The 57,671-nt window shown below is 47.0% G+C and carries 51 protein-coding genes (1 of these 51 running past the window's edge); 25 read left to right on the top strand and 26 right to left on the bottom strand.

Annotated elements, in window-relative coordinates; all coding sequences use genetic code 11:
• The 6 genes from ABD031_RS07220 to ABD031_RS07195 all read right to left on the bottom strand — a co-directional run.
• On the bottom strand, nt 1-1,134 hold the 5' portion of the coding sequence (locus ABD031_RS07220; RefSeq protein ID WP_343849848.1) for an ATP-binding protein. 36 nt of this gene lie to the left of the window's left edge; the window shows 1,134 of its 1,170 coding nt (coding positions 1-1,134); the start codon lies at nt 1,132-1,134; its stop codon lies off the left edge, out of view.
• Nucleotides 1,135-1,422: 288 nt separating this feature from the next.
• A complete protein-coding gene (locus tag ABD031_RS07215; protein ID WP_343849847.1) occupies nt 1,423-2,166 on the bottom strand; it encodes a GLPGLI family protein in 744 nt (247 codons plus the stop codon).
• 28 nt (nt 2,167-2,194) lie between these two features.
• On the bottom strand, nt 2,195-5,011 hold the full coding sequence (locus tag ABD031_RS07210; RefSeq protein ID WP_343849845.1) for an outer membrane beta-barrel protein: 2,817 nt from the start codon (nt 5,009-5,011) through the stop codon (nt 2,195-2,197).
• A 547-nt stretch (nt 5,012-5,558) separates the two neighbouring features.
• Complete coding sequence (rsmG, locus tag ABD031_RS07205; protein WP_343849843.1) at nt 5,559-6,203, bottom strand: 16S rRNA (guanine(527)-N(7))-methyltransferase RsmG; 645 nt, start codon at nt 6,201-6,203, stop codon at nt 5,559-5,561.
• Nucleotides 6,203-6,814, bottom strand: a complete 612-nt coding sequence (locus ABD031_RS07200; RefSeq protein ID WP_343849841.1) for an RNA polymerase sigma factor — start codon at nt 6,812-6,814, stop codon at nt 6,203-6,205. The genes rsmG and ABD031_RS07200 overlap by 1 nt, the downstream gene beginning before the upstream one ends.
• Nucleotides 6,805-7,944 carry a glycosyltransferase gene (locus tag ABD031_RS07195; protein ID WP_343849839.1) on the bottom strand — a complete coding sequence of 380 codons (1,140 nt, stop codon included), beginning with the start codon at nt 7,942-7,944 and terminating at the stop codon, nt 6,805-6,807. Before ABD031_RS07195 ends, ABD031_RS07200 begins: the two co-directional genes overlap by 10 nt.
• Before the next feature lie 119 nt (nt 7,945-8,063).
• On the opposite strand from ABD031_RS07195, the gene tgt reads away from it, so the two are divergent.
• The 5 genes from tgt to ABD031_RS07170 all read left to right on the top strand — a co-directional run bounded on the left by tgt (nt 8,064) and on the right by ABD031_RS07170 (nt 13,105).
• Nucleotides 8,064-9,194 carry a tRNA guanosine(34) transglycosylase Tgt gene (gene tgt, locus ABD031_RS07190; RefSeq protein WP_343849837.1) on the top strand — a complete coding sequence of 377 codons (1,131 nt, stop codon included), beginning with the start codon at nt 8,064-8,066 and terminating at the stop codon, nt 9,192-9,194.
• Nucleotides 9,195-9,196: 2 nt separating this feature from the next.
• Nucleotides 9,197-10,270, top strand: coding sequence for an LptF/LptG family permease (locus ABD031_RS07185; RefSeq protein ID WP_343849835.1), 1,074 nt, complete (start codon nt 9,197-9,199; stop codon nt 10,268-10,270).
• An 86-nt stretch (nt 10,271-10,356) separates the two neighbouring features.
• Nucleotides 10,357-11,430 carry an LptF/LptG family permease gene (locus tag ABD031_RS07180; RefSeq protein ID WP_343849833.1) on the top strand — a complete coding sequence of 358 codons (1,074 nt, stop codon included), beginning with the start codon at nt 10,357-10,359 and terminating at the stop codon, nt 11,428-11,430.
• The gene (locus ABD031_RS07175) at nt 11,431-12,348 is read left to right on the top strand and encodes a DMT family transporter (RefSeq protein WP_343849831.1); all 918 of its coding nucleotides are present in this window, start codon (nt 11,431-11,433) and stop codon (nt 12,346-12,348) included.
• A 223-nt stretch (nt 12,349-12,571) separates the two neighbouring features.
• Nucleotides 12,572-13,105: a hypothetical protein gene (locus ABD031_RS07170; RefSeq protein WP_343849829.1), complete on the top strand. Its 534-nt coding sequence runs from the start codon at nt 12,572-12,574 to the stop codon at nt 13,103-13,105.
• 86 nt (nt 13,106-13,191) lie between these two features.
• Here the strand turns inward: ABD031_RS07170 and ABD031_RS07165 are convergent, their stop codons facing one another.
• The 3 genes from ABD031_RS07165 to ispE all read right to left on the bottom strand — a co-directional run bounded on the left by ABD031_RS07165 (nt 13,192) and on the right by ispE (nt 14,629).
• Nucleotides 13,192-13,503: a type II toxin-antitoxin system PemK/MazF family toxin gene (locus ABD031_RS07165; RefSeq protein ID WP_343849827.1), complete on the bottom strand. Its 312-nt coding sequence runs from the start codon at nt 13,501-13,503 to the stop codon at nt 13,192-13,194.
• Between the two features lie 7 nt (nt 13,504-13,510).
• The gene (locus ABD031_RS07160) at nt 13,511-13,753 is read right to left on the bottom strand and encodes a ribbon-helix-helix domain-containing protein (protein WP_343849825.1); all 243 of its coding nucleotides are present in this window, start codon (nt 13,751-13,753) and stop codon (nt 13,511-13,513) included.
• Between the two features lie 69 nt (nt 13,754-13,822).
• Nucleotides 13,823-14,629: a 4-(cytidine 5'-diphospho)-2-C-methyl-D-erythritol kinase gene (gene ispE, locus ABD031_RS07155; RefSeq protein WP_343849823.1), complete on the bottom strand. Its 807-nt coding sequence runs from the start codon at nt 14,627-14,629 to the stop codon at nt 13,823-13,825.
• A 529-nt stretch (nt 14,630-15,158) separates the two neighbouring features.
• On the opposite strand from ispE, the gene ilvD reads away from it, so the two are divergent.
• The 9 genes from ilvD (at nt 15,159) to leuB (ending at nt 26,397) form a co-directional block, all read left to right on the top strand.
• Nucleotides 15,159-16,847, top strand: a complete 1,689-nt coding sequence (gene ilvD, locus ABD031_RS07150; protein ID WP_343849821.1) for a dihydroxy-acid dehydratase — start codon at nt 15,159-15,161, stop codon at nt 16,845-16,847.
• 4 nt (nt 16,848-16,851) lie between these two features.
• Nucleotides 16,852-18,546, top strand: coding sequence for a biosynthetic-type acetolactate synthase large subunit (gene ilvB, locus ABD031_RS07145; RefSeq protein ID WP_343849819.1), 1,695 nt, complete (start codon nt 16,852-16,854; stop codon nt 18,544-18,546).
• Between the two features lie 9 nt (nt 18,547-18,555).
• Nucleotides 18,556-19,056, top strand: a complete 501-nt coding sequence (ilvN, locus tag ABD031_RS07140; protein ID WP_343849817.1) for an acetolactate synthase small subunit — start codon at nt 18,556-18,558, stop codon at nt 19,054-19,056.
• 34 nt (nt 19,057-19,090) lie between these two features.
• Entirely contained in the window at nt 19,091-20,134 is a 1,044-nt protein-coding gene (gene ilvC / locus ABD031_RS07135) for a ketol-acid reductoisomerase (protein ID WP_343849815.1), read from the top strand.
• A 20-nt stretch (nt 20,135-20,154) separates the two neighbouring features.
• Complete coding sequence (locus ABD031_RS07130; protein WP_343849813.1) at nt 20,155-21,663, top strand: 2-isopropylmalate synthase; 1,509 nt, start codon at nt 20,155-20,157, stop codon at nt 21,661-21,663.
• A 2-nt stretch (nt 21,664-21,665) separates the two neighbouring features.
• Nucleotides 21,666-23,072 carry a 3-isopropylmalate dehydratase large subunit gene (gene leuC, locus ABD031_RS07125; protein WP_343849811.1) on the top strand — a complete coding sequence of 469 codons (1,407 nt, stop codon included), beginning with the start codon at nt 21,666-21,668 and terminating at the stop codon, nt 23,070-23,072.
• A 41-nt stretch (nt 23,073-23,113) separates the two neighbouring features.
• A complete protein-coding gene (gene leuD, locus ABD031_RS07120; RefSeq protein ID WP_343849809.1) occupies nt 23,114-23,704 on the top strand; it encodes a 3-isopropylmalate dehydratase small subunit in 591 nt (196 codons plus the stop codon).
• A gap of 97 nt (nt 23,705-23,801) precedes the next feature.
• The gene (locus ABD031_RS07115; RefSeq protein ID WP_343850101.1) at nt 23,802-25,361 is read left to right on the top strand and encodes an alpha-isopropylmalate synthase regulatory domain-containing protein; all 1,560 of its coding nucleotides are present in this window, start codon (nt 23,802-23,804) and stop codon (nt 25,359-25,361) included.
• On the top strand, nt 25,330-26,397 hold the full coding sequence (gene leuB, locus ABD031_RS07110) for a 3-isopropylmalate dehydrogenase (protein ID WP_343849807.1): 1,068 nt from the start codon (nt 25,330-25,332) through the stop codon (nt 26,395-26,397). The genes ABD031_RS07115 and leuB overlap by 32 nt, the downstream gene beginning before the upstream one ends.
• A gap of 48 nt (nt 26,398-26,445) precedes the next feature.
• Here leuB and ABD031_RS07105 read toward each other — a convergent pair whose 3' ends face one another.
• From ABD031_RS07105 to ABD031_RS07095, 3 genes are all read right to left on the bottom strand, one after another.
• Nucleotides 26,446-26,901: a PIN domain-containing protein gene (locus ABD031_RS07105; RefSeq protein ID WP_343849805.1), complete on the bottom strand. Its 456-nt coding sequence runs from the start codon at nt 26,899-26,901 to the stop codon at nt 26,446-26,448.
• Between the two features lie 151 nt (nt 26,902-27,052).
• Nucleotides 27,053-27,196 (bottom strand): hypothetical protein, encoded by a 144-nt coding sequence (locus tag ABD031_RS07100; protein ID WP_343849803.1) that lies wholly within the window; start codon nt 27,194-27,196, stop codon nt 27,053-27,055.
• A gap of 30 nt (nt 27,197-27,226) precedes the next feature.
• Nucleotides 27,227-27,799, bottom strand: coding sequence for a hypothetical protein (locus tag ABD031_RS07095; RefSeq protein WP_343849801.1), 573 nt, complete (start codon nt 27,797-27,799; stop codon nt 27,227-27,229).
• Nucleotides 27,800-27,904: 105 nt separating this feature from the next.
• Here ABD031_RS07095 and ABD031_RS07090 point away from each other — a divergent pair, with 105 nt between their 5' ends.
• Nucleotides 27,905-28,678, top strand: coding sequence for a tRNA pseudouridine synthase A (locus tag ABD031_RS07090; protein WP_343849799.1), 774 nt, complete (start codon nt 27,905-27,907; stop codon nt 28,676-28,678).
• 126 nt (nt 28,679-28,804) lie between these two features.
• Here ABD031_RS07090 and ABD031_RS07085 read toward each other — a convergent pair whose 3' ends face one another.
• Both ABD031_RS07085 and ABD031_RS07080 read right to left on the bottom strand, forming a co-directional pair.
• Nucleotides 28,805-29,302, bottom strand: a complete 498-nt coding sequence (locus ABD031_RS07085) for a GNAT family N-acetyltransferase (RefSeq protein ID WP_343849797.1) — start codon at nt 29,300-29,302, stop codon at nt 28,805-28,807.
• Between the two features lie 121 nt (nt 29,303-29,423).
• A complete protein-coding gene (locus ABD031_RS07080; RefSeq protein WP_343849795.1) occupies nt 29,424-31,427 on the bottom strand; it encodes an alpha-ketoacid dehydrogenase subunit alpha/beta in 2,004 nt (667 codons plus the stop codon).
• A 390-nt stretch (nt 31,428-31,817) separates the two neighbouring features.
• Here ABD031_RS07080 and ABD031_RS07075 point away from each other — a divergent pair, with 390 nt between their 5' ends.
• Complete coding sequence (locus ABD031_RS07075) at nt 31,818-32,906, top strand: hypothetical protein (RefSeq protein ID WP_343849793.1); 1,089 nt, start codon at nt 31,818-31,820, stop codon at nt 32,904-32,906.
• Nucleotides 32,907-33,123: 217 nt separating this feature from the next.
• On the opposite strand, the gene ABD031_RS07070 is transcribed toward ABD031_RS07075, so the two are convergent.
• Entirely contained in the window at nt 33,124-33,300 is a 177-nt protein-coding gene (locus ABD031_RS07070; protein ID WP_343849791.1) for a DUF2191 domain-containing protein, read from the bottom strand.
• Between the two features lie 331 nt (nt 33,301-33,631).
• On the opposite strand from ABD031_RS07070, the gene rimO reads away from it, so the two are divergent.
• From rimO to ABD031_RS07035, 7 genes are all read left to right on the top strand, one after another.
• The gene (rimO, locus tag ABD031_RS07065; protein ID WP_343849789.1) at nt 33,632-34,945 is read left to right on the top strand and encodes a 30S ribosomal protein S12 methylthiotransferase RimO; all 1,314 of its coding nucleotides are present in this window, start codon (nt 33,632-33,634) and stop codon (nt 34,943-34,945) included.
• 92 nt (nt 34,946-35,037) lie between these two features.
• Nucleotides 35,038-35,649, top strand: a complete 612-nt coding sequence (locus ABD031_RS07060; RefSeq protein ID WP_343849787.1) for an REP-associated tyrosine transposase — start codon at nt 35,038-35,040, stop codon at nt 35,647-35,649.
• Nucleotides 35,650-35,822: 173 nt separating this feature from the next.
• Nucleotides 35,823-36,986, top strand: a complete 1,164-nt coding sequence (locus tag ABD031_RS07055; protein WP_343849785.1) for a hypothetical protein — start codon at nt 35,823-35,825, stop codon at nt 36,984-36,986.
• A 123-nt stretch (nt 36,987-37,109) separates the two neighbouring features.
• Nucleotides 37,110-38,105, top strand: a complete 996-nt coding sequence (locus ABD031_RS07050) for an adenosine kinase (RefSeq protein ID WP_343849783.1) — start codon at nt 37,110-37,112, stop codon at nt 38,103-38,105.
• Nucleotides 38,106-38,283: 178 nt separating this feature from the next.
• The gene (locus tag ABD031_RS07045) at nt 38,284-39,615 is read left to right on the top strand and encodes a M16 family metallopeptidase (protein WP_343849781.1); all 1,332 of its coding nucleotides are present in this window, start codon (nt 38,284-38,286) and stop codon (nt 39,613-39,615) included.
• Between the two features lie 117 nt (nt 39,616-39,732).
• Nucleotides 39,733-41,778, top strand: a complete 2,046-nt coding sequence (locus ABD031_RS07040) for a M16 family metallopeptidase (RefSeq protein WP_343849779.1) — start codon at nt 39,733-39,735, stop codon at nt 41,776-41,778.
• 60 nt (nt 41,779-41,838) lie between these two features.
• On the top strand, nt 41,839-42,567 hold the full coding sequence (locus tag ABD031_RS07035) for a LolA-like protein (protein ID WP_343849778.1): 729 nt from the start codon (nt 41,839-41,841) through the stop codon (nt 42,565-42,567).
• Between the two features lie 83 nt (nt 42,568-42,650).
• On the opposite strand, the gene ABD031_RS07030 is transcribed toward ABD031_RS07035, so the two are convergent.
• Entirely contained in the window at nt 42,651-45,683 is a 3,033-nt protein-coding gene (locus tag ABD031_RS07030) for an SbcC/MukB-like Walker B domain-containing protein (protein ID WP_343849776.1), read from the bottom strand.
• The gene (locus ABD031_RS07025; protein WP_343849774.1) at nt 45,680-46,906 is read right to left on the bottom strand and encodes a metallophosphoesterase family protein; all 1,227 of its coding nucleotides are present in this window, start codon (nt 46,904-46,906) and stop codon (nt 45,680-45,682) included. The genes ABD031_RS07030 and ABD031_RS07025 overlap by 4 nt, the downstream gene beginning before the upstream one ends.
• A 188-nt stretch (nt 46,907-47,094) precedes the next feature.
• Here ABD031_RS07025 and ABD031_RS07020 point away from each other — a divergent pair, with 188 nt between their 5' ends.
• Nucleotides 47,095-47,613: a septal ring lytic transglycosylase RlpA family protein gene (locus ABD031_RS07020; protein WP_343849772.1), complete on the top strand. Its 519-nt coding sequence runs from the start codon at nt 47,095-47,097 to the stop codon at nt 47,611-47,613.
• Nucleotides 47,614-48,014: 401 nt separating this feature from the next.
• Nucleotides 48,015-49,133, top strand: a complete 1,119-nt coding sequence (locus tag ABD031_RS07015; protein ID WP_343849770.1) for a glycoside hydrolase family 5 protein — start codon at nt 48,015-48,017, stop codon at nt 49,131-49,133.
• A gap of 20 nt (nt 49,134-49,153) precedes the next feature.
• On the opposite strand, the gene ABD031_RS07010 is transcribed toward ABD031_RS07015, so the two are convergent.
• The 9 genes from ABD031_RS07010 to ABD031_RS06970 all read right to left on the bottom strand — a co-directional run bounded on the left by ABD031_RS07010 (nt 49,154) and on the right by ABD031_RS06970 (nt 57,471).
• Nucleotides 49,154-50,314: an ATP-binding protein gene (locus ABD031_RS07010; RefSeq protein ID WP_343849768.1), complete on the bottom strand. Its 1,161-nt coding sequence runs from the start codon at nt 50,312-50,314 to the stop codon at nt 49,154-49,156.
• 128 nt (nt 50,315-50,442) lie between these two features.
• The gene (locus ABD031_RS07005) at nt 50,443-51,810 is read right to left on the bottom strand and encodes a Gfo/Idh/MocA family oxidoreductase (protein ID WP_343849766.1); all 1,368 of its coding nucleotides are present in this window, start codon (nt 51,808-51,810) and stop codon (nt 50,443-50,445) included.
• Between the two features lie 113 nt (nt 51,811-51,923).
• Nucleotides 51,924-52,487: a hypothetical protein gene (locus ABD031_RS07000; RefSeq protein WP_343849764.1), complete on the bottom strand. Its 564-nt coding sequence runs from the start codon at nt 52,485-52,487 to the stop codon at nt 51,924-51,926.
• 52 nt (nt 52,488-52,539) lie between these two features.
• On the bottom strand, nt 52,540-53,901 hold the full coding sequence (locus tag ABD031_RS06995) for a Gfo/Idh/MocA family protein (protein WP_343849762.1): 1,362 nt from the start codon (nt 53,899-53,901) through the stop codon (nt 52,540-52,542).
• Nucleotides 53,902-54,034: 133 nt separating this feature from the next.
• Entirely contained in the window at nt 54,035-54,496 is a 462-nt protein-coding gene (locus ABD031_RS06990; RefSeq protein WP_343849760.1) for a hypothetical protein, read from the bottom strand.
• Between the two features lie 11 nt (nt 54,497-54,507).
• Nucleotides 54,508-54,960 carry a DUF6036 family nucleotidyltransferase gene (locus tag ABD031_RS06985; RefSeq protein ID WP_343849758.1) on the bottom strand — a complete coding sequence of 151 codons (453 nt, stop codon included), beginning with the start codon at nt 54,958-54,960 and terminating at the stop codon, nt 54,508-54,510.
• A complete protein-coding gene (locus tag ABD031_RS06980) occupies nt 54,960-55,175 on the bottom strand; it encodes a hypothetical protein (protein WP_343849756.1) in 216 nt (71 codons plus the stop codon). Before ABD031_RS06980 ends, ABD031_RS06985 begins: the two co-directional genes overlap by 1 nt.
• A 117-nt stretch (nt 55,176-55,292) precedes the next feature.
• Entirely contained in the window at nt 55,293-56,366 is a 1,074-nt protein-coding gene (locus tag ABD031_RS06975; RefSeq protein ID WP_343849754.1) for an Ldh family oxidoreductase, read from the bottom strand.
• 166 nt (nt 56,367-56,532) lie between these two features.
• Nucleotides 56,533-57,471 (bottom strand): Ppx/GppA phosphatase family protein, encoded by a 939-nt coding sequence (locus ABD031_RS06970; protein WP_343849753.1) that lies wholly within the window; start codon nt 57,469-57,471, stop codon nt 56,533-56,535.
• Nucleotides 57,472-57,671: the final 200 nt, after the last annotated feature.

The following is a 57,671-nucleotide window of genomic DNA, read 5'->3' as shown; positions in this document are numbered from 1 at the left end:
TCTTCCCTGTAGCCGGTTTTGATTTTGATGTCCTGCATATACCAAGGATTTTTTTGACACCGGCATATCTGAGAAGTCTTCAAACTTGGCCAATCCGTCAAAGTTTTTTGTCAGGATAGTTTCACTGGCTTTGATTTCGACGATTTCCAGTGTTTGGCCTTTGTCCAGCAAAAGGTCAACTTCGTTTCCATTGCTGTCTCTCCAAAACCACGGACTTTCCAGATGGTATCCATGATGCATCTGTTTGTAGAATTCGCTGATGAGCATATTTTCAAACAAAGCACCTTTTATAGGATGGGTTAGAAGTGTTTCCTTTTTGGTGATTTTCAGCAAATGGCAAAGCAAACCCGAATCATAAAAATAGAGTTTGGGAGTTTTTACGATTCTTTTGCTGAAATTCTTATAAAACGGATAGAGTTGGAACGTGATGTAGCTTGATTCCAATGCCGAAAGCCAAGCCTTTGCGGTTGGCTGACTGATTCCGGCCTCCGTTGCCAATGCACTCAAATTCAACAGCTGGCCCGCCCGAGCTGCACATAGGCCCAGGAAATTTTGAAATTGTCGGGAGTTCTGGACAGACAGCAGTTGGGTCACATCCCGATTGACATAGGTCTGGACATAATTTGAGTAGAAGGTACTCGGTGCAATCTTCCTATCGTACATAGCAGGATAGAATCCATGGATCAATTGATCCAAAGGATCATCCGCCAAGAGCTCGGCCTCTTTCAATTCTTTAAAATCCAAGGGTAAAAGTTTGAAAATCGCCACTCTCCCCGCGAGACTTTGAGTGATTCGTTCCATCAGATGGAAGTTTTGGGAACCCGATAGGATAAATCCTCCCATGCGGTCTGGCCGACTATCTACGAGGGTCTGGAGATAAGAAAATATCGCCGGAGCCTGTTGGATTTCATCCAGTATGACCCGATCATCATATGCTTTCAAGAATCCGTTGGGATCATTGAGAGCGAAGTCACGCTGGTCGGGATTTTCCAGACTTACATAGCGATAATCAGGAAAAAGTGTTTTCGACAAAGTGGTCTTCCCCGACTGGCGTGGGCCGGTCAGTGCCAGGATCGGATAGTTGCTTTGATGATCCTGTATTGTCTTGTAAATCTGTCTGTTGATCATATTCATGATTCACAAAATTACTTCGAAATAAGTGATTCCTCAAGATTAAATTTTGAATTTACATAGAAAGTATTTTGAACTTACATAAGTTAAATTTTGAATTTGTATAATTTGAAAATTGTAAAGTAGCCCCATAGAGCCCTTCAGGACAGAATTGCCTTGAGATTCTACGAAAATGTAAGAAAACTGGTAGGGTGAAAAGGGAGAGGTTTAGCTCTTATCCTCCCAAGGCATATAGACCACTTTTTTGGTCTCAAAAAATCCTCCTTGAAATAGTCTTCCAAATGGTAGTACTCAATATCTGATTTCCCACATCCAAGCTTGCTTGCTTTCGATGGAGGTCTGGATAAAATCTTTGACGAGATCCTGATATTCAGTGCCCGATACTTCCCTCCCTTTTAGTTTTTTTGGCAGGGTGATGATTTCTCCCGGTTCGCCAAATGTGATTTTCTCGGCTTCAACGATCAGCATTCCATCGTTGATGTCATAGGCTAAAATCAAACCCGGTAGGCCGAATTGCTCTTCGGGCCCGACGGGAACCGGTATATCAGAGGCAAACCAAGCAGTGATCTTTTGGCCTTTTAAAGTGTCTTCACTCACTGCTTTCATACACATGTGTCCGAGAATATCCCGTATCTCGTTCATTACCCTCCATTTTGGAGCATTTAGACTATCACGGACTATGTAGGTTTTGCCCATTTGATCCATGTACTTCAGATAGGTTTGCTCTTCTAGATTGTTTTCAATGAAATAGTCTTCCACTTGCCAAGAGTAGCTGCGTACCTCATAGGGAGCGCCGAAGGTATAGAGACTCTTTTCGGGCCAAAACTGGAGTTTCATCCGGGTACTGTAGCCCTCGGGATTACCCCAGGAAAGTTGGATCCTATCCCTTTCCTGCGGGGTAAGGTGGGGCAGGCTCGAATAGATTTTGTCATAGAAAATTTTGTAACGGTATTCTACCTCACCCACGATATTTTGGGCTCTAAGTCCTGTGCTTATCAGGATCAGCACAATGGTTTTTAGAATTTTTGATTTCATTGTTATAAAGGTCGACTGCCAGTTTAAACTATCTATTTCTTTTTACTTCTACTCCCCGCATGTTGTAGGTCACTCCGAGCAGGAAATATCTAGCCAAAGTCTCAATTCTCCCAGTGGAGACGTAGTTTTGCCCGGCATACTGACTGATGGTTTGATTTTTATTGAAGATGTCATTGGCAGAAAGTCTGACTTCCCATTTTTTTGCCTCACCGAGTAGTTTGTAAAAGGATGCATTGAGAATAGGCACTTTCTGGTCAAATCCAAAGCTTTCGTTTTTATATCGGTTGTAGTTGAATTTCACATCCAGATAGAAGTCCTTGGGGAATTTGATGTTCATATTACTATATGCACTCCAGTTTACGATATCCTGGTTTTGGGTTGGGTTTTGCTCGTAATTGGTTTTGCTCAGGCGAAACGATGATCCGGCATAGAGGCCTAGCCATTCCAGAGGTGTCAGGTCTAAATTTGCCCCAAAGTTATGGCTGTATGTATGGGTCTCCGTTTCGGTGGAATTGATTAGGGAAAGGCTCTTGGAATAGGATGGATTTGCATATAGGTATGCATTGGCCTTGGTTTTTATGATGGGAAAACCAAAACCGAGATAAGGGTAAAAACGCTGCCCTCCGGTTGCATTTCCTGCTTTATAGGTGGTGACGAGGGTTTCCGGGTCTATCGTCTGGTTTTGAACGACCTGATTCTGATAGAGTGTAGCATTGAATGAGAACCGGAAATTTATAAAGGTCGCAGGGTCATACATGTTGTATCCGGTATTGAAAGAATGGGACACTTCTGGCTCAAGATCAGGATTTCCTTCCCGGATATAGAGCGGATTGGAAATGTCCTTGTACGGCTGGAGGTCTGCAATACTCGGCGGAGTCACCCCCATGGCATAGCTAGCATTGATACGCTTGTTGCCCTTCATGGTTTTCCAATAGGATACATTGGGAGTGAAATTGAGGTAGCTCTTGTCTACTCTGCCAAGGATCTCACTGTCTTCTACCACTGAAAATTGCCCTTTCAATCGGTAGTTGGATGCGGCTAGTCCCACGCTTAGGTTAGAGCCTTTGTTTGCATATCGGAAACTGGAACCAAACCTGTTGTAGGTGATTTTGTTGTCAAAGAATCGGCTGAGCTCAGGGTTTAGCTCTCTTACGTCACTTCTCTCCACATCGTAAACCTGTCGGTTTGTTTCGCTGTTAGATTGGCTGAAATTGTAGAAAGTCTCCCAGAAGAAAATCTTCTTGATGGGTTCGACATAGAGTAGGCTTGACTTGATCAGGTTTGATCCATTCAATGCCTGGATGACTTGATCTAAGCTTTGGAAGTAAGTATTCGGATCGGTAGAGTTCATGTGGTCCACGATGGCTTTTTGGGTGCCATCCTGGTCTGCTTTACTATAGGTGTCACTGATGCTCGCAGCAAAATTCCGCCCATTTTTTTTGAACTTGTGCCTATAGATTGCCGTGCCTTGAAAAGCTCCTGACCATTTGTCTGATTGGTTGTTACGATCCATTTGGCTTTGCTCCATGCTACTTCTTATCAGCTCCTGATGGCTGAGCAATGAGGTAGTGAGTGTACTTAGCCTTCCCTTGCCGTTTATGGTGATGGTGTTGGCGCTGTCCAATTCATTTTGAAATCGAAGATTTACCCGATGGTGACCTGCTATATTATTTTGTAAACTTTGGTCAGTGGAAGTGAAGGATGAATTGTCCTCTAGAAAGTTGGTTCTGCTATTGACGCTCTCCAGGATTTGGTCACTACGGCTATAGAAATAATTGCTACTGAAATCCTTTTTGCCTTTCAGGTAGTTGTAATTGACGCCAATAGCCTGGTTGTTAGAAAATCCTGAGTTGAGATTGTTGAAGGGGATTTCGAAGGATTCTTCATTGTCTCCTCCCGAAAAAACTATATAATTTATTCCTCCACTTCCATTAAAACCAAAATCTCCGGTGTCGCCAAATTGGAAGGCACTGCTACCCTTAAACTCTTGGAGGTCATCCCAACTCAAGCCGGATTGGTTGACATTGTTGCCATAGCCGATGACGGAAAATTGGTTTACGTCATCAAACTTATTAAATGAGGCATTTGCAGCCCATCTCTCATCTGTACCTGCCGCTGCGGAAACTTTGCCAAAACCTCCTTTTTTCGCGTCTTCCTTCAACTCCACATTCAAGGTTTTTTCCTTAACTCCATCTTCCACTCCTGTGAGCTTGGACTGTTCTGACTTATCATCAAATAGCTGGAGCTTGCTTATCGATTCGGCATTTAAGTTTTGTGTGGCCATTTTGGTATTACCTCCGAAAAAACGCCTGCCATCTACCGTTACCTTCTGCACTTGTTCTCCTTGTGCTATTATGTTTCCATCCTTGTCGATCTGCATACCGGGCAGCTTGCGAAGTAGGTCTTCCAAAGTCGCTCCAGGCGGTACTTTGAATTTGCTGGCATCGTATTCCAGCGTATCGCCACGCATCATTAGCGGTGCTTTGGCGGCTTTCACCACCACCTCATAGAGTTCCTGAAGGATAGGCTTTAACTGAATCTCCTCCACCTCCAACACATCTGCTTCCGGCAGTGCCAGTTCCTTTTGGAAGGGTAGGTGCCCCATATAGGTAGCTTTGATGAGCAGGGGTTGCCGATCTACGTTTTTGAACTGGTATTCTCCGGCTTTATTAGTCAGTGTGTAAGCCACCAGGGCGGAGTCTTTTGGACTAAGGAGGAGCACAGAGGTGTAGTCGAGCGGGAGGTTGGTGGTGTCTTTCACTGTTCCCCGAATAGTAAGTTTGGATTGGGCTTGCGAAGCAAAAGTGATGGCAAACAAAAGAAGGAATGAAAGGAAAAATTTCATCTTTTCAGCGTTATATTTTTCAACTATATATTCAATGACAAAAACTAGACTCCATTCCCAAACCATAGCTATAGCATCTTTGCATTAGATGACATGCTCAATATTGAATGTAAAATGGATGAATCTGGCCAAACTGAAAATATAGGTGCAGCACTTTTGCAGCCCTTTGATGGCCATAATCATCTACAAACCCCTGAAGTGCGACTTCAAAAAAAGAGGTCAATCACTTCCTTCTTCTGTGCTCAATGCTTGACGAACTCAAAAATTCTTTTGATCAAGTTTCAATACTGATCAACAGCTACCAAATGATAAATCTGAGAAGCATTTTAACACTGCTATAATATTAATTATTTCCGAAAAATAGCGTAACTACTCTGTTAAATATTGTTAGTGAAACACCGAGGATAGGTAAACTTTGGAAAAGTCATTTTCGCAAATACCTTAAAAAAAGACCTCAAAAATGCCTGTGGTTGCAATAATCCCAAGCCCATGAAATCCAATTCATTTACCGGTTTTTTTTGTGCTAAAATTTAAAAAAAATAAGTTTTCACCTCTTGTCCTCCCAAGGCATATAGACCACTTTTTTGGTCTCAAAATAAGCCTCCTTGAAGTAATCTTCCAGATGATAGCTCACGTAGGATTTGTCCAGTTCCTCCATTTCTTCGTCCACGTCTCCGCCTTTGAGATATAGGATTCCGTTTTGGAATTCGTTGAAGTCTTCCAGCTTGATCTTGCCTTTGACCCAAGGGTAGAAATTGGCCATTCGGGTGACGGCGCGGCTGACCACAAAATCATACTTTCTCACCAGCTCTTCGGCACGAGCCTGCTGCGCTTCGACATTGGATAACTTCAGCGCTTTGGTCACTTCTTTGACCACGTTTATTTTCTTTCCTATTGAGTCTACCAAATGAAAATGCGCTTCCGGGAAAAGTATCGCTAAGGGAATGCCGGGAAAACCTCCTCCTGTGCCGATGTCCAGAATTTTGGTGCCAGGCTGGAAAGTTGTCACCTTGGCGATACCCAATGAATGCAGCACGTGATGGACGTAAAACTGCTCCATATCCTTACGGCTGATCACATTGATCTTGGAATTCCAGTCGTCATAGAGTTCCTGCAAACGATCAAATTGCTGGATTTGCTTTTCGCTCAGGTTGGGAAAATAAGAAAGGATCAGCGTGGTGCCAGGATTCATCAGATGTGTTTTTCTTTGCCAGCGGCGATTTCGTACAAAAGCTCACGCGAGCGGTGGAGCTGGGCCTTGACCGTGCCGAGTGGTTTGTCGAGCTCTTGAGCAATTTCCTCGTAGGAAAGTTCGTCAAAGTAGCGTAGACGAACCAGCGTGCGATATTTTGGGGGAAGTTTGTCTACAAAAATCCTTACCATCTCGATCCGCTGAGTTTTGATGAATTCATCTTGAGGATTGTTGTCATCATCTTCCACATCGATGTTGACGGAGTTTCCGCTGTCATCCGAAAGGGTGTTGTTGAGGCTCATGGTTTTGAGCTTTTTTTTCCGGATAAAGTCAATGGTGTTGTTGGTGGCAATGCGGAACAGCCAGGTGGAAAAGGTGTAGTCTTTTTTGAAGCGCTCCAAATTACGGAATGCTTTGGCGAAAGCCTCCATTGTCAGATCCTCTGCGTCATCTGCATCGCGGATCATCTTTAGGATCATGAAATAAACAGCCTTCTTGTATCGCTTCATCAGCATCGCATAGGCCTGCTGGTCTTTTTCCAAGACAGCCCGGTCAATCAGATCAAAATCCTCGAGAGCTTTATTCGAAAAACCGCGTTCGTTTATTTCCATTGGATGTCTTTTGCCTGGTAAGATACTGATCCCAAAATCCAAAAATAACCCAAATACATAAAATCATTGAACAGGATATTCATTGGAGGCGCGGATCCTTGAATGTTTTTAGAAGCAGAATTGAAAATCTGCAGGACTAAAAACGATCGTAAAAGAATAATACCCAAAACGGCGGCAAATTGTTCCCATTGGGTTCCTATTCCGAAATAAAACAGCAATCCGACGCCACCAACCCAGAAAAGTCCATGAGAAAGCGGAAATAGCCCAATCTTTCTTTTGTTTTCTCCTCGGTAATATTTGCCGGCATGGAGGTGACGTTTTTTCTGAACCAGGTATTCTTTCCAGGTCTCTTTTGGGATTGAGGTTGTATTCGCCTCGGGATCCAAAACGACGGCTGTGTTTTGCCCGGTTGCATATTGATTGACGAACAGATCGTCGTCGCCGCCTTCCAAGTGCCAGATTCCTTTGAAACCTTTCACCCCCATAAAGAAACTTTTGCGGTAGCAGAGATTTCTCCCCACTCCCATAAAGGGCGATTTCCAGAGTGCAAATGAAAAATAATAAAGCGCCGTCAGGATGGTCTCAAATTGTATCCATCGGTTCAATAGGCTAGGTTTGATTTCATAGTTGGAAAATCCGAGTGAGAAGATTTTTTTATCCTCCCTCACCGGTGCGGTCATTTTTCGAATCCATTGGTTGCTTGTGGGCATGCAGTCTGCGTCTGTCAATAGGATGACGTCATTTTTGGCCACTTTGATACCTAGCGTAAGCGCAAATTTTTTCGAGGTGACATGTTTGGGGGTATATTTGATGGTGACGGAGCGAAGTTTGGGATAAATTCCCATCATCTCTTCCAGCAAACGCTTAGTGCGATCCGTACTTCGATCGTTGACAATCATCACGTCAAACTTGGGATAGTCTTGCTCGAATAGCTTGGGAATCAAAATCTTGAGATTTTGAAACTCATTGTGAGCGGCCACAAGGACAGTCACACCCTCTTCAGGGTTTTGGTTTTTCGAAGATTTTGAGGATGATTTGAACCAGGCGGTTCGACCAAATATCACCAATAAGTAAACTGCCTGAATGATAATGCCGATGCCAAAGAAAAACCAGAGTAAAAATAGGCCCATAGGTCGATTTTGCTGGGCAAATATAAAATCAATTTCAGCAAGTCATTTAAGAATAAGTGGATATTTTTGCAGGCTAAAATGGGGCGATTTGTAGGATTTCTACAGGCTCTGATTTCACTATGAAGTTTACGCTAGGACAAAAGGACCCCCATACCAAAGCCCGCGTCGGCACCATCATCACTGACCACGGAGTAATACAAACACCGATCTTCATGCCGGTAGGCACTGCTGGTACTGTGAAAGCCGTCCATCAGCGTGAACTCAAAGAAGATATTCAAGCCCAGATTATCCTGGGAAATACCTATCATCTCTATCTGAGGCCAGGACTTGAGGTGTTGGAAAAAGCAGGTGGCTTGCACCAATTCAACGGGTGGGATCGTCCAGTCCTGACAGACAGCGGAGGATACCAGGTTTTTTCGCTCTCAGGCACCCGTAAAATCAAGGAAGACGGAGTCATGTTTAAGTCACACATTGACGGGTCAAAGCATCATTTTACCCCAGAAAATGTGATGGATATCCAGCGGACGATCGGGGCAGATATCATCATGGCCTTTGACGAGTGTACGCCTTATCCCTGCGAGTATGGCTATGCGCGCAATTCCATGGGCATGACCCATCGTTGGCTGGGTCGATGCATTGATCGATTTGATGCTACCGAGGGAAAATACGGCTATAGTCAGACGCTTTTCCCAATTGTTCAGGGTTCGGTTTATAAGGATTTGCGCAAGCAAAGTGCAGAGTATATCGCGTCCAGAGAGCAACAGGGAAATGCCATCGGCGGACTTTCGGTCGGGGAGCCTGCGGAGATGATGTATGAGATGACGGAATTGGTCACGGATATCCTACCATCTGACAAGCCCCGCTACCTCATGGGAGTTGGCACTCCCGCCAATATCCTGGAGTGCATCGCATTGGGAGTTGACATGTTTGATTGCGTGATGCCTACTCGCAACGCCAGAAACGGAATGCTGTTTACCTCCGAAGGAATCATCAATATTCGAAACGAAAAATGGAAGGATGATTTTACTCCGATCGATCCAGCGATCGGAAACTATGCAAGTACTTTTTATTCCAAAGCGTATTTGCGGCACCTGACCGTTTCCAAGGAGATTTTGGCAGCTCAGATTGCCAGCATCCACAACCTGAGTTTTTATCTGTGGCTGGTGGGTCAGGCTAGAGAACATATCCTGGCTGGAGACTTTGCGGTGTGGAAAGATCAGATGGTGAAGAAAGTCAGCGCCAGACTTTAAGCATGAAGATCCTCGACAAGCTGATCATCAAGGAGTTTCTCAAGACCTATTTTTTTGTGGTGGTGATGCTGGTCATAGTTGTCTTGGTCTTGGATTTTACGGAAAAGAGCGATACCTACAGCCGAAATTCGGTTCCTGCCGGGGAGATCTTCCGATACATGGGTAATTATGGACTGTATCTCAATAATCTTCTGACTCCGATCACCGTATTTATCACGGTGATTTTCATCACTTCCAAGATGGCTGGAAGAACGGAGATTGTGGCAATCCTGAGTTCGGGGATAAGTTTTGTCCGTATGTTGTTGCCTTTTCTTTTTGCAGCAGCCTTGATCGGAGGGGTTAGTTTCTTGATGAATGGCTGGGTTTTGCCAGGAGTTAATTCAGGTATGTCTGAGTTTAAGGTTCTTTACTTGGACAAAGGAATAACAACTTCGGATCGAAATCTTCACCTCGTGGTAGGTCCCGATACTTACGCCTATTTATCCCAGTTTCACAAAACCAGTAATACCGGTTCAAATTTTACTTTGGAACGAATTCAAGACGGTCAGCTTTTGGCCAAGCTTTCCGCAGATAGAATTCAGTGGGATACCGCTACCAATGTCTGGAGGCTGGAAAACTGGAGGCTGCGCACCATCAAAGATTGGGGAGAAGATCACGCTGTAGGCGGGGAGTTGGATACCGTTCTATCCATCACTCCTGCGGATTTTGACCTGCCCGACAAGCATTATGAAACGCTCAAGTTGCCGGAGTTGGGCAGGCAAATCAAAATCTTGGTGGATCGTGGAGCTGATGACGTCAACTTTTATCGGATAGAGCGGTATGTGCGACTGATGTCTCCGTTTGCATCGGTGATCCTTACTTTCATCGGAGTGATCATGTCTGCCCGCAAATCCCGGGGAGGCTCCGGATTCCAGATCGCCATGGGATTTTTGATGGCTTTTGTTTATATCCTATTGTTTATCCTTTCACGTACCTTTGCAGAAAACGGCGCCCAATATCCTGTTTTCGCCGTTTGGCTGCCGAATATTATTTTTGCAGCTGCGGGACTGGTGCTGTATAAGACGGTCCCTAAGTAAATGTCAGGTGAGGGACGAATCCTGATAGTATACATTGCCATTTGGAAAATCCAAAAGGTGGAAAAAGAAAGCGGCAGGCATTAGACATGAAGATTCTCGACAAATTGATCATAAAGGAATTTCTGAAGACCTACTTTTTCGTGGTAGTCATGTTGATTCTGATTGTGTTGGTATTGGACTTTACGGAAAAGAACGATGCTTATATCAGAAATTCAGTGCCTGCCGGGGAGATTCTTCGATACATGGGGAACTACGGTCTGTACCTCAATAATCTTCTGACGCCGATCACGGTATTTATTGCAGTCATTTTTATCACTTCCAAGATGGCGGGGAGAACAGAGATCGTGGCGATCTTGAGTTCTGGGGTGAGTTTTGTGCGAATGCTTCGACCCTTTCTGCTCGCGGCAGCGATGATTGGTGGAGTTAGTTTTTTGATGAATGGGTGGGTGCTGCCGGGTGCGACAGCGGGAGTTTCCGAGTTCAAAGTCGCCTATTTGGATAAAGGTAGGGCATCCACCGATCCCAATATCCACATCAAGGTCGGCCCCAATGCCTACGCCTATCTTACCCGATATTATAAGACGAGTAACACAGGGTACACTTTCACCTTGGAGGAGATTCGTGACGGGCAACTGATCGCTAAGCTCGGTGCAGACAGAATCCAATGGGACACCGCCAAGAATGTCTGGAGACTGGAAAACTGGAGACTTCGTACCATCAAAGAGCGGGGAGAAGAGTATGTCGTCGGTGAAAAATTGGATACCGTTTTGTCCATCTCTCCGGCGGATTTTGACCTTCCCGACAATCATCACGAAACCCTTAAGCTGCCGCAATTGAGTAAGCAGATCAAGATTTTGGAGGATCGAGGAGCTGACAATGTTAACTTTTATCGGATCGAGCGGTATGTGCGTTTTATGTCTCCCTTTGCGGCGCTGATCCTGACATTTATAGGGGTGATCATGTCTGCCAGAAAATCCCGTGGAGGTTCCGGCTTTCAGATTGCCATGGGGTTTTTGCTCGCTTTCGTTTATATCCTGCTCTTTATTCTTTCCCGCACCTTTGCCGAAAACGGAACGGAATACCCCATTTTCGCGGTTTGGCTGCCTAACATTATTTTTGCCGCCATGGGGCTGTTGCTGTACAAAACTGTCCCAAGATAGATGATCGGTAAGGCTACCATCAAGGACTATCTGATGCTTCATTTCATTGTATTGATCTGGGGTTTTACTGCGATTTTGGGACTTTTGATCAGTCTTCCTTCACTTGAGTTGGTTTTCTACCGCACGCTAATAGCGACTTTTGGAGTGGCTTTAGTTGCTGTATTTCGAAAGAAAAAACTTAAGGTGTCAACTTCAGACATGCTGAAAATCTCTGGCGTAGGCCTGCTGGTATCTCTTCACTGGATTTCATTTTTTTGGTCAGCGAGGCTTTCGACCGCTTCGGTATGTTTGGCGGGCATGGCGACTACCTCACTTTGGACGGCTTTTGTCGATCCACTAGTCAATCGGACCAAAATCAAGTGGTATGAGGTGGCGCTGGGATTGCTAGTGATTTCCGGCCTGCTGGTGATCTTTCAGTTTGAGACTGGATATTGGCTTGGCCTGACCGTGGGTTTGATGTCGGCGCTTTTAGCGGCGCTTTTTTCTGTATTCAACGGACGTCTCACCCAAAAGCACAGCCCCTACCAAATCACATTTTATGAAATGGGTGCAGCTTGTCTTTTCGCCTTGCTTTTTATGTTCATCTATGCGGAGTTTTGGAGTGAAAGCCATTCGATTCACTGGGGATGGCAAGGTTTTGATTGGCTTTGGCTGTTTATTTTAGCCGGGGTTTGCACCGTGTACGCTTTTTCGGTTTCAGTGGACTTGATGAAACGATTGCCGGTTTTTCCGATCAACTTGACGTACAACCTAGAGCCGGTTTATGGGATTGTGTTCGCTGTTTTGATCTTTGGAGAAAGCGAAAAAATGACGCCTCAGTTTTACCTTGGAACGCTGATCATTTTGATTTCAGTGCTTCTCTATCCGATGATGAATTATTGGAACAGGAGGAAAAAGCCCGTTCGTCCGTTGGGGTAACTATATTTTTGTTGGATGCTTGGAAATTCCAGACTAATAGTTAAATAGCAGTGAAAATATTTTTAACCTAACTTTTAAAAACGTGAGTATGAAAAACAAATCACTCTCTCTCTCTCTCTCTAGTCCTACTATTTGGATTATTTGGCTGCCAGGAGATTCCGGACGCAGTTGATGCAAATATGAATTTGGAGAATTTCATCGGATATAAGCTACAGATTCAACCATGATGAAATATTCTTTCGCTATCTCTTTTTTTGTGATGATGTTGTTGGTTCCGTTCGTGTCAAAAGGACAGGAAAAGAAATTTCAATATCAGATCTTGGGCGTTTTCACAGAGCAAAGCGATAATAGCTATACCAAACCCAATCAGATTGGGGGAGGATTGGGTTTTGGCGTGTATAGAGAAGTTAAGCTCGGAAGATTTGGACTTGAGGCCAGTGCTTTATACTTAAATCAGAAGGAAAAACACTATGACTTGAGGAATACCTACGAGGGAGTAAGTCTCAATGCGAGGTTTAATTTCCTGATCAAGACAATTTCCTTGGGAGAAAGGCGCGTCTACCTAGGCCCGGCTCTTGGAATATGTAAACCGTTGAATGGAGAGGGGGACTACTATGGTCCAAGTTTAGGTGCGGGCGGTAAGGCTTTAGTTCCGGTTCGGATCTCAGGCTTTTCATTCTATCTGACCTATGATTTTGAATATATTACCCTTCAGGGTTATAGCAGAAACAGTGTCGGGGTGAGTTTCTGGCCCTAGAAGAGTGATGCCAGTCCGAGCGGCTGGTATCCTTTTTTTTCATGCGTACTCAGATTTGGAATGGGACCCATTTTTTGTCTATGTCCTCAAAGCGTCGTGATATCCTTCAACGTCGCCAGAGCCTCCTTCAATTCCTCCTCTCGGATATCTCCGATTTTCTCGATCAATCGATCCTTCGCAATGGATCGGATATGAAAGACCATTAGCTCGGAGGTCATCTTCAATCCATTTCTTGGAGAAGGTTCTAAGATCGGATTTCCCTGATAGTTTTTGATCTTGGACGTCAGAGGCGCTGTGATCACCACTTTCAGAAACTTATTCATCAGGTTTCCGCTCAGGATCACGACCGGTCGCCTTCCGGACTGCTCCGATCCGACGACCGGATTGAGGTCAGACATCCAGATTTCACCCTGCCTCATCGTTGATCTGCTTGAGATAGGTTTCCATTCCTTCTTCGGCAACCATCAGAATATCTTCATCGTCGGCGGCAATGCGATAGGATTTGACATATTCGGCCCGCTTCAGATGATCGAGATAGAGAGTGAGCGCATTTTCGATCAGCTTATTTTTGGGCAGAGAAAGCTTCTTCGCATAGTCAGCGAGTCGCTGAAGCAGATCGTCAGGAAGTGTACTGGTGAAAGTTGCCATTGCGATTTATATTTATGAAACACAAATATAAAAACTCTTTCGGTTTATAATTAATTTATTTTTAGTGACTTACAATAATGTCTCAAATTGGAAATAGCCGTTCTGCCATTCGATTGCGGATGGCTTTTCCTCAAACAACCCGAAGACTGAAGAGCCTGAGCCCGACATCGCCGCATAGAAAGCCCCTGAAGCATACATTTTCTCTTTGATCTCCCCGATTTCAGGATAGGCAGCAAAGACACTTGGCTCGAAATCGTTGACCAATTCATTCTTCCAGCGGCTGCGGTCGGCAAGCACTACCTCCAACTTTACTTTTGGCACGGACGGCGTCACGCCTGCATAGGCTTCCTTGGTGCCAACGTGAATGCCAGGATTGATCAAAACTAAATAAACTCCGTTTAACGACAGGTCAACCGGACTCAATTCTTCGCCTTTTCCACGGACGATTTGTGGTGTATTCGCTATGAAAAAAGGGCAGTCACTTCCTAATTGCGCCGCGTATTCCTCCAGGAAAAAATCATCAAGGTGGAGGTCAAACAAATTGCTCATCAGTTTTAGCGCAAAGGCGCCATCTGCCGACCCTCCACCCAAACCCGCTCCTAACGGGATTTTTTTGTGCAGATGGATATTAAGATTGGGAAGGCCTTGGAAATCTTTCTTCAGCAGTTTTTCCGCTTTTAGAATCAAATTGTCTGTCAATTCTCCTGGAATCGACAGTCCCGTCGAGTTCCAGTTGGACTTCTTATCGAGGACCATCTCCAGCGCATCGACAAGCGGAATCGGAACCATGCAGGTTTCGATGTCATGGTAGCCATCTTTTCTTTTGGAAGTGATATGAAGGCCGAGGTTGATTTTTGCGTTCGGAAAAGTGATCATCTAGAAAAGTGTTTGGGCAAAAATAGCTGAATTAGTTTTACAAAGAATACTGACCTACCATTGGTAAATCTTTAATCTTTCCGACAAATTTTAGGTATTTGTCATTGTATCATTTTTTTTCTTAATTAAAAGAGAATAAATTTTCAAAAAATTTGAATTATCTCGAAATCGATACAAAATTTCGACAAGCCTTCTTTTTCGATAGGTTTTTGAAAAATAGATTTCGATAAGTTAAAAAAATCGAAATAATATTTCATAAAAAATATTTTTCCCTAATATTAAAGTCTGTTAAAAAGGATTTGCAGAGAATTAAATATTGTAAGTCTCAAGATTGGGTTTTAATATTGTCATGTGATTCGCAATCGAAGCATCAAACCTCAAATCGCGATATGTCTTTACCTTTGGTCGTCCTCCTAAGCATTATTATTCTCGTCGGATTTTCGAAGTGAGGCATTAGACCATTATAATCCAGTATATAAAAATCTAAAGTGCCTCACCGACCTGAGGCACTTTTTTATTTATCAGCAATATGACCCCTAGAAATCTTAAGAAATACAGTTGGGAAATCAGTGACAACGACGAGCATCCGGCTGGCAAAGCCATGCTATACGCCACTGGATTGAGCGATAAGAAGATGAAACAGCCTTTTGTAGGGATAGCGAGTTGTGGCTATGAGAGTAACCCCTGCAATATGCATCTGAACGACTTCGCCGGTCTGATCAAACAATCCTCCCAGGAATATGATCTGACCGGTTTGGTTTTTAATACCATCGGTATCTCGGACGGTACGTCGATGGGTACACTTGGGATGCGTTACTCGTTGGTGTCCAGAGAGATCATCGCTGATTCCATTGAGTCATTCATCCTAGGCCACTCCTTTGACTCATGTATCGCAGTCGCTGGCTGTGACAAAAATATGCCGGGTGCAGTAATGGGTATGCTTCGCATCAACCGTCCGTCCATCTTGGTGTATGGCGGGACCATTGCCTCGGGTAATTATAAAGGTGAAAAGTTGAACATCGTTTCAGCTTTCGAAGCTTTTGGAAAAAGGGTGCAGGGCAATATCTCCGACGAAGATTACGACGGAGTGATCCGCAATGCCTGCCCCGGCAAAGGGGCTTGCGGCGGAATGTACACTGCCAACACCATGAGCTCGGCGATCGAAGCCATGGGAATGTCTCTTCCTTATTCGGCTTCCTATCCTGCCAATTCTTCTGAGAAACTTAGAGAATGCCAAGATGTTAATAAGTATATGCGGATCCTTTTGGAAAATGACATCAAGCCAAAAGACATCGTCACTCGCAAAAGCATCGAAAATGCCGTACGCGTTACAGTCGCTCTGGGCGGCAGTACCAATGCGGTATTGCACTTGCTGGCAATCGCGAAAACAGCCGGAGTAGCTTTTACGCTAGAAGACTTCATGGCGATCAATGCCGTAACGCCGATGTTGGGTGACTTCAAGCCTTCTGGCAAATTCATGATGGAGGATCTGCATGAGCAAGGTGGATTGCCGGCGTTTATGAAGTATTTCCTGGAAAAAGGATTCCTTCATGGAGACTGCATGACCGTTACCGGCAAGACATTGGCTGAGAATCTGAGAGATGTCGACCCGATTGTCCCCTCGATGGTCAACGTGATTCACCCAGTTGAAACTCCGATAAAGAAGACCGGACATCTTTGTATCTTGAAGGGGAACTTAGCTCCTGAAGGAGCGGTGTCTAAGATCACGGGCAAGGAAGGAACTTCCTTCACCGGGCCAGCCAGAGTGTACGACTCTGAGCAGGAAGCCAATGACGCTATCCGTGATCATCAGGTGAAGTCAGGCGATGTAATAGTGATCAGAAGTGTTGGACCGAAAGGCGCTCCAGGAATGCCGGAGATGCTTAAGCCTACTTCTATGATCATTGGTGCTGGCCTGGGGTCTGATGTTGCCTTGATTACTGACGGAAGATTCTCCGGCGGGACTCACGGATTTGTCGTAGGTCACGTTACTCCTGAGGCTTGGTGCGGTGGGCCGATTGGCCTCTTGAATGATGGTGACATCATCACTATTGACGCAGACGGATTGGAACTGTCTGTTGCCGTCTCGGAGGAAGAATTTGCGAAGCGTAGAACTACGTGGATACCAAGAACAATAGAAGGCCTACAAGGCACTCTCAAAAAATACAACAAACTTGTGGCAACCGCTTCAGAAGGTTGCGTAACAGACAAATTTTAAGCCTATGAAGGACATGATGATCAGAGGTGCGGACATAGTTGTCCGGTCACTTATCGCGGAGCAGGCAGAAATTATTTTTGGCTATCCCGGTGGAGCAATTATGCCGGTGTATGATGCCTTATACGATTACCATGATCAGGTCAAGCATGTGTTGACCCGTCATGAACAGGGAGCTATCCACGCTGCCCAAGGTTACGCACGTGTCTCAGGGAAAGTAGGTGTCTGTATTGCGACTTCGGGACCTGGTGCAACCAATCTGATCACAGGGCTTGCAGATGCACAGATAGACAGCACTCCCTTGGTGTGCATTACTGGTCAGGTGGCAGCCCATTTATTGGGGACTGATGCCTTTCAGGAAACTGATGTGGTGGGGATTTCTATGCCAGCCACCAAATGGAACATTCAAGTTCGTAGGGTAGAAGACATTGCGCCAGCGATTGCGAAAGGCTTTTTTATTGCCCGTTCGGGAAGACCCGGGCCGGTATTGATAGACATTACCAAAAATGCGCAGACAGATTTCGGCGAGTTTAACTACGTCCCTTGTTTAGGGTTCAGATCCTTCAGAACCTACGTTCCTGTCGAGAAAACTAAGATCCAGGAAGCAGCTGAATTGATCAACAGGGCAGAGCGTCCGTATTTGCTTTTTGGCCAAGGAGTGGTTTTGGGGAAAGCAGAAGTAGAGTTGAAGTCTTTCTTGGAAAAAACAGGTATCCCCGCTGCATCGACCCTGTTGGGATCTGGCGCACTTCCTCAGGATCATCCTAATTATGTCGGTAAACTTGGTATGCATGGTAACTATGCGCCAAATCTATTGACAAATCAATGTGATGTACTGATTGCTGTTGGGATGCGTTTTGACGACCGGGTAACTGGAGATCTGAAGCGCTATGCCAAGCAAGCGAAAGTCATTCATTTGGAACTTGATCCGGCTGAAGTCAACAAAAATGTAAAGGCAGAAGTGGCCGTCATCGGTGATAGCAAAGAAAGCTTGGGCTTGTTGACTGCTGCTGTGGATTCAAGCAAGCATGAGTCCTGGATGGCCAAATTCCGTGAACTGGAGCAGCAGGAAAAATCTGCGGTCGTACAGCCTGACATCATGCCGACGAAGGCTGGCTTGACCATGGGCGAAGTGATTCATCAGATCAACCAATACAAAGCCGACGACGCAGTTTTGGTCACGGACGTGGGACAGCATCAGATGATTGCATGGAGGTATTTTAACTATAAAAAACCTAGAACCCAAGTCACATCCGGGGGATTGGGAACGATGGGATTTGCGCTTCCTGCAGCGCTCGGAGCACAACTTCACGACTACTCTCGTCAAGTGATCTGTGTGGTAGGTGATGGGGGAATCCAGATGACTGTCCAAGAATTGGGCACCATCATGCAGACCAAGGCACCGGTGAAAATCGTGCTTTTGAATAACAACTACCTTGGAATGGTGCGCCAGTGGCAGCAGATGTTCTTTGACAAACGCTATTCCTTTACAGAATTAGACAATCCCGACTTTGTCAAGATTGCCGAAGCCTACAATATCAAATCTCAAAAAGTTTCTGACCGGGTTGACCTAAAAGAAGCCATTGAGGATATGTTCATTCATGACGGCCCATTCTTCCTGGAAGTGGTAGTCGAAAAGGAAGACAACGTGTTCCCGATGATCGCGACAGGCTGCTCGGTAGAAGAGGTCAGACTATCCTAATCCAAACCTATGAAGCGTTACACTATTTTCGTTATCACCGAGAATTTCATCGGAATTCTCAACAGGATCACCATCATATTTACCCGACGAGGGATTAATATTGATGCGTTGACCGCCTCAGAAAGCCGCCTTTCGGGCATTCATCGGATCACCATCGAGGTGACCGCTAACGAAGACACCGTCATCCAACTGGTGAATCAGATCGAGAAGATCATCGATGTGATCAAAGCGTTTTACCATGAGGACGAAGGAGTGGTGTATCAGGAGATCGCACTTTATAAGATCCCGGTTTCCCGCTTGGATGGAGGATTGGAAAAAATCATCCGCCAGCACAACGCCAAAATCATCGCTGCTGAACCGGAATTTGTGGTCCTGGAACTCACCGGGCACAAAGAACAAACTCAGGAGCTACTGGAAATCCTTAAAGGCTATGGCCTTTTGGAATTTGCCAGATCAGGCAGGGTCGCAGTCGCCAAGCGAATGCTTACCATCGAATCATTTATCAAGTAAAAACTCAACCCAAGAAAAATCAAACTATAAACTTATGAAATTAAAATTCGGATCAGTTGAAGAAAACGTAGTTACCAGGGAAGAATTCCCATTGGAAAAAGCCCGCGAGGTGCTCAAGGACGAAGTAATTGCGGTACTCGGTTACGGTGTTCAAGGACCAGGTCAGGCGCTCAACCTGAAGGACAACGGCTTCAACGTGATCGTGGGGCAGAGAAAAGGCTCCAAGACTTGGGACAAAGCCATCTCTGATGGATGGGTTCCGGGTGAAACGCTGTTTGAAATCGAAGAAGCATGCGAAAAAGGAACAATCATCCAATTCTTGCTTTCTGATGCCGGTCAGATTACCCTTTGGCCAACTGTTAAAAAACACCTGACTCCTGGTAAAGCGCTTTATTTCTCACACGGTTTCGGCGTGACTTACAAGGAAAAAACCGGCATCATTCCTCCTGCCGACGTGGACGTGATCTTGGTCGCTCCAAAAGGTTCAGGGACTTCTTTGAGAAGAATGTTCGTCGAAGGCAGAGGCTTGAACTCTTCCTATGCGATCTTCCAAGATGGAACTGGCAAGGCCAAAGACCGCGTTGTTGCTTTGGGTATCGGCGTTGGTTCAGGATACTTGTTCGAGACAGATTTTTACCGTGAGGTGACTTCTGATTTGACAGGCGAAAGAGGTACATTGATGGGAGCCATCCAAGGTATTTTCGCAGCCCAGTACGAAGTATTAAGGTCAAACGGTCATACTCCATCCGAAGCGTTCAATGAAACTGTTGAGGAATTGACCCAGTCGTTGATGCCGTTGGTAGCAGAAAACGGAATGGATTGGATGTATGCTAACTGCTCCACTACCGCACAGAGAGGTGCATTGGACTGGTGGAAGCCTTTCCGAGACGCAACCAAGCCGGTATTCGAAGCGCTTTACGATTCTGTAAAGACAGGGAAAGAAGCCCAAAAGTCAATCGATTCTAATTCAAAATCAGACTACAGAGTAAAACTTGAGGCTGAATTGAAGGAATTGAGAGATTCTGAAATGTGGCAGGCCGGTGCGGTCGTCCGTCAGTTGAGACCAGAAAATAACTAAAAACCCAAACCCCAGATATTATGAGTGAAAAGCTGTGGATTTTTGATACGACCCTGCGTGACGGGGAACAAGTGCCCGGGTGTCAATTAAACACCCAAGAAAAGATCGTTGTTGCACAAGCGCTTGAAGCGCTCGGCGTGGATATTATTGAGGCAGGCTTTCCGATTTCTAGCCCGGGGGATTTCCTCTCCGTTCAGGAGATTTCCAAAGCGGTTTCCAACCCGATCATTTGTGCACTTTCCCGTGCAGTAGAAAAAGATATCGAAGTAGCAGCAGAAGCACTCAAATATGCCAAAAAGGGGCGAATTCATACAGGAATCGGTGTTTCTCCTTTCCATATTCAATTCAAACTCCGCTCTACTCCCGAGGATATCATTGCCCGGGGAGTAGCTGCGGTGAAGTTTGCCAGGCGATTTGTGGAGGATGTGGAGTTTTACGCAGAAGATGCCGGCCGTTCTGAGCCGGAATTCCTTTGCAGAATCATCGAGGAAGTCATCAAAGCCGGAGCTACTGTAGTCAACATTCCGGATACTACAGGCTACTGTCTTCCTGAGCAATATGGCGCAATCATCGCCAGCCTGAAAAACAACGTGCCGAATATCGACAAAGCGATCATTGCGACACATTGCCACAACGATTTGGGAATGGCGACTGCCAATACCATCTCAGGAGTACAGCATGGAGCAAGACAGGTCGAGGTAACGATCAACGGGATTGGCGAACGCGCTGGAAATACGTCCATGGAGGAAGTGGTGATGGCGATCAAGTCGCACAAGTCCATTCCTGTCTACACCGATATCGATACGCCAAAGATCTACAAGACGAGTCGTTTGGTGTCCAAGCTGATGAATATGCCGGTGCAGCCTAACAAGGCCATCGTGGGAAGAAATGCCTTTGCGCACTCTTCGGGTATCCATCAGGATGGAGTTTTGAAACATCGGGAAAATTACGAAATCATAGATCCCAAAGAAGTTGGAGTGGATGAATCCACCATCGTATTGACAGCCAGATCCGGACGGGCTGCATTGAAGCACCACCTTGACGCTTTGGGTGTGGATCTCGAGGGCGAGGAGTTGCGTGTGGTTTATGAAGCCTTCTTGGTTTTGGCAGATTCTAAACGCGACATCGGTCGAAAGGATTTGCTAGAACTGGTCGGTAAATACATGGATGAGTCCAATTTTATCGAATTGGAAAACATCAGCTATACTTCCAACGGGGAAATCAATGCGGAGGTAAGTTTGAAAATCGGAAACGAAAAATATAGCGCTACTTCCAGTGGAGTAGGGCCAGTGGATGCGGTTTTGAAATCAATCGAGAAAATCGTGAAACCCCAAGTAGAACTTGAGGAATTTCTCATCCAAGCAATTACCCATGGCAGCGACGATGTGGCTAAAGTCCACATGCGACTGATCAAGTCGGACAAGCCTTACTACGGCTTTGCCTCAAACAATGACATCGTCTTGGCCTCAGCACAGGCTTTTGTCGATGCGCTCAACAAAATACCCGTCAAAGAATATGCGACCGCATAATTATGGAAAAGACAACATTATTTGATAAAATCTGGGACTCACACGTAGTCAAATCCGTGCCAGCAGGTCCAGATGTTTTCTTCATTGATAAACATTTTATCCATGAAGTTACTTCCCCCGTGGCGTTTCTCAATTTGGAGAAAAGAGGAATTGGTGTGAAGTATCCCGAAATGACGATCGCTACTCCGGATCACAATGTACCCACGATCGATCAAGACCAAACCATCAAGGACAAACTGTCCCGGATGCAAGTCGAGAGACTTCGTGAGAACTGTAGGAAACACGGGATCGAACTGCATGATCTAGGTTCTGCACATCACGGTATTGTGCACGTGATCGGACCCGAGTTGGGCGTGACCCAGCCGGGCATGACTATCGTCTGTGGAGACTCGCATACTTCTACGCACGGTGCATTCGGTGCCATTGCTTTTGGGATCGGTACTTCCGAAGTGGAAATGGTGCTTGCTACGCAGTGCATCATGCAGTCTAAAGCCAAGAAGATGAGAATATCTGTCGAAGGTGAGTTGGGCAAAGGCGTGACTTCCAAAGATATCATCCTGTATATCATCTCCAAGATATCCGCAGCGGGTGCTACGGGTTATTTTGTGGAATATGCTGGTTCTGCGATTCGAAATCTCTCCATGGAAGCTCGGATGACCATCTGCAACATGTCCATCGAGATGGGCGCGCGTGGAGGCTTGATCGCTCCGGATGAGACCACGTTCAACTACCTCGAAGGAAAAAGATACACACCGAAAGGCGAAGAGTGGGACAAAGCATTGGCCTACTGGAAGACTCTTAAAACTGACGAAGGTGCTGTATTTGACAAAGAATACCACTACGACGCAGCGGACATCGAGCCGATGATCACCTACGGAACCAACCCGGGTATGGGCATCAAGGTCGTGGACAACATCCCGACCACTGAAGGTATGGAGGGATCAAACAAGACCTCTTACCTCAAGTCGCTCGATTACATGGGCTTTGCTCCGGGTGAGTCTGTCATAGGAAAGCTCGTGGATTACGTTTTTGTGGGCTCGTGCACCAATGGCCGTATTGAGGATATTAGATCTGTTGCTGAGTTTGTGAAAGGCAAAAGAAAGGCAGACAACATCACGGCCTGGATCGTTCCGGGTTCGAGAGAAGTAGAGAAACAAGCCTACGAGGAAGGTTTGGTGAAGATCTTGGAGGAGGCAGGCTTCGTGCTTCGTCAACCGGGCTGCTCAGCATGCCTGGCGATGAACGATGACAAGATTCCTGCGGGAAAGCTGGCCGTATCGACTTCCAACAGGAACTTTGAAGGCCGTCAAGGACCGGGTGCCCGTACCATGCTCGCCTCTCCGTTGACGGTAGCGGCAGTAGCGGTCACCGGCAAAATTACCGATCCAAGGGAAGTCTTTGAAAATTAATTTTAAATTCTTCCAATTTTCAAATCTTTCAATTGATCAAAATGGCTTACGATAAATTTACAGTCCTACGCTCTACGGCGGTTCCTTTGCCCACCGAAAACGTGGACACAGATCAAATCATCCCTGCCCGATTTCTGAAGGCTACCGAAAGAGAAGGCTTCGGAGACAACCTGTTCAGAGACTGGAGATACGATGTCGAGGGAAATCCCAAACCGGATTTCGTCTTGAACGACTCCACCTACAGCGGCAAGATTCTGATTTCCGGCAAGAACTTCGGTTCCGGATCCAGTCGCGAGCACGCCGTTTGGGCGATCTACGATTACGGCTTCCGATGCGTGGTTTCCAGCTTTTTCGCTGATATATTCAAGAATAACTGCCTGAACATCGGAGTACTCCCGGTGACCGTTTCTGCAGAGTTTGCGGATAAGCTCTTTGCAGCGATCCAAACCGATCCTGCGACGGAAATCGAGGTGAGCTTGCCGGAACAAAAGATCACTCTCCTATCTACCGGAGAGTCAGAATCTTTTGATATCAACGAATACAAGAAAGACAACATGACAAATGGCTTCGACGACATCGACTATTTGCTGAACATGTCTTCTGAAATCGATGCTTTTACAGCATCCAAATAAACAACTTTCAAAAATGGAGGCCACTGGAAATCTTGCAGCCCAACCCTCCAAGGGTTTGAAATCCTTGGAGGGTTCCCTGGGCAGGCGCATAGAAATCATGGATACCACGCTGAGGGATGGCGAACAGACCTCAGGTGTTTCCTTCTTGCCTTCTGAAAAACTCCAGATTGCCAAGCTCCTGTTGGACGAACTTAAGGTGGATCGCATCGAAGTCGCGTCCGCAAGAGTGTCAGACGGAGAGCTCGAGGGCGTTCGCAAGATCACCCAATGGGCCGCCCAGAGGGGCTATTTGGATCGGGTAGAAGTTCTGGGCTTCGTCGATACCCCGGTCTCGGTCAACTGGATCGTGGATGCGGGCGCAAAAGTTCTGAACTTGCTGACCAAAGGATCTTTGAATCATCTCGTTCACCAGCTGAAAAAAACTCCCGAGCAGCACTTTGCTGAAATTGCGAGAAGTATTTCTTATGCCCAAGAAAAAGGAGTTTCAGTCAACGTCTATCTCGAAGACTGGTCAAACGGCATGCGAAATTCTCCGGAATATACCTTGAGCCTGATTGATTTTCTGACCACGCAACCGGTAAAAAGGATAATGCTTCCCGACACCTTGGGTTTGCTCTCACCGGTCGAGGTTCTGGATTTCTTCGAGTTGATTGTCGGAAAGTATCCCGAAACACACTTTGATTTCCATGCACACAACGATTACGATCTCGCCGTCGCCAATGTAATGGCTGGGATCCTTCGAGGAGCTTCAGGGGTTCATACTACGGTGAACGGACTGGGTGAACGGGCTGGAAATGCTCCCTTGGAATCGGTGATTGCAATGATCAAGGATTTGACAAAGTTTCAGATCAATGTGCAAGAGCAAAAAATCTTCCGCGTTTCGAAGTTGGTGGAGCAGTTTTCAGGACAGCATATCTCAGCGAACAAACCTGTTGTCGGTGAAAATGTCTTCACCCAAACTGCCGGCATCCATGCCGACGGGGATAACAAGAAAAACCTGTATTTCAGTGACCTGCTTCCAGAGCGTTTTGGTCGTCAACGAAAGTATGCGCTGGGCAAGACTTCCGGTAAAGCCAATATTCTCAAAAATCTCGAGGAATTGGGGCTTTCTTTGGAGAAGGACGAACTCGCTCGCGTAACTCAGCGGATCATCGAGCTGGGTGACAAGAAGGAGCGTGTGACTACCGAGGACTTGCCTTATATCATCTCGGATGTGTTGCAAAACAACTCGATCTCCAAGCATATCCATATCGAAGGGTATCACATGACCCATTCCAAGGGTTTGAAGCCTTCTGTTCAGCTTCGCCTGAATGTCTATGGGAAATCATACGACGCCACCGCTACCGGCGACGGGCAGTATGATTCCTTTATGAAGGCGGTCAAAAAGATCTATAAGTCCCTCAAAAAGGAGCTTCCAAAACTGATTGATTACCATGTGTCCATTCCTCCTGGTGGAAAAACCGATGCCTTTGTAGAGACGGTGATTACCTGGGATTATGGCAAAATCTTTAAAACGAAAGGGCTTGACCCTGACCAGACCGTGGCAGCGATGATGGCCACCGAAAAAATGCTCAACATCGTCGAATCTTTTAATCAAACCAATACCAAAGAAGAATCCACCTACTATGGAAATGAATATCGCGCTGTTGCCGGGTGACGGCATAGGCCCTGAAGTTGTGGCTCAGGCTGTGAAAGTCGTGCAAGCCATCGGACAAAAATTCGGACATCAGATTACCTTTAAAGAAGGACTCGTAGGTGCTTGCGCCATCGATGCGACAGGAGATCCTTATCCAGATGCGACTCACGAGATCTGCGCCGCTTCTGACGCGGTACTTTTTGGAGCCATCGGAGATCCCAAATACGATAATGATCCCAAAGCCAAAGTTCGGCCGGAGCAAGGGCTGCTGAGAATGCGTCAGAAACTAGGGCTTTTCGCAAATGTGCGCCCGACTTTTACTTTCCCTTCTTTGGTGCATAAATCTCCCTTGAAGTTGGATCGCGTAGATGGTGTGGATCTGGTGTTCTTCAGAGAGCTGACCGGTGGGATCTACTTTGGTGAGCCAAGAGGTCGAAATGAGCAGGGAACCAAAGCTTTTGATACCAATGTGTATACCAAAGAGGAGATCGTTCGTCTGGCTAGAATGGGCTTTGAAGCTGCTCAAGGCAGAAGAAAGCTCCTGACCTGCGTGGACAAAGCCAACGTGATGGCAACATCCAGACTTTGGAGAGAAACCGTGCAGGAATTGGCTCCTGAGTACCCAGACGTGAAAGTAGAATACGAATTTGTGGATGCCGTAGCGATGCGCTTGATCCAGTGGCCAAAAGCCTACGATGTGTTGATTACCGAAAACCTTTTTGGCGACATTTTGACTGACGAAGCTTCTGTGATTTCGGGTTCCATGGGCTTGATGCCTTCGGCGTCCTTGGGTTCTAAAGTGAAGTTATTTGAACCGATTCACGGTTCTTACCCTCAGGCCGCTGGTAAGGACATCGCGAATCCACTGGGAACTGTGCTTTCTGCAGCCATGATGTTTGACTATGGGTTTGGGCTGAAAGAAGAAGCCCAGGCGATCAGCGAGGTGGTCAACTTGTCTTTGGCTGAGGGCTTTGTGACAGAAGATATTGCCGAAGGCGGGAAAGCATACAAAACATCCGAAGTTGGAGACTGGCTGGCTGCTAAGATTTTGGCTTAATTCCAATCGAGATAGAACAAAAAACCACCTCAGTAATGGGGTGGTTTTTTAGTTCAATCGTTCGTTTCTAATCTTTACAAGGTCTACTACTTTGATCCCAAAAGCTAGGGCGTAGTCCGCCAGTTTGGAATCTCCAGTTACAAGAAAATCACATTTTTTGCAGATTTCAAAAACTCCCGTATCAGCCAATCCCAACTCAAAAAACGGGCTAAGTTCGATGACTCTTTTGGATTCAATAAATCTTTCTGAAGACCTCGAAATCAATTCTCTTATAACGTCGTAGTACTGCCGTCGATGACCTTTTTGAAAGTTGTTCAACAAATTATCCACTTCTGTTAAGACATTCGGAGTGCAGACGATTTTTTCCAAGGCACCGACCAGAACGGCTAGGTTTTCGAAATCTAAAACTTCATAGATCGAAATGCGCTTATGAGACGATATTAACGACTTGTCGATAAGACCAACTATCAATAGTACCAGCGCATTCGTGTCTAAAAAAATCATTTCGACTCTGAGAACATGTAAATCCCAATCACCTCTTTGTTTTCGTCGATTTTCAGTCTTTTGTATACTCTTTCAAATGGGAGAGAAGAAAGAATGGACGATAAAGCGGAAACAGCGGAGTTAGGAAGAAGGTGACGGTTTTTATTTTCAACTAAATAAGAACAACAACCTCCCAATATTTGTCGTCTTTTTTATATTCTAACTGCTCTAGTCGAAAATCAGATTCTTCAAGGTTGATCAACTCACCAAATTGCTTTTTCGCAGCATCAAAGATCTCTTTTAATGACAGTTCCATTTTTGTTTTTTCCAAATTTACCAAATCCAATCAATTCCTCGGTGGATTGATCATGATATGTGCCCGATGCGTACCGGGATCCATGATCCAAGGGAGACCCGGTGCGGGAGGCCCAAGGGGAAGTCCGGTGCTCTCCGCCGTTGACCAAGGGATGTAGACCACAGATCTGGTATAGGTGTTGGAAGCTTCCCCTGTACTCCAGTCCACATCTTTTTCATCTGCCACCAAGGCAAACAACGTGCTTCCGTAGTCCGGGAGTGTCAAAGTCTCAGCTTTTGCCTCAGCCTCGCGGATTGAAAAGATCTCCTGAGCGCTTTTTCCTTCCTTCCTCAAAGCCCATCCTCTCTCCATAAAGGGCTGCGCACTGCTATGATAGCAAGATACCGAAAGCCCTTCCCGGCTTGGGTCATCGCCCAGACAAACAGTCTGATTGCTGCCTTTTCGAAGTAGAACGCCCTCGTAGCTATAGACCGCAGCTCCTGCTCTCTGGTCTTCTGGTGCTGCCAATAGTGCCATCTTGATCTGAATCTCTTTGGAGGGAACTGTCTGAGCCGATGCGGAAAATCCTGCAATTAGGATCAAAATGCTAAGAAATGTTTTCATAGTCAGTAGTTTTGGGTTTATGTGAAGTTAGTCATCCCAAGCTGACTCTCCAAGGCCTTAAAGCGGATCAGGTCTGAAGCCTCAGGAGTCAATAAATCCATCACCTTGCAAAGTCGTCCCTATTCTTACCTCTTTTCCATCAGCTATTTTGGAGCTCGGTTCAAGGGCTGGGCGCCGCAGCCGGGCCAAGCCACCATCCAGGGGAGACTGGAGAAAGTCCTGCGGTTTTTTTTGGGACATGCCGATTTTTCGATCTTGGGATCCAGCCGCACCGATGCGGGAGTGAGTTGCAGGCTGGGGTTTGCGCAGCTTTTCCTTCGGGAAAAAGTAGAACTGGAAAAGTTGCTGCCAGAGCTGAACCGTCATTTGGGAGGTGAGATAAGGCTCAATTCAGTAAGGGAAGTTCCAAGGGAGTTTAATCTCATCCAGTCGGTGGAGCGGAAAACCTACCGTTACTTTTTCAGCGATTCGGTGGAGATGCATCCCTTTGCTTCCGCCTATTTGACTCAGGTTTTTGAGATCAATTCGCTGGCTCAGATGGAGGAAAACGCTGCGCTTTTTCTGGGAAAGCATGATTTCAAGGCTTTTTGTACTCCTTCGCCCAACAAATCAGATTTTGAAAGAGAAGTGCTTTCTGCAAAAGTTTACCTGACGGAGGAGTTTCGAGGAGAGTTTTTTCCAAAGCGGGTTTATTGCTTTGAAGTCACAGGAACCGGCTTTTTGCACCATCAGGTCCGAAAGATGGTCAATGCAATCTGGCATCTCTCTCCGGAGGAGATTCAGGCGAGGCTCGAGAAAAGCGAGGAACCCTGGGAGACCGTTCCGACCGCTCCCGCAAATGGATTGGTGCTGTGGGAAACGGTGCTGCGTAACCTTTGAGTTTTGGCAAATCTTTGGGGTTTTTGACATCTGGAAGGTTTTAAAATATCCCCAAGCCTTCGAGGTCTCGGAGACTTCAACCATTCCGTTGTGCAGCTTCTCCAGAAGCAGCAGGTCATGCCTCCTTCAAAGTTTAAATTCCATCACTACATCATCCATCACATAGCCGCTGCCGATGTCGATTACTTCTTTGTAGATCTCCACGAAGCCAATTCGGGCATAGAAGTCGATGGCCTTTTGGTTGAACTTGTTGACATTGAGCAGGAGGCTGGTTTGTCCGGCTTCTTTGGCTCTTTCGACCACCTCCTGGATCAGCGCTTTGCCGACACCTTTTCCCTGCGCCTCCGGCAAAAGATAGATTTTGTGCAGCTTGGCTTTCGCCTGACCTGCATGATTCATTTCAAAGCCCGCAAAGCCCAGCTCTTTTTCTATTTCCTCCGCAAGTAAAAAAGTGTGCCCTTTTTCCTGCTGAGTTTCCAAAACAGGCAGATCGTACATCATCTCTAGCATGTACTCGATCTGTTGCGGGCTGAGTATCTCTCCAAAAGTACTTGGCCAAGTCCGGTGAGCGATGGACTGGACTTTAGGAAGTTCCTCTTTAGCTAGTTTGCGGATGTGAACCATTTACGATTTTAGAATTACGTTTTACGAGCAAAGGAGGATATGACCTTGGATTCTTTGCAACCTTCCAACTTTGCTACTTTCAACCCCATTTTCCCAATCTTTCAATTTTTGAATATTTCAATTAGTACTCAAGTAGATCCTTCAACTTCTCCCTAAACCGCTCCACTGGCAAAAACTGCTTTTCCAAAGGCGAGGCGAACGGCACCGGAGTATCCAGACTGCCGACCCGCATCACGGGAGCGTCCAAATCCCGGAAACAATGCTCGGAAATCCAAGCACAAATCTCGGCGCCGATTCCTCCGGTCAAGGTGTCTTCCTGAAGGAAAATCACCTTTCCCGTCTTTTTGACAGTCTTTTTCACAGCTTCCTGGTCCCACGGCAACAGCGTCCGCAAATCCAAAATATCGGTTGAGATTCCTAGTTCCTCGGCTGCTTTGATAGCCCAGTGAACCCCCATCCCATAGGTGATGATGCTCACTTGAGTTCCTTCTTTGGCCAGTGCGGCTTTGCCGACTTCTACGGTGTAGTATTCATCTGGAACCTGCCCAGAGATGGAGCGGTAGAGCATCTTGTGCTCAAAATAGAGGTAGGGATTCGGGTCCTCCAAAGCGGCAGTTAACAGGCCTTTGGCATCATGCGGGTTGGAGGGATAGACTATCTTTAGTCCGGGCGTATGAAAAAACCAGGCCTCGTTGGATTGGGAGTGAAAGGGGCCGGCGGAACTTCCGGCACCGGTCGGCATGCGGATGACCACGTCGGCATTTTGCCCCCAGCGGTAGTGGATCTTGGCCAGATTGTTTACGATCTGATTGAATCCCACGCTCACAAAGTCCGCAAACTGCATCTCGACCATAGCTTTGTAACCCTTGATCGACAGTCCGAGTCCGGCACCGATGATGGCGCTTTCGCAAAGCGGCGTATTCCGCACCCGATCGCCACCAAACTGAGTCTTGAAACCATCCGTGATCTTGAACACTCCTCCGTATTCACCGATATCTTGGCCCATCAGGACGAGCTTGGGGCACCTTTCCATGGATTGGCGAAGACCGTCGCTGATCGTGTCGACAAATCGCTTTTCGGTACTTGTGCCTGCGGGCTCGATTACTTTTTGGGAAAAAGGAGCATAGACATCCGCCAGTTCCTCTTCCAGATCTGCAGTCAGTGCTTTTTCGGCAAAAGCTATCTCCAAAGCATCATTGATGGCTTTTTTCACTTTTTTATTGAGGCTTTCCTCCGTGGCATCGTCCAAGACTCCAATTTCTTTAAGATAAGTCTCGTAAGTATCCACCGGATCAAGTTTTGCCCAATCCTCCATGAGTTGCTTCGGAACGTACTTCGTGCCGGAAGCTTCTTCATGTCCTCGCATGCGAAAGGTGATCGCTTCGACCAATACAGGCCTTGGGTTTTCCCGAAGGTCTTCTGCCAGTTTCAGGATTGTATCGTAGACCTCCAGGACGTTATTGCCTTGAACCCGAACTGCCTCCATGCCGTATCCGGGGCCTTTTTCTGTAAAATATTTGAAAGCAAACTGCTCCTCGCTGGGAGTAGAAAGCCCGTAGCCATTGTGCTCCACCACGAATATCACCGGCAATTTCCAAACTGCCGCCACATTCAATCCTTCGTGAAAGTCACCCTCGGAACTTGCCCCGTCACCCGAGAAAACCAGCGTCACTTTCTTTTCCCCTGAAAGCTTATCTGCCAGGGCGATCCCATCCGCGATGGCCAGTTGTGGGCCGAGGTGTGAGATCATTCCTACGATATGATGTTCTATACTTCCAAAGTGAAAGGAGCGGTCTCGACCTTTGGTGAAGCCGGACTTTTTTCCCTGAAACTGGGCGAAAAGCCGCTCCAAGGGAATATCTCTGCCGGTGAAAATCCCCAGATTCCGATGCATGGGAAGGATGAACTCGTCGGCCTTGAGGGCATTGACTGCGCCGATGGAGATGGCTTCTTGGCCCCAGCCGCTAAACCACTTGGAAATTCTGCCCTGACGAAGCAGGATAAGCATCTTTTCCTCGATACGACGGGGAATCAAGAGGGATTCGTAGAGCCGAAGCAGCGTTTCGTCGGAGTGGGATTTTCGTTGAAAAACAAGTTTTTGCGTGTCGGAGGCCGTAAATTCCATAGGAATTGAATTTCCATTCCAAGGTACAGGAAGCCTTGAATTTGACAAAATGGTCTTGTGAATAGGGGGAAGAGAAAGATTTTTTCAACCAGCCTTCGCCACTGCGGATCCTGCGTCGATGTCTCCCCTGCATGTGGCCCCGACCGTAGCCGGGGCAAAAAATAAATGCAAGGAGTTAAAAAGTATTTGCTGTACGGTTCAAAAGTAGTGGTGCTAGGCTGAACGGACGACAGAAACCGATTAAGCTTAGTTTAACAAATCCGTTTCTAATTAATGAAATGATAATAAGTATCTCTGCTTTTTGGCGATTGGAAAAGTAAGTGTGTGATTTTGGGAGGATTTCCCTACTTTCTCAGAAAATTTTAACCCAAGAAACCTTTCTTTTCGATCATGATGTCAAGAATCCATCTGCTCTTTTTTGGCCTTTGCCTAATTATTTCTTCTAGGGCTTCGGCGCAAAGTCAGACCGAAGTGGAAATACGCGGCGAACAGTTTTTTATCAATGGCAAGCCGACCTACGAAGGCCGGGTTTGGAACGGAAAAAAGATAGAAGGCCTACTGATGAACTCTCGGATGGTGCAGGGGATCTTTGACGATCTCAATCAGGAGACGATCTCCAATTGGCAGTATCCTGATACCAAAACCTGGGATGCGGATCGGAATACGGATGAATTTATCCGGCACATGGCTGAGTGGAAATCCTACGGGATGCTTTCTTTCACACTGAATCTCCAGGGGGGAAGCCCTTTTGGATATTCGCAAAACCAGCCTTGGATCAATTCGGCTTTTGATGAAAAAGGGAAGATGAGAAAGGCCTATCTAGGCCGCTTGGAGCGGATTTTGAATGAGGCAGATCGTTTGGGGATGGTTCCGATCATAGGGCTTTTTTACTTTGGACAGGATGAAAATCTCGTCGATGAAAAGGCAGTCATCAAGGCTGTCACGGGACTACGGGATTGGGTGTTGAAGAAAGATTATCGAAATGTCCTGATCGAAGTAAACAACGAATGCAATATCCGCTATGACCATGCTATTCTCCAGCCAGAGCGTGTTCATGAGTTGATCGAGTTGATGAAGAAGCCTGCGAAAAGTGGACGGAGACTATTGGTCAGCACGAGCTATGGAGGCGGATTTATTCCTCTGGAAAATGTGGTTCGCGCGTCTGACTATGTATTGCTGCATGGTAATGGGGTAAAGGATCCGAAACGAATCGCTGCCATAGTCGATGAGACTAGAGATGTGGCTGGATATACGCCGAAGCCGATTGTGTATAACGAGGACGATCACTTCGATTTTGATCAGGACCTGAATAATTTCACCTCAGCCATTGGGGCTTATGCGTCTTGGGGCTATTTCGATTATCGGATGAAAGATGAAGCCTTTGAAGAAGGCTACCAAAGCGTGCCGGTAGATTGGGGAATCAACTCCGAGCGTAAAAAAGGATTTTTTGGGCTGATGAAGGAGATTACCGGTTATTGAACTTGTCGAAATGATCGTGGAAAACAGCCTCCCTTGCAGAAGCTGCGACTGTTTCCGAAGCAAAAAATAAGTGCAGGGAACTAGAACCTATTTGCTGTACGGTTTAAGATCAGGCATTCGAGAGCGTGCTATTGAAGAAAAATTGAAGCAAAGACTGCGAAGGAACGGTTTTCTCTGAAGTATTCGATGCAGATAGATGTATCGAAAATAACGTCCCTCATGATTGATTCTTGGATCGAAGTTCGGCGGCGGTATAGTAAAATTCCAAAGGCTCGGTGACGATGCTGTTCGAAGTTCGTTTGATTTTCTCGATCGAAATGTAGTGCGCAAGCGCGGTTTTCAGCGCATCGGTGACGGTCGAGGCATCTGATAATTCCATTGCTTCTCGAATCATTTCATCTGGTAATAAGGCGGTTACTTTCACGGTGTTTGTTTTTGATAAATTTGCGATGGGTATCGTATAGCGGTTTGAATGCGTAGTTTTTTTTGCAAGCCTCCTCCGCGAGATATTGCATGAGGATAGTTTTCCTTTTAGGACGCGTAGCGAAAATGGGATCATTTCGATTACATGGCTTACACTTAAGAATAAGCGATCAGTATGTTTAGATTAAAGCGAGGCGAAAAAGCTTGCAAGGTGCAGCTCAGTCAACCTTACCACTTTAGAGTGTTCATCACTTTTCAACTCTTTTTCCCTACCTTTGCCCACCCAAATCGAAAGGAATCCTGTGAAAGCGAGAACATTAAAGAAAGACAAGGTTAATATTATCACCATGGGTTGCTCCAAAAACCTGGTGGATTCTGAAGTCCTACTCACCCAGTTGAAGGGCAACGGGATCAATGCCAGCCACGAGTCTAACTCACAGGACAACAACATCATCATCATCAATACCTGTGGCTTCATCGACAACGCGAAGCAGGAATCCATCGATACAATCCTGCAATATGTGGATGCCAAGGAGCAGGGTTTGGTGGACAAAGTCTATGTGACGGGTTGCCTTTCGCAGCGCTACAAGGACGATTTGGAAAAGGAAATCCCGCAGGTGGATGCATTTTTTGGAACCAGGGATTTGCCTGCAATCTTGAAGAAATTCAAGGCGGACTACAAGCATGAGTTGGTGGGGGAAAGACTGCTGACGCACTCGGCTCACTATGCCTATATGAAGATCTCCGAGGGATGCGATAGACCATGTTCGTTTTGCGCCATTCCGATTATGCGGGGTGGACATATCTCCCGTCCGATCGAGGAACTTGTCAAAGAAGCCCAACATAAAGCTGCTGGCGGGACGAAGGAATTGCTTTTAATCGCGCAGGATTCGACCTATTACGGCTTGGATATCTACAAAAAGAGAAACCTTGCTGAGCTCATGAGACAGCTTTCGGATGTAGAGGGGATCGACTGGATTCGCCTACATTATGCCTATCCGACCGGCTTCCCGATGGACGTGATCGAAGTCATGAAGGAGCGTCCGAATATCTGTAAGTATCTCGATATTCCTTTGCAGCACGGCTCGACGGACGTATTGAAAGCGATGCGTCGTGGGACCACGAGAGAAAAGCAGGAAGAACTGATCCACAGCATTCGGGATATGATTCCTGAGATCGCGATCCGAACCACCCTCATCGCGGGTCATCCGGGAGAAGGAGAGAAGGAATACCAAGAGATGGTGGACTTCGTGGAGCGGATGAAGTTTGAGCGACTGGGAGTATTTACCTATTCCCATGAGGAAAATACCCACGCCTACTCCATGGAGGACAGCCTTCCGCAGGAAGTGAAGCAGGAGCGTGCGAATCATCTGATGGAGATTCAGGAGCAGATCAGCTACGATCTAAACCAGGAGAAAGTCGGCAAGACGTTCAAAGTGTTGATCGACAAAAAGGAAGGTGGACACTTCGTCGGCCGCACCGAATTTGACTCTGTGGAGGTAGATAATGAGGTGCTGATCGATGCATCGAAACACTATTGCCGTGTGGGCGACTTCGTAAATGCCAAAGTCACCGAGGCGACGGAGTTTGATCTGTATGCGGAGGTCGTAGACTAAAAGTTTGCTATGCTGCTTCTCCCGAAGCAGCATTTTTTATTTTTGTTTTTATCAAATCCAGATTCTGGAGAAGCCGGACAACTTTGCTCGTTATGCTGCTTCTCCAGAAGCAGTATTTCCCTTACGAAATAGCGTTTAGTTTTTTTGAAACGATTTTTATGAGACCATTTCAAGTTTCAGATCAAAATTCAGTTTACTTTTTGACCCTTACAATCGTCGATTGGATCGATGTTTTTAGCAGAAAAGAATTTAAGCTAGAGGTTGTCGATAGCTTGAATTTTTGTGTTGAGAGAAAGGGACTGGAAGTCTTTGCTTGGTGTTTAATGAGTAACCATCTCCATCTTTTATGCCGTTCCAAGGAGGCATTTCGGTTGAGCGACACGATTCAGGATTTCAAAAAGTTTACTGCAAGAAAGATACTATCCAGTTTGGAAAAAGAATCCATCGAGTCCCGGGCAAAATGGATTTTGTATGCTTTTCGGGAAAAAGGACTAACCCAAAGCAGAATTACGAATTATAAATTCTGGATTGATGGATTGCATGCAGTGGCTATAAATTCAAACCATTTTTTTGAACAAAAACTCCATTATATTCATCAAAATCCTGTAGAGGCAATGATTGTCGAGGAGCCGGAAGAGTATTTATTCAGTTCTGCGAGAGATTATGCTGGCATGAAGGGATTGGTCAAAGTTGAGTTGTATTAATCGGATTGCTTTGCCCAGTTTCTAGAGGACGGGTCAATGGAACCTTTGTCGATTGATAGTACTGCTTCTGGAGAAGCAGCACAACTGAAAGTCCAGCTTCTGGAGAAGCAGGAAAACTTCTCTTTTTGCCCTTTCCCCCACTTCCCGTATTTTAGCCGACTAAAATCACCCGAATGAAGCTGATTGAAGTTACCACGCCTGCCCATCAACGCGAGTTTATCGAGATGGCGGTGCGGCTCTATAAAAACGAAAAAAACTGGATCAGGCCTCTGGATGCGGACATCGAGGGGCTTTTTCACAAGGAGACTAACAAGCTCTTCCGCAACGGAGCCAAGGCCAAGCGCTGGCTTTTGCAAAATGACAAAGGCGAAACCATCGGCCGTGTGGCGGCTTTTATCAATCCAAAGATGAAGGAAAAGCAACCCACCGGAGGCCTGGGTTTCTTCGAATGCATCAACGACCAAAAGGCAGCATTTCTGCTTTTTGACACGGCCAAAGCCTGGCTGGAAAGCGAAGGCATGGAAGCCATGGACGGGCCGATCAATTTTGGCGAGCGGGACAAGTGGTGGGGACTGCTGGTGGATGGATTCTCCGAGCCGAACTATAATATGCCGTGGAACTTCCCTTACTATCAGAAGTTTTTCGAAGACTATGGATTCCAGCTTTATTTCAAGCAATTCACCTACATGAGACCCGTGCAGCGACTGGGTTTTGACGAGAAGATGATCCAGCGGGCGAACCTCATCATGGCCAATCCGGATTATTCGTTTCGCTACATCCAGGGAAAAGAACTTCAGGAGAAGGCACCGGAGTACTTCATGACGGTCTATAATAAAGCTTGGGCCCGCCACATGGGCAAGTCTATTGCACTTAAGGAAGCCCAGATGATGTTTGGCAAGATGAAGCCAATCATCGATCCCCGCTTGATTTATTTCGCCTTTTATAAGGACGAGCCCGTGGGTTTTTTCATCCAGATCCCGGAGATCAACCAGATCTTCAAGCATGTGAATGGCAAGATGGACTTGATAGGCAAGCTCAAATTCCTTTGGTACAAGACTTTCTCCCCGCCCAACAAGATGCTCGGTCTGGTGTTTGGCGTGGTGCCGGAGCATCAGGGCAAGGGAGTGGAGTCGGCCATCATCATCAGCTATGACAAGATGAGTGGCCGGGATGATTTTCCTTACAAAACCATCGAGATGAACTGGATCGGCGACTTCAATCCCAAGATGATGCGGGTGTGCGAGCAACTGCTGGCAGAGATTTATAAGACGCATCATACCTATCGCTACCTCTTTGATCGGACGAAGCCTTTCGAGAGACACAAGATCTTTGATTGAAAGGTCCTCGATATTCGCTACTCTCGTAGCTCCAGTGCTCGGACTGACATCGGACACCGGACATCTGACACCCAGCACTACAATCTTCCAATTTTAAAATATTCAAATTTTCCAATCCCATAAATGAAAAAGCACGACGTAACCGGCATCGGAAATGCCCTAGTAGATATTGAGTTTAAAGTCAAAGACCAGTTTTTTGTAGATAACGGCGTCGAAAAAGGTCTCATGACCTTAGTCGATGAGGAGCGCCAAAACTCCCTCATGGGCGTGATCAACACAGCTGAAGCCAAAAAGCAGGCCGGCGGATCGGCAGCCAACTCCATCGTGGCGGTAAGCCAGTTTGGTGGCAAGTCCTTCTACAACTTCCGCGTGGCGGATGATGAGCTGGGACACTTTTACCTACAGGATCTGATTGACTCAGGAGTTGAGATCGCTTTGAAAAAAGAAGCCTTGGAAGCAGGTGTGACTGGCAAATGTCTCGTGATGGTGACCGAAGACTCCGAGCGGACGATGAACACTTTTCTGGGCATCACTCAGAACTTCTCCACTCAGGACATCCATGATTCTGCCATCCGCGATTCCAAATACCTGTTTATTGAAGGCTATCTGGTGACGTCGCCGAATGGCAAAGAGGCGATGATCCATGCCAAGAAAGTGGCCGAGGAAGCAGGCACCAAAGTGGCGCTGACCTTTTCGGATCCGGCGATGGTGAAGTATTTCAAGCAAAATTTTGACGATGTGATCGGCTCTGGCATTGACTTACTTTTTGCAAACGAAGAAGAAGCCATGCTTTTCACGGAAAAAGACACTTTGATAGAAGCCAGAGAGGAGATGGTCAAGTACGCCAAGCACTTCGTGATCACTCTCGGCAAAAATGGCGCGATGATCTTCGACGGAGATACCTTCATCGACATCGAGCCCTATCCGACTACGGCTATCGACAGCAACGGTGCAGGAGATATGTTTGCTGGAGCTTTTCTCTATGGTATTACCAATGGGCATAGCTACGCTTCCAGCGGGAAATTGGCATCGATGGCAAGCTCGAAGATTGTGAGCCAGTTTGGACCTAGACTCAAATGGCACGAAGCCAAAGAGATCCTAGCTCGACTCAACCCGTAAACTTCAAGGCTGTCCGCAATCGGGCAGCCTTTTGTCGTTATATGTACTGGCTCTTCGGTTTTAAAACTTTTAACCGGCCTTATCGGTAATCTGCTTAACTTTCTAATTGAACATTTTGAAAAGACTGCTTATTTAGATGATTATTACTGCCAATGGATTTTAACCCAATCTTTTTACCATGAAAAAAACTACCCTAATCGGGTGCATGCTGGGCCTGCTGACCTTGCCCGCATTTGCCCAAAACAAGATCGAGTTTAAGGAGTTTACCTTGGACAACGGCCTGCATGTCATCATGCACCAGGATAATACGACCCCGATTGTCGTGACTTCCGTGTTGTACCATGTCGGTTCCAAAAACGAAAACCCCGAACGAACTGGCTTTGCCCATTTCTTCGAGCACTTGATGTTTGAAGGCTCAGAGAATATCGACCGAGGCCAGTACATGAACATCATCCAAAGCCGTGGCGGCACACTCAATGCCTACACCTCCAACGACATCACCTATTACTACGAGTTGTTGCCGTCCAATGAACTAGAGCTGGCGCTGTACATGGAAAGTGAGCGGATGCTACATTCCAAAGTCGATCAAACCGGAGTAGATACGCAGCGGGAGGTAGTGAAGGAGGAGCGGAGACAGCGCTACGAAAATCAGCCATACGGGACGATTCTACCGGAGACTCTTGTAAGAGCTTATTCGGTTCATCCCTATCAATGGGCTCCAATCGGATCCATGGATCACCTGAATGCAGCGACGATTGAAGAGTTCCAGCAATTTTATAAGGATTTCTATGTGCCAAACAATGCGACCTTGACCATCGCGGGTGACATTGATTATGCTCAGACGGAGAAATGGGTGAAGGAATATTTTGCAGAAATCCCAAAAGGAACGAAGGAAATCTATCGACCGGACGTCATTGAGCCTAAGAAAACGACTGAAGTTCGCGACATCATCTATGACAACATTCAGATCCCGGCGGTCATCCAATCCTACAATCTTCCTCCGAGAAACCATCCCGACAGCTATGCGTTGTCGATGCTTTCGACCTACCTGACTGGAGGCAATTCCTCGCTGATGACCAAGGAGTTGGTGGATAAACAGCAGAAGGCTTTGGTAGTAGCGGCGATTCCTTTGGAACTGGAAGACGGCGGTATCTTCCTCATGTATGGCATCACCAATATGGGTGTAGAACCTCAAGATTTGGAGACGGAAATCGACAAATTGATAAAGCAGGTGCAGGATGAGGGGATCTCGGATGAGGAGTTTACCAAGCTGAAAAACCAGATGGAAAACAGCATCGTGAGCAGCAACTCGACCATGGCGGGCATCGCCGAAAATCTGGCCGAGGCGAACGTAATCTATGGAGACACTGAGTACATCAATCAACTGATGGAGAAATTCTCCAACGTGACCAAAGCCGATATCCAGCGGGTAGCCAAGGAATACCTGGATCTGCAGGGTAGAGTCGTGTTGTATTACCTGCCAAAATCGGCACAGCCAACCGTTGAGTAATTGTTTGACCTAATCGATCCTAAAGACATGAAATCAAGCATGATACAGGCTTCCTGTTGTAGAGTATTTTCATCCATGCGAGATTCCATGTGGCCTTTACAATCAAATTATAGACACATGAAAAAAATAGCAATAGCTTTTGTAATGACACTTGTGGTCGCAGTGGGCAGTTTTGCTCAGGTTGACCGAAGTAAATTTCCCGTCGCCGGGCCAGCTCCCGAGATCAAAATCGGGGAAGCGGAGACCTTCACTTTGGACAATGGACTGAAAGTGTTTGTGGTGAAAAACACCAAACTGCCCCGCGTATCCTTTACGCTCGTGCTGGAGCGTGATCCGATTTTGGAAGGAGACAAGGCAGGGATGACCGGATTCGTCGGAGAGATGATGATGGGTGGGACGAAAAACCGCACCAAAGACCAATTGGATCAGCAGGTTGATTTTATCGGCGGGAGTCTCAGCGCTTCTTCGACCTCAATGTTTGCCTCTTCTTTGAAAAAGCACCAGGACAAGATCCTTGAACTTATGGCGGATGTGCTATACAACCCTGTTTTTCCGCAGGAAGAACTCGACAAACTAAAGAAGCAATCGCTGACTGGGCTGGCGCAAAGCAAGGACAATCCGAATGCGATTTCCTCACGACTGGCCGCCTCGGTAGTATTTGGCAAAGACCATCCTTATGGTGAGATGGAATCCGAAGCGACAATCAACAACATTACTGTTGACGATGTCAAAAACTACTATACAACGTATTTTAAGCCAAATATCGCTTACTTGGCTATCGTCGGAGACATGGACAAAGCCGAAGCGGAGAAAGTTGCCAAGCAGTATTTTGGCAAGTGGGTTGGAGGCGAGGTGCCAAAATTTACCTATCCGGTGCCTGAGCGTGCGTCCAAGAGAGCCGTCGCGCTGGTGGATAGAAGTTCCTCCGTGCAGTCGGTGATCAACCTGACTCAGCCCGTGCAGATGAAAATCGGGGATGCCGACTACATCTCCAGCCGAGTGCTCAACCAAATTTTGGGTGGAGGGTCTGCGTCTCGCCTATTCATGAATCTACGCGAAGACAAAGGCTACACTTATGGGGCTTACTCCTCTATCGGCGCTGATAAATTGGTCGCTACCATCTCTGCCAATGCCTCCGTCCGCACCGAAGTGACGGACTCGGCGGTTTACGAGTTCATTCACGAAATTCAGAATTTGGTGGAAAATGGCGTGACCGAAGAGGAGCTTGCCAAAGCCAAGGCGGAATTATCCGGAAGCTTTGGGCGCTCGCTGGAGCAGCCTTCGACAGTGGCAAACTTTGCACTGAATATCGATCGCTACAAGTTGCCTAAAGACTACTACGAGACTTATCTCCAGAAACTCAACGCCCTGACCGTGGCTGATATTGACGCTGCGGCCAAAGATCTCATCGAGCCAGATAAATTCATCATCACCGCAGTAGGCAATGGCGCAGATATCAAAGAAAAACTGGCGCAGTTTGGTAAGGTCACAATGTATGACAATATGGGGCAGCCTGCCAAAGAATTGACCGCTGATGCGGATATGACTGCTGAGAAAGTACTGGAGTCCTACCTGACCGCGATTGGTGGTGTAGAAAAAGTGAAGGCAATCAAGACTGCCAAAATCTCCATGGATGCTGACGTGATGGGCACTGCGCTGAACATTGCCTTTTTCTACGATTCTCAAAACGGTCGTTACGGACAGAAGCTTTCCGTGGGAGGAAATGTGATGCAGAAAACCACTTTGGCAGACGGCAAAGCATCGATCTCTGCGCAAGGTCAGCAGATGGAATTGGCCGGAGAACAATTGGAAGCTGTAAAGCTGAACTCTTTTCTATTCCCAGAAGCAATCTATCAGGAAATGGGCTACACGCTTACCTTTGATGGCTTGAAGGATGTCGATGGTACTCCTGCTTATAAGGTGATCATCTCGGCGGCTTCTGGTGCGAAGTTAATCAACTACTACGCGCAGGATTCAGGGTTGAAGATCAAGTATGAAAACCCCGCCTCTGGGGATACATTCTACTCCGACTACCAAGCCAAGGACGGGGTGTTGTTGCCAATGGCCTGGACGATCAAGTCTCCAGCTATCCCGGTTCCATTGGAAGCTAAAGTAACTTTGCTGGAATTGAATGTGCCCATCGCAGATGCGGATATTAACTAATCGACGAAAGCGGGGAGCAATCACCTCTTTTTTCCCTACCCAAAGAGAAAAACGGATACCATGAAAATCAAAATATTAGCAGTAGCAGCGTTTTTGGTCGCGTCTGTACAAGGCGAACTTTTCGCTGAAAAAATCATCCCGACTTACGAGTCCAAGGTGATCGCAGAGAACGACCCGGAAACAGTGATCGCCAACTATCTCAAAGCGGTAGGCGGTGAGGCCAAAATCAAAAGCATTAAAAATGCGAGCATGTCCGCAGAGGCCAATTTTCAGGGGCAAGTGATCGAGATCAAGACGATCTCCGATTCTGAAAATGTGCGCTTGATGCAATCCACCGCAGTCGGAGGAAATGTGCTGCAGAAGACACTACTCGTGAATGGCAAAGGACAAATGGTGATGATGGGACAGACGCAGGAACTTCCTGAGGAAACCATTGCAATGCTAAAACCACAAACCTATGTATTCCCTGAGCAGCATTATGCAGAGCTGGGTTTCACTTTGGTGTTTGTCGGTATCGAAGAGTTGGAAGGTGTAGCCGTGAATAAACTGCAGATCACCTCCCCAACCGGAATTGTGACCGATGAGTATTACGCTGTTGAGACCGGTCTCAAGTTAAAAACCAGTTCATCTGCTGCCGGGGATATCTCTTATTCGGACTATCAGGAAGTGGAAGGAATCCTGTTTCCGATGCTATTGACGATCAAAAACCCCATGCTTCCAGTTCCACTGGAAGCCAAAATAGTATCTGTGAGATTCAATCAGTCACTGACTGACGCGGATTTTCAATAACAGTAATTCTTTTTGAAGTGAAAAGGAGACCTCTCAAATAGGGGGTCTCTTTTTTCGTTTAGCGAGTTCCAAAATATTCGAACCTAGTAAGAATAGCTCACTTTGGAGCCTTTCTCAGGATCCAATTCGACCTGGGCAAATACACCGACTTCCTGCTGTAGTTCTTCGACGTGGCTGATGATGCCAACAATCCGGTTTTCGTGTCGCAGAGATTTGAGTGTTTCGAATACGACGCGCAGGGCATTTCTATCCAAAGCGCCAAAGCCTTCGTCCAAGAAGAAGAAGCTTTGGTCCGCTTGGTTAAGCGATTTGACCTTTTCTGCTAAAGCCAAAGCCAGGCATAGCGAGGCTTGGAAAGTCTGTCCCCCGGAGAGTGTCTTGAGCAAGCGTCTTTTGGCTCCGTTCAGGTAGTCAATCACCCAAAAGGTGTTGTTGTCGTCGATTTCCAGACTAAGGCTATTTTTTGTCAGCGTCATAAACCGCAGGTTGGCCGTGTTGCAGAGCTCTTTCAAGTAGATCGAACTGACGTACTTGACGAAGCCGCTGCCCTTGAATAGCCGTTCGAGTTCGGCGAGGTAGGATAGTCGAGTGTCCAATTTTGCGAGGGAGGTTTGCAATGAAGTTTTTTCGAGCAGTTTTTTCTTCAACTCCTGGATTTCCCGATCTAAGAGCAGAACTTCGTTTTGGCTGGATTCCATAGCAGATTTCAGCGCTTGGAATTGAGCGAAAAGCTCTTGAAACAGCTCCTCACGGAAATCGCTGATTCCCTCTTCATTCTCCAGTTCCGCCGTCCTGTTTTCGGCGATAGCAAGTTTTTGGTCAAAGTCCGTGATCTCGCGCAAGACTTTCTCTGCGTCCAGCGAATGCTGAAAAAGCCGAATCAATCTCGCTTCATCCAAGAAGCCATGATGAGATTTCAGGGACTCAAAATCCGCGTTAAGTTTTTCCAGTTTGGAGGCGTTCTGGGCTTTCAGTTTTTCGAAGATTTCCAAGTCAGCGAGGTTTTTGACTTGTTCTCCGCGCTTTTCCCGCAGGTGTTTTTGCTTGCCTTCCAGAAGCTGGATTGCTTCTTCGATGTTCTTTTCCACCTTCGCAATAGTGGCTCGGATCGAGTCGGAATCTTTGTCGAAAAACTGCCGACAAAATGCCATGTCTTTGATCTCTTCTTTTTTAGAAGAGCTGTTGGATAGCAGCGATTGGTGCTTCAGCTGGAGGTTTTGGTAGTCTTTTTCCGATTTTTCCAGCAGTATTCGTTCGGATTGCCATTGTTGGCGCAGCTTTTTCACTTCTAGGGCAAGGCTGACTTTTTGCTGTGAATTGCGCTGCATGATCTGGATTTTTTGCGTCAGGTCATCCAAGGACTTGATTTGAGCGTCCTCTAGCGCTTGTTTTAAATCTGTCAATTTGGTTGAAAGCTCAGCTTTTTCAGTCTCTTGGACAGCGATAGATTTTTTGAAGCTTGCCTGATGAAAGGAGAGCTCTGCATGCTTTTGAAGCAGTTCTGCACCCTGGTCTATCTGCTCTTTTGCAGCCCGAATTTGTGCCGTTTTTTCTTGCAGTTGAAGCGCCTCAGCCTCCGCCTCGAGTGGGTTGGGATGGTCCACTGCCCCGCAAAGCGGGCAAGATTCTCCGGCATGGAGCAGGTGAACGTGAGCTGCCAGACCTTGTTTTCGGATGAGAGAGTCCCGCTCTGTTTCCAGTTTATGCAGACGGTGCTTTTGGTTTGTGATCCAGGACTCAAGCGTTTTTTCTCCAGCTGGAACTTGTGCATCGATCTCGGAAAGGGCATTGGAGATTTGGCTTGTCTCAGTCCAGGTTTGTGCGATTTCCTGCTCCAGCTTTGCGAGCTGCTCCAGCCAATTTGCCCAATCTTTGGCGTCGCTCATCCACTGGGCCAGCTGACTGCTATCTGTTGCGTCCATCCCATCTGCTCTCTTTTCGACTTCGTTGATTGTCGTTTCCAGAGAGTTTAAAGCATGTTTTCTAGTGTCTATCTCGGGTCTTAGCGTTTCCAAAGCAGCGGTTGCCTGGGCTAAATTTTGGTTCAGAAGCTGAATTTCGATCACTTTCTTCAGATCTCGAATCTTGCTTTCACGGGCCGAACGCTCCTGATTTTTCTGTTTGAGTTCGATTTCTTCCTTTTCCAAAAGTGCGACTTCCCTCGCAAATTCAATCTTGAACCGCTCGCAGTCGGTGACGCTGACCGTGTATTTTTCCAGATCGGCTTTTGTCTCGCTGAGCTGATCCCAAACCGGGCGAAGGTGGGTTTTGGCGGTGATAAATTCCGAATGCAGCTGTCGTCTAGTCTCAATCTCAGGTTTTAGAGCAAGTAGCTCGGTTTTCTCCTCCCTGAATTTTAGCAGCTGCCGGTACTTGGCTTGCTGGGCTTCTTTTCTGCGGAGTTCTAGCTCGGCTACCTGTAGCTTTTGAGAGACTTCGACGCTTTGCTTTTGCAGTTCGGTTAGTCGCATTTCTCTTTCCGACAGGATCTCTTGGGTAAGATGTTCCAAGGCCGAAATCTGCGTGTCCAGTCTGATTTTTTCCTCCCTCACTACCTTCAGTAGCGAGCCGGTCTTTCGTGAAAGATCAAAGCGCTCCAATCCGAAAAGCTCCTTCATCATCTCCGCTCTCGGCCCAGGAGTCAGATCGATAAACTCTCGGAACTTGCCTTGCGGGATGATGACGGTTTGTTTGAAATGTTCCTTTTTCATCCCGACGAGGTGCTCCCCGGAGGCCGTGACCGGCACCCAGTCGCCGTCGATTTTTTCATAAAACACGTGCTCGGCGGGCTTTACCTCCTCGAAGTTTTTCGGGTTTCGTTTGGCGGAATAGCGCGCGAGGTAGGTTTTGGCGTTATTCTGCCCAGCATTGAATTCGAAGTTCAGGAGCAGGTGATCGCTCTGAAGGTTTAGCATGCTGTTCTTTTCCCCCCGGTCAGAAAGCCGCTCGGTGCTGCCATAGAGCGCTAAAAGCACCGCTTCCAAGATAGAAGATTTTCCGCTGCCGACAGCGCCAAAAATCCCGAAAAGCCCGGCTCCGGTGAGCTGAGTGAAGTCGATGGTTTGCTTTTCCCGGTAGGAATAGAGGCCTTGGATGTCGAGTCGTACAGGGATCATACTTCGTCGTTTTGGCTGATGACTTCTCTGAAAATCTCCAGCAGTTCAGCGTTGGGTTCCTGGCCTTTTTCACTTTCGTAGAAAAGCTTAAAAAGGCTCTCCATGTCCTTGTTCAGGTCCTCGGCTTTCAGGGAAAAATTGTCTCTGCCCGACGGGTTTTTGAGCTGCGGAATAAGGTTGACGATGCCGTCGTGGGCTTTTAGAATCGCCTTGCGGGTTGCAGCATCTATGGAGTGTTCTGTTATAAAGGTGAGCTCCACGAAGCAATAGGGATTGGTTTGCAGCCATTCGATGGCGGTGGCGAGCTGGTCAAACGTTTTTCGAAACAATGGTCTGCCTTGCTTCAAACCAATCGGGCTGTAGGTGACCGGCTTGTCCGGTTCAGCTTCGAGGATTACGACTTTTTTTTCCTGATCTGCTTCCAAAAAGGAGTAGGCCAGCGGTGAACTGGCATAGACGACCGGGAAGCTGTCGTGCCCCACCGCGTGGTAGCGGTGTAGGTGACCCAGAGCGGCATATTGGATTTGGCTAGGTAGATTTTGGGTGAAGATCGCCTGTGTGCCGCCCACATGCAGGATCGGACGCTCAGACTCGGGTTCGACTTCGGGTTTTTCTCCTTCTTTCATGAAAAAGAAATGGCCCAACAAAAAATTTACTCCGGCAGGATCGCAGTATTCGTCCGCGATATTCCGCCAGCTTTGGGATAAGAGTGTGCGAAACTCAGCTTCCCGATCACCTTCTCCCAGATACGTTTTCAGCGAAACTTCATTGGCATAAGGTGCCAAGATCACCCGAACGGGGAAATCAAAAGTTGGAAGCTTGAGCTCCAGAAAGCCGCTGGCCGAGCGGGTGATCTCCACTCCGGAGTCAAGCTTGCCAACAGGGATCACCGAGTCGTAGCGGCTGTAAAAAAAGATTCCCAGCTCTCTCGCCAGGGGATCCGGAGCTTCGATAAATTGGTTGCTGTCGTGATTGCCGGAGATCGCGATGATGGGGCGGCTGCCGTTTTTGGAAAGTTTTCGCAGGGTTTTGTACAGCAACTCGACCGCTTCGTGGGCGGGATTGAAGCTATCGAAGATGTCTCCGGCGAGGAGTACCAAGTCGATATTTTCATCGTCGGCGATCAGGCAAATTTCTTCGAGCACGAGCTTTTGCTCCTCGAGTCGGGAATATTCCTGAAGGCGCTTGCCGAGATGCCAGTCGGCGGTGTGGAGGATCTTCATGGGTCAACGGTCGATGATCCACAGCACGGCGTGAACTTTTCGAGACCTGGTTTATAGTTTGGTGTCGCTAATATTGAATCAACATCTACTAAGGTAATCGTGTTACGGAAATCCTCCAAGGGATAATATTCTCTCGTCAGCAATTGGCACTTTTATTGGGAAAGCGGGCGAAGACATTAAATTCGGCAGTGCAATTTCGATTGGTATTGATTTTTGTTTTTGGGCTCATCGCCTTGCGGGCAAATGCTCAGGTAGATTCCCTGCGGGTTCAGGAGGGGATGGCAAGTTTCTATGGGAAAAAATTCCATGGGAAAAAGACCGCCAATGGGGAAGTTTTTTCACTGGACAGTCTAACAGCAGCTCACAAACGTCTTCCTCTTGGGACATGGGTGCGTGTGATCAATCAGAAAAACAAGCTCTCGGTAGTGGTGCGGATCAACGACCGATTACCGATCTATTCCAAGCGGCAGATCGATATTAGTCGAGCAGCCGCAGAGCGGATCGAGATGGTTCAGGACGGATTGGCTAAAGTCAAGATTGAGGCATTGGATCTCGATGAGCTAGATCGACTGATCGCATATTATCAGGATAGAGATTCGTCTCCCTTGAGACTCAGGCCTTACTATCGGATAATCCAAATGCCGCAGAGGGAATTAGATTTGAGGTTAAATGAGGTTTTGCTCCCTTTCAGCCCGGATTCGCGGTAATTTCTGAAGTCAAGCCTTTAGACATAAGAAACTTTCTTACGCTTTGGAACCTCCTGTCTTTCAGATTTTTGGAGCTCTAGCTGTATTAAAGACGACTTGAGCGAAAGCGTTTTTTTGCGTTTAATGTACAGCGAACTGGATTCGATGCAGAAATTTTTTGAGACGTAAACAACGCATCCTATTGTGCCTAGCCTGGAAAATTGATTTGTTTTCAGCTTTTAATTCTGAATGAAATCTTGCGGCAATGATGTGGCGTAAGCGCAAGGGTAAATCCCACATAAAGCACAAGCCAGAAGTGTAAAAGTTTTCTTCGGATGCAACTTTTGAGGGACATGTCCTTATTTTTCAATTCAATTAACAACCAGTAAGCCGATGATTTCCCAAGATTCCCGTCGAGATTTTTGAAAAAAACCGCATTCGTGTCAGCCGGAGTAGGTTTGGTTCCGCTTTCTTCTTTTGCGCCAGCGAAACCGAAAAATAAACTTCCCGCTTGGAAAGGCTTTAACTTACTGGACTTTTTCTCCCATAATCCTGATCAAGGGAGACCGACCAAGCCGGATTATCTCAAATGGATTGCGGATTGGGGTTTCGATTTTGTCCGTGTGCCCATCTCCTATCCGAGCTACTTGGCTTTTGACCGAACGCGTCCGATTCTCCCGGATGAGGTGCTTAATTTTGACGAAAGCCGCTTGGAAAAGGTGGATCAGTTGGTGGAGCGAAGCATCAACCAGGGACTGCATGTGAGCTTGAACCTCCATCGAGCACCGGGTTTTTGCATCAATGCGGGTTTTGAGGAGCCGTATAATTTGTGGAAAGATCAGGAAGCGTTGGATGCGTTTTGTGCGCATTGGGAAATGTGGGCCAAGCGCTATCGGGGCATTTCGTCCAAAAAGCTGAGTTTCGATCTGGTGAATGAGCCTTTCCAACGCGAAAATCCAAACGACCAACACAGCCAGGGAGGACCGGTGGCTATTGCCGACTATCGACGTGTGGCGAAGGCGGCGCTGGAGACGATCAAGTCAATCAGCAAGAAGCGTTTGGTAATCGCAGACGGCAATGGTGGCGGGGGGATCGCCATGCCGGAATTGGCTGATTTGGATCTGTCGCAGAGCTGTAGAGGTTATTATCCTTTTCCGATTTCGCATTACAAGGCGGGTTGGGTGTACAAAGATCCCGAGTCTGTTCCACCGGTGGCTTGGCCTTTCCAACAAGGGGAGAAATTACTCGATATAGAGAGTATCAGAGAATATTATGCGCCCTGGAAATCACTGATCGATCAGGGTGTCGGGGTGCATTGCGGTGAATGTGGCTGCTACAATCAGACTCCGCATGAAGTATTTCTGGCGTGGTTTGGAGATGTGCTACAAGTTTTGAAAGAAATGGAAGTGGGATTCGGGATTTGGGAGTTTTCAGGGACATTCGGCATCTTGAACTCAGGAAGGAAAGATGTGGCCTATGAGGACTGGTATGGGGAAAAGTTGGATCGGGAGTTTTTGGATCTTTTGAGATCCCAGATTTGAGGAATCTCGCACGTTCAGACTCAGTGGCTTTTGGATTGATCCAGCAACTCTAAAAATCCTTCGAGTCCGATCACTCGGATATTTTTGCTCAGCGGGTAGTTTTCATTTTTCGGTACAATGACATGCAGCAGGGGGATTTGGAGATCCTCCATAGCAATGTGGGTTCCTTTTGTCAGGATCGGGGCAGAGCTGAATTTGAGCTCAGCTGCAGCCAGCCATTTGTCGTTTCTGCGGATCAGGAGGTCGATTTCGGCGCCGTCTTGGGTTCGGTAGTAATACATCTGGTCATCTGAATTCAATACAGAAAAAACCTGATTGATCACAAAAGTTTCCCACGAGCTTCCCAGAACAATATTGCCAAAGAGATTTTCCAAAGAAGAAATTCCCAAAAGATTGTGGAGCATGCCTGTGTCTCGGAAATATAATTTAGGAGACTTGACCAGTCTTTTTTTGAGATTCACATGCCAAGAGGGAAGTTCCCTCACCAAAAAAGCCTCGATCAAGAATTTCAGATAGGTCTTGATCGTAGGGATGGTCAAGCCCAAGGATTTCCCAAATGTGGTGTAGTTGAGCACGCCACCGTTGGAGGACGCTATCATCATCAACAGTTTTCTGGTTAGCCCTGGATCTGCCGGAAGTCCATAATTTGGCAGGTCTCTTTGTACATAGCTGGAGATAAGGGATTTATACCATTCCGTAGTGAATCGTTTTGTGTCCTTAAGAAAGGGTTCAGGAAAGCCTCCCATCAGCCACAATTTGTTCTGATCCTCTGGATTGATTTCAAGAAGATTCAGCGGGGTCATTTCCAGGTAGTTGATCCTGCCTGCCAAACTTTCGGAACTCTGACGCAGGAGTTCGGGGGAGGCAGAACCAAGGATTATAAATTTCCCCGGCCGGCGATTATCATCTACCATGGCACGGATCAATGGAAAAAGGTTGGGAACATGTTGGATTTCATCCAGTATGATTGTCCTGTTGTGGTATTCAGTGAAAAACAGCTCCGGATCTTCGATTTTGCTGAGATCTGAGTTTTTTTCCAAGTCCAGATATATGGAGTCTGAGGGGTAAACAGTGGTTTTGGCCAAGGTGGTTTTTCCCACTTGTCTTGGTCCAACCAGTCCGGTTACCGGAAAGTTTTGGATGGAGAAAATGAAATCGTCTTCTATTTTTCGAGTAATCATCCCTGCAAATCTAAAAATAAATTTTAGATTTGCAGGGATGATTACTGTTTAAATATCTGATTTTCAGAAAAAAAATCCCGAACAGTGCCATTTGTTCGGGATAATTTTTTTCAGTTAAAAAGAGAGGGTTAAACACTTTTTGGTTCTGGATGCGTGTAGCCCTTTCGATAGGGTCTGCGAAGTCGGGCAGTCGCTTCTTTGTCCCCGATGACAGTCATCGTTTTGGGGTCGTACTTCAAGGTTCGCCCTCCCAGATCCATGGAGATATTGGCCAGGATGCAGGCGGCGGTGGAGATATGACCCTCTTCGATGTCGGCTACTGGAAGTGTGTTTTTGTCAATGGCTTCCAACCAATTTCGCATGTGAAGTCGGGTAGCCGGTGCGGCATTGAGCTCAATGTCGGGCTCATTGACGTCCTCCGGATATTTTTCCCGCTCAAACAGACAGTCAAAATGGATGGGCTTTTCGTTTTTATCCAAAGGTGTGTAGTCCGCCTGCATGGTGCTTCCTGCCAGCATTCCTTTGTCTCCAAATATCTTAAAAGCCCATGGATAGGTTGGGTCATCCGGATTTCCCCATGTCCTGTGTTGCCAAACGACGTTCAGTTCCGGGTATTCGAAGATGGCCGACTGGGTGTCGGAAATGTTGGACTTTCCTTCTTTTTGAACGTAAATGCCGCCTGTGGAGGTGATCTGAGTCGGCCAGCCAAGCTTCAGCATCCAACGTACCGTATCCAGCATGTGGACGCACATGTCGCCGGTGATGCCGTTGCCATATTCGATGAAAGTTCTCCACCAGCGTTTGTGAGGGATGCCGTCGTAGGGTCGAAGTGGCGCCGGGCCAGTCCATAGCTCGTAGTTGAAAAAGTCAGGAACAGGCTCTACAGGTGGATTTCCGTTGGCGCGCATGTGGTAGTAGCAGCACACTTCCACGTGAGAGATCTTGCCCAGCTTGCCGGTATCGATGATCTGCTCCTTAGCATCGATCAGGTGTGGCGTGCTTTTGCGCTGAGTACCGACCTGGACTTTCTTGTGGTATTTTCTGGCGGCGGCCACCATGGCTTCGCCTTCGATCACATCGACCGAGATGGGTTTTTGCACATAGACATGCGCTCCGGCTTTGAGCGCATCGATGCATTGCAGCGCATGCCAGTGATCCGGAGAGCCGATCAGGACGAACTCCGGTTTTTCCTTCGCCAAAAGCTCCTTGTAGTCTTCGTAAAGTGCCGGTACTTTGCCGGACTTTTGGCGGGTGGCCACCATGTCTCCGGCGGCTTTGAGCATGTTTTTGTCAGGATCACAAAGTCCGACTACTTCCACATCGGCGACTTGGATGAGGCGAAAAAGATCCGATTTGCCATACCAGCCGGAGCCGATCAGGGCGACTCTGAGAGGGCCTTCCTGATCTTTGAAGTCCATCCCCAACAGGCCGAAACTGGCGAGGGTAGCGAGGGCTGAGGAGCCTTTGAGGAAATCCCTTCGATTGAGTGCATTCATGTAGATTGGGTTTGAGGTTAATTGAGTCTATTAAGATACAAAAACACAAACCCTTACCAACTGGAATTGGATAAACGGAGTGTTGCCTCAAATAAAATCTGATTGCAATTCATTCATACAATATCCTTGGCTTCTTTTGGCCATAGTCTGCGAAAGAGACTATGGAATCTATCTGGATTAATTCTCGAAAAATAGAATAACAGGAAGGAAATCCCGGTGACAAATACTATCAGAAATAAAACGCCATTTTCTGTTCTGACTTTTTCAAATTGGAGGACTGTTTTTTGATCGACATCAATTTGAAAAACTTTAGGATCCGATGAATCCAGTTCTGTTTTTTTTATCCAAATGGAAACAGAATCCGCTTTTTTCAAAGAGTTTAACAAATTCTCAAATTCTTCGTTTCGGTAATCATTCCCAATATTCTTGATGAGTCTATAAATTTGGTTTCTGTCGTAAATGGAAAAAATAAGTTCAGACTTTTGGCTTTTGGTCCCTCTTACCTTTTCTGTTACTGTCGATACATAGGTTTCAGAATCTTGGATAACCCCTTTTATTTCTACTAGTTGGAATTTGAATGTAAGGAGGTTGGATAAAAGGTAAATTGCTATGCCTATTGTGATAAGTCCAATTATTAGAATCCTATGGAGATAGGATCTTTGATATCTAGTTGCCACAGGCTGCAATTAAAAGTTAAAATCTATCCACGAAAATTTCGAATTTCAAACTCTAAACCTTGTTCGGTACCGGATGCACATAGCCATCCCGATAAGGCCTTCTCAAAAGCTTGGTAGCTTCCTCGTCGTCGACCACCGTCATGGTTTTGGGATCATAGCGCAGCGGCCTTCCACCCAGGTCCATGGACATATTTGCCAGGATGCAAGAGGCGGTGGAGATATGGCCTTGGAGAACGTCCGCCACAGGCAAGGTGTTGGAATCGATGGCTTGTAGCCAGTTTTTCATCTGCTCACGGGTGGCCGGAGCTGCGTGGATTTCGATGTCTTTTTCGGTCACATCTTCCGGATATTGCTCCTTTTCGAGCACCACATCGTAGTGGATAGGATCTTCTTTTCCGACGGGATAAAAATCTGCCCGCATCGGACTTCCGGCCAGCATTCCATTTTCTCCATAGATCTTAAAAGCCCACGGATAGTCCTTGTCCACGGGATTGCCCCAGCTGCGATGCTGCCAGATGACATTTAGCTCATTAAATTCAAAGATGGCTGTCTGGGTGTCGGAAATATTGGAGATGGACTCTTTATCCACATAAATCCCGCCGGTGGAAGTGACCTGCACAGGCCAACCCAAATCCAGCATCCAGCGCACGGCGTCGAGCATGTGCACGCACATATCGCCCACGATGCCATTGCCGTATTCCATAAAAGCCCGCCAGCCGCGATGCAAGATTCCCCGATAAGGAAGCATGGGCGCGGGCCCTGCCCAAAGGTCATAATTTACGTTTTCCGGAACAGGAATCACCTCTGGATGACTTCTGTTTCGCATGTGGTAGTAGCAGCAAACTTCTGCATGGGAGATCTTGCCGAGCTTGCCTGAGTCAATAATTTCTTTTTTGGCCTGGACCAAATGTGGCGTGCTGCGACGCTGGGTGCCGATCTGGACTTTGCGGTCGTACTTTCTGGCTGCTGCCAAGATCGCCTCGCCTTCGATGACATCGACCGAAATCGGTTTTTGCAAGTAGACATGCGCACCGCTTTTCACGGCATCGATGGCCATCAGGGCATGCCAGTGATCGGGCGAGCCGATGAGCACATACTCGGGTTTTTCCTTGGCCAAAAGCTCTTTGTAATCCTCGTAGAGGGCAGGAACTTTGCCGGACTTTTGTCGGGTGGAGACGAGTCTTCCTGCCTCAGCCAGCTGCTTGCTGTCCACGTCGCAAAGTGCCACCACTTCGACGTCTGCCACTTGGATCAATCGAAAGAGATCCGATTTGCCGTACCAGCCCGTGCCGATGAGTGCTACTTGGAGCGGACCTTTTCGGTCTTTGAAATCCATCCCCAGCAGGCCAAAGCTGGCGAGGGTCATGAGAGCGCTACTTCCTTTTAAAAATTCTCTTCTATTGAGGCGGTTCATCAATTTTGGGTTTGAGGTGACTGGTGCCTTAAATTACAAAAAGAAGGTGCTTTGCCAAGACATTTTGGGACAAGGATCGCCTGCTTAAAAGAAATGCATGTAGGTGAAAAGCGGAAGAGATTTACCGATTGTCCTACTTCGCGATCCAGTCTAATTGGCGCCCTTCCAATTTAGCCTGGTTGTCTTTGCTGGTACCAACCGCGATGCCAATGGACATTCCGATGGGAATGCCAATACCGATAAACGCCATGTTTCCCAAGGCAGCACCAAAAGCTACGCCTAAGGGAATGCCAAATGCAGCCAGTCCAAGTGCCAGCCATTGATTCTGGTAATGGTTCTTTGGCACGAGTTGAAGGTCGCTTTCCAAAAGGCTTAAAATTCCGATTTGCGCGGATTTGAATTGCTTGACAAGTTCCGGATCTGGGCCAGGAAAGCTGTTCACGCCTGCTATGGCCTCGTTGATTTTTTGTGTTTGCGTCTCAGGAATTGCCTTTTGTTCGATTGCAGAGAGCAATGAACTCAGGTTATGAGCGGCTTTGGCAAGCTTTGGGTTTTCTTCGAAGGAGGTGCGGAAAGCGAGGGGAGTGAGGGGCATGAAGTCGAATGTTATCTAATATTCTCCAAGTCGTCCAAATCTTTCGGTCTATTGGCGGCGGTTTTCGCCGAGAGCAGGTCGTTTTTATGAATCGTCCTGACCAAAAGTCCTCCGTCATCATAGAATTTGGCATGTTCAAAAGTCTGGTCGAAGTCCAGTCCTTTTACTTTCGTCATGATGTCAATTGCCGCGGGAGGTCTTCCAAATGAGAATACGTCCCATTCTGGATGGTAGAGGAAGTTTTCCTCAGTCATATCGAATGTTGGCATTCCAAATTCAGAGAAAGCATCCACCAGCTTTTGGTAGTTTTCCCGAGTCTTTCGCACCCAGAGATCCATGTCACCCGTAGTCCTGGGATATCCGTGGATGATGACGGAATACCCTCCAACCAGTATGTAGTCAACTTTTCGGTTGTTGAGGGCTGATAAAAAATCCCTGAAATCATCTTCAAAAATGTTCCCCATCACTTCCTTGACTTTGTTCGAAATGCAGTCCTGTCCATCCTCGGAGGATTGTCCATATCATATCCATAGGCGATGCTGTTGAGATACTTATGGATTTGCATCCTCTCTTGCCAAGTCAGATTTTGGTACTCTTTCCCATAGTTCACCTGTTGCGACGCATTTCTTGCATGGAAGGCGGTTCGGTCGAGTCTAAATTTCTTGGGGTTTTCGGACATGGGTAGGTCGGATTGCCATTCCAAGGTAGAAAATCAAGTTGACTCTTTTTCTAGGAATTCCTGTTGACATATGAATTTTACATCACCCGACATCGGTCATCCAACACCCGACATCCCTTAAAACTTCACCCCAAACCGCTCTCCTAATTCTGTCAGATCCTTCACCACAGGATCGAGCAGAGGAATTCCATCCTTCATACGGATGGCCTCCAGTTCCCGCTCCGGATCGCCGGGGATCAGGACTTTCTCATTGCCCGGAGTAGTCTCGGCGGAGCGGAATCGGGTGATCCAGTTGTCCATGTGAGACTTGAACTCATCCGCGGGGCGGAAGGCATCCACTCGCATGGCCCCGAAAAAGTGGCCGATTCCCTCGCCAACTAGATTGGGCAAAGGATCGAGAAAAGCAACGAATGGAGGTACCCAAGGTCCATAATTGGCGCCGGAAAGGACTGCCGAGAAGATGTCCACGATGGAACCGAGCGCGTAGCCTTTGTGCGAACCGTGCTCGCGGTCACCGCCCAAAGGCAATAATGCGCCACCATTCTTCACCCCGTTGGCAGAGGTGGTTGGCTCACCTTCTTTGTCCTGCACCCAACCCGTTGGTGTGTCGAGACCTTTTCGTTGGAGGATTTCCAGTTTGCCGTTGGCAGCGGTAGTCGTCGCCATGTCCGCTACGAAGGGAGGTTGATCTTTGGCAGGAATGGCTACCGAGATGGGGTTGGTGCCGAGCAGTCGTTCTTTGGAAAAAGTCGGTGCGACCAGCGGACTGGCATTGGTCAGGGAGATTCCTATCATGTCATGCTCCAAGGCCATCATTGCATGGTAGCCGGCGATGCCGTAGTGGTTGGAGTTTTTCACCGACACCCAGCCAGTACCCACGTTTTTGGCTTTTTCGATAGCCACTTGCATAGCAAACGGTGCGACGACCAAGCCCAAACCGCTGTCTCCATCGACCACCGCCGTGGAGGGAGTTTCATAGCTGACGCGCACGTTGGGAGTGGGGTTGATCCTGCCCTTTTCCCACAGTCTCACATAGCCTGAAAGTCGCGCGACACCATGACTGTCCACTCCTCTCAGGTCGGCCGAAAGCAACACTTCAGATGCGATTTTTGCATCGTGCTTTGGGCAGCCGATTTTCACAAGCATATGATAGGTGAAGTGAAAGAGTTGGTCGTAGGAGTAAGTTTGCATTGCAAATAGGTTCAATAGTCTCTGTGTTGGCAAAGATAGGGATTCAGGAAAATGTTGGGTGCTGATTTTTAACTGAAAAATCCGACCGGGGAATCATGCGAAAAATGGTTTTTATGTCGTATGCTCTCCCGAAAGGGGCAAAAAAAGTGGCACGATCCTGCAGGAATTACAATTCAGCCTTCTCCAATAAGCGGAAGACGACTCCTTCTTTCAAAGAATAATAAGAGCAAACCATGGCTTCCACGGGCACATAGCGGAGAATAAATTCGATCAGGCAGCTCGCCACCACGATCATATCTACCCGCATGGGGATCATGCCGGGGATTTTAAGACGCTGCTCCCGATTCAGGGATTTGAGCATGTCAAAAATCCGCTCAAAATCCTCCGTTGGGAGCTCAAATGCATGCTGCCCAGTGAGCTTGCATTGGAGCATCGAGGCGTAATAGATGTCCGTCAGCGTATCAAAAGTCCCGGAAGCGCCAACCAAGCCAGTTGGCTTATAATGTTGGATGGCTTCAATCAATGGCTGAAGTTTTTCCTGGCAGTAAGTTTCCAGCTTTTCTATCTCTTCGGGCAAGATGGGATCATGGTAATGAAATGCGTCCAACAGACGCTGACCTCCAATCTCAAAGCTTTTTTTCCAAAATACCTCCTCCGACGTCCCGATGATAAACTCCACAGAACCTCCGCCGATGTCCATCATCAGTGTAACCTGTCCATTAAGCGAACCGGAAAAGTTGATGCCCTCATAGATGAGTTGGGCTTCTTCGTCGCCAGAGATGACATGGATATCGATTCCTAGATCTTCTTTAACTTGGGAGACGAATTCAGGCCCGTTGTCCGCATTGCGTACTGCACTGGTCGCAAAAGCAAAAACCTGATCGATGTGCTCGCCATCGATCAGGTTTTTGAAATGTTTTAGGGTATGGAAGGCCCTTTTTTGGGCGTCAGGAGCGATTTGATTTTGGCTGATTCCGCCTTGGCCGATCTTGACGGGGATCTTTTCTTTATAAATTGTTTTAAATCCTGTCCCATTCAATTCCACCAATAACAAATGAAATGTATTGGTGCCCATATCTATTACCGCAGCTTTTCGGATACTCATAATCTGCCAAAATTTTGGATGGGCGAATATAGAAAGTTTTTGATAAGTACAATTTTGAGTGCAAAAAATGGTGGAAAGTGTTTTTTCCTTCCACCTCGAGCCCATACTCTGTTCTGTTTTTTTTTTCTGAAAGTCTGGTTAGCGTATCCCATAGTTGTTCCGTGATATCAGTTTTCGCTAAGGTGTTTCTTTGGAGAAAA

The organism is Algoriphagus jejuensis (assembly GCF_039523455.1).
Classification (GTDB): Bacteria; Bacteroidota; Bacteroidia; order Cytophagales; family Cyclobacteriaceae; genus Algoriphagus; species Algoriphagus jejuensis.
Note: the sequence above shows the minus strand (reverse complement) of the source record. Positions and strands in the feature narration are given on the sequence as shown.

Bases quoted from the DNA above. Each gene is read 5' to 3' on its own strand.
- ABD031_RS07215 (WP_343849847.1), bottom strand. From the start codon at position 2,166: ATGAAATCAAAAATTCTAAAAACCATTGTGCTGATCCTGATAAGCACA.
- ABD031_RS07210 (WP_343849845.1), bottom strand. From the start codon at position 5,011: ATGAAATTTTTCCTTTCATTCCTTCTTTTGTTTGCCATCACTTTTGCT.
- rsmG (WP_343849843.1), bottom strand. From the start codon at position 6,203: ATGAATCCTGGCACCACGCTGATCCTTTCTTATTTTCCCAACCTGAGC.
- ABD031_RS07200 (WP_343849841.1), bottom strand. From the start codon at position 6,814: ATGGAAATAAACGAACGCGGTTTTTCGAATAAAGCTCTCGAGGATTTT.
- ABD031_RS07195 (WP_343849839.1), bottom strand. From the start codon at position 7,944: ATGGGCCTATTTTTACTCTGGTTTTTCTTTGGCATCGGCATTATCATT.
- tgt (WP_343849837.1), top strand. From the start codon at position 8,064: ATGAAGTTTACGCTAGGACAAAAGGACCCCCATACCAAAGCCCGCGTC.
- ABD031_RS07185 (WP_343849835.1), top strand. From the start codon at position 9,197: ATGAAGATCCTCGACAAGCTGATCATCAAGGAGTTTCTCAAGACCTAT.
- ABD031_RS07180 (WP_343849833.1), top strand. From the start codon at position 10,357: ATGAAGATTCTCGACAAATTGATCATAAAGGAATTTCTGAAGACCTAC.
- ABD031_RS07175 (WP_343849831.1), top strand. From the start codon at position 11,431: ATGATCGGTAAGGCTACCATCAAGGACTATCTGATGCTTCATTTCATT.
- ABD031_RS07170 (WP_343849829.1), top strand. From the start codon at position 12,572: ATGATGAAATATTCTTTCGCTATCTCTTTTTTTGTGATGATGTTGTTG.
- ABD031_RS07165 (WP_343849827.1), bottom strand. From the start codon at position 13,503: ATGTCTGACCTCAATCCGGTCGTCGGATCGGAGCAGTCCGGAAGGCGA.
- ABD031_RS07160 (WP_343849825.1), bottom strand. From the start codon at position 13,753: ATGGCAACTTTCACCAGTACACTTCCTGACGATCTGCTTCAGCGACTC.
- ispE (WP_343849823.1), bottom strand. From the start codon at position 14,629: ATGATCACTTTTCCGAACGCAAAAATCAACCTCGGCCTTCATATCACT.
- ilvD (WP_343849821.1), top strand. From the start codon at position 15,159: ATGACCCCTAGAAATCTTAAGAAATACAGTTGGGAAATCAGTGACAAC.
- ilvB (WP_343849819.1), top strand. From the start codon at position 16,852: ATGAAGGACATGATGATCAGAGGTGCGGACATAGTTGTCCGGTCACTT.
- ilvN (WP_343849817.1), top strand. From the start codon at position 18,556: ATGAAGCGTTACACTATTTTCGTTATCACCGAGAATTTCATCGGAATT.
- ilvC (WP_343849815.1), top strand. From the start codon at position 19,091: ATGAAATTAAAATTCGGATCAGTTGAAGAAAACGTAGTTACCAGGGAA.
- ABD031_RS07130 (WP_343849813.1), top strand. From the start codon at position 20,155: ATGAGTGAAAAGCTGTGGATTTTTGATACGACCCTGCGTGACGGGGAA.
- leuC (WP_343849811.1), top strand. From the start codon at position 21,666: ATGGAAAAGACAACATTATTTGATAAAATCTGGGACTCACACGTAGTC.
- leuD (WP_343849809.1), top strand. From the start codon at position 23,114: ATGGCTTACGATAAATTTACAGTCCTACGCTCTACGGCGGTTCCTTTG.
- ABD031_RS07115 (WP_343850101.1), top strand. From the start codon at position 23,802: ATGGATACCACGCTGAGGGATGGCGAACAGACCTCAGGTGTTTCCTTC.
- leuB (WP_343849807.1), top strand. From the start codon at position 25,330: ATGGAAATGAATATCGCGCTGTTGCCGGGTGACGGCATAGGCCCTGAA.
- ABD031_RS07105 (WP_343849805.1), bottom strand. From the start codon at position 26,901: ATGATTTTTTTAGACACGAATGCGCTGGTACTATTGATAGTTGGTCTT.
- ABD031_RS07100 (WP_343849803.1), bottom strand. From the start codon at position 27,196: ATGGAACTGTCATTAAAAGAGATCTTTGATGCTGCGAAAAAGCAATTT.
- ABD031_RS07095 (WP_343849801.1), bottom strand. From the start codon at position 27,799: ATGAAAACATTTCTTAGCATTTTGATCCTAATTGCAGGATTTTCCGCA.
- ABD031_RS07085 (WP_343849797.1), bottom strand. From the start codon at position 29,302: ATGGTTCACATCCGCAAACTAGCTAAAGAGGAACTTCCTAAAGTCCAG.
- ABD031_RS07080 (WP_343849795.1), bottom strand. From the start codon at position 31,427: ATGGAATTTACGGCCTCCGACACGCAAAAACTTGTTTTTCAACGAAAA.
- ABD031_RS07075 (WP_343849793.1), top strand. From the start codon at position 31,818: ATGATGTCAAGAATCCATCTGCTCTTTTTTGGCCTTTGCCTAATTATT.
- ABD031_RS07070 (WP_343849791.1), bottom strand. From the start codon at position 33,300: ATGATTCGAGAAGCAATGGAATTATCAGATGCCTCGACCGTCACCGAT.
- ABD031_RS07060 (WP_343849787.1), top strand. From the start codon at position 35,038: ATGCTGCTTCTCCAGAAGCAGTATTTCCCTTACGAAATAGCGTTTAGT.
- ABD031_RS07055 (WP_343849785.1), top strand. From the start codon at position 35,823: ATGAAGCTGATTGAAGTTACCACGCCTGCCCATCAACGCGAGTTTATC.
- ABD031_RS07050 (WP_343849783.1), top strand. From the start codon at position 37,110: ATGAAAAAGCACGACGTAACCGGCATCGGAAATGCCCTAGTAGATATT.
- ABD031_RS07045 (WP_343849781.1), top strand. From the start codon at position 38,284: ATGAAAAAAACTACCCTAATCGGGTGCATGCTGGGCCTGCTGACCTTG.
- ABD031_RS07040 (WP_343849779.1), top strand. From the start codon at position 39,733: ATGAAAAAAATAGCAATAGCTTTTGTAATGACACTTGTGGTCGCAGTG.
- ABD031_RS07035 (WP_343849778.1), top strand. From the start codon at position 41,839: ATGAAAATCAAAATATTAGCAGTAGCAGCGTTTTTGGTCGCGTCTGTA.
- ABD031_RS07030 (WP_343849776.1), bottom strand. From the start codon at position 45,683: ATGATCCCTGTACGACTCGACATCCAAGGCCTCTATTCCTACCGGGAA.
- ABD031_RS07025 (WP_343849774.1), bottom strand. From the start codon at position 46,906: ATGAAGATCCTCCACACCGCCGACTGGCATCTCGGCAAGCGCCTTCAG.
- ABD031_RS07010 (WP_343849768.1), bottom strand. From the start codon at position 50,314: ATGATTACTCGAAAAATAGAAGACGATTTCATTTTCTCCATCCAAAAC.
- ABD031_RS07005 (WP_343849766.1), bottom strand. From the start codon at position 51,810: ATGAATGCACTCAATCGAAGGGATTTCCTCAAAGGCTCCTCAGCCCTC.
- ABD031_RS06995 (WP_343849762.1), bottom strand. From the start codon at position 53,901: ATGAACCGCCTCAATAGAAGAGAATTTTTAAAAGGAAGTAGCGCTCTC.
- ABD031_RS06990 (WP_343849760.1), bottom strand. From the start codon at position 54,496: ATGCCCCTCACTCCCCTCGCTTTCCGCACCTCCTTCGAAGAAAACCCA.
- ABD031_RS06985 (WP_343849758.1), bottom strand. From the start codon at position 54,960: ATGGGGAACATTTTTGAAGATGATTTCAGGGATTTTTTATCAGCCCTC.
- ABD031_RS06980 (WP_343849756.1), bottom strand. From the start codon at position 55,175: ATGTCCGAAAACCCCAAGAAATTTAGACTCGACCGAACCGCCTTCCAT.
- ABD031_RS06975 (WP_343849754.1), bottom strand. From the start codon at position 56,366: ATGCAAACTTACTCCTACGACCAACTCTTTCACTTCACCTATCATATG.
- ABD031_RS06970 (WP_343849753.1), bottom strand. From the start codon at position 57,471: ATGAGTATCCGAAAAGCTGCGGTAATAGATATGGGCACCAATACATTT.